51 protein-coding genes (1 of these 51 only partly in view) are annotated in these 56,357 nt (G+C 69.4%); 29 read left to right on the top strand and 22 right to left on the bottom strand.

Annotation, left to right across the window (positions count from 1 at the left end; all coding sequences use genetic code 11):
• Positions 1–87: 87 nt before the first annotated feature.
• From NVS89_RS18480 to NVS89_RS18470, 3 genes are all read left to right on the top strand, one after another.
• Positions 88–1,476 (top strand): ethanolamine ammonia-lyase subunit EutB, encoded by a 1,389-nt coding sequence (locus tag NVS89_RS18480; RefSeq protein ID WP_258734228.1) that lies wholly within the window; start codon positions 88–90, stop codon positions 1,474–1,476.
• Positions 1,477–1,484: 8 nt separating this feature from the next.
• The gene (gene eutC / locus NVS89_RS18475) at positions 1,485–2,273 is read left to right on the top strand and encodes an ethanolamine ammonia-lyase subunit EutC (RefSeq protein ID WP_258734227.1); all 789 of its coding nucleotides are present in this window, start codon (positions 1,485–1,487) and stop codon (positions 2,271–2,273) included.
• Positions 2,274–2,381: 108 nt separating this feature from the next.
• On the top strand, positions 2,382–3,725 hold the full coding sequence (locus NVS89_RS18470; protein WP_258734226.1) for a nucleotide sugar dehydrogenase: 1,344 nt from the start codon (positions 2,382–2,384) through the stop codon (positions 3,723–3,725).
• Here the strand turns inward: NVS89_RS18470 and NVS89_RS18465 are convergent.
• A complete protein-coding gene (locus tag NVS89_RS18465) occupies positions 3,715–4,743 on the bottom strand; it encodes a polysaccharide lyase family 20 protein (protein WP_258734225.1) in 1,029 nt (342 codons plus the stop codon). The two genes, NVS89_RS18470 and NVS89_RS18465, sit on opposite strands and share 11 nt — an antisense overlap.
• A 122-nt stretch (positions 4,744–4,865) precedes the next feature.
• On the opposite strand from NVS89_RS18465, the gene NVS89_RS18460 reads away from it, so the two are divergent.
• Genes NVS89_RS18460 through NVS89_RS18425 form a run of 8 tightly spaced genes read left to right on the top strand, consistent with a single transcriptional unit; the run spans position 4,866 to position 16,443 of the window.
• Positions 4,866–7,646 carry an ABC transporter transmembrane domain-containing protein gene (locus tag NVS89_RS18460; protein ID WP_258734224.1) on the top strand — a complete coding sequence of 927 codons (2,781 nt, stop codon included), beginning with the start codon at positions 4,866–4,868 and terminating at the stop codon, positions 7,644–7,646.
• A gap of 38 nt (positions 7,647–7,684) precedes the next feature.
• A complete protein-coding gene (locus NVS89_RS18455) occupies positions 7,685–8,143 on the top strand; it encodes a Crp/Fnr family transcriptional regulator (RefSeq protein WP_258734223.1) in 459 nt (152 codons plus the stop codon).
• A 15-nt stretch (positions 8,144–8,158) separates the two neighbouring features.
• Positions 8,159–9,883 carry an adenylate/guanylate cyclase domain-containing protein gene (locus tag NVS89_RS18450; protein ID WP_258734222.1) on the top strand — a complete coding sequence of 575 codons (1,725 nt, stop codon included), beginning with the start codon at positions 8,159–8,161 and terminating at the stop codon, positions 9,881–9,883.
• Positions 9,884–9,886: 3 nt separating this feature from the next.
• Positions 9,887–11,764: an ABC transporter ATP-binding protein gene (locus NVS89_RS18445; RefSeq protein ID WP_258734221.1), complete on the top strand. Its 1,878-nt coding sequence runs from the start codon at positions 9,887–9,889 to the stop codon at positions 11,762–11,764.
• 9 nt (positions 11,765–11,773) lie between these two features.
• The gene (locus NVS89_RS18440) at positions 11,774–13,726 is read left to right on the top strand and encodes an ABC transporter substrate-binding protein (protein ID WP_258734220.1); all 1,953 of its coding nucleotides are present in this window, start codon (positions 11,774–11,776) and stop codon (positions 13,724–13,726) included.
• A 6-nt stretch (positions 13,727–13,732) separates the two neighbouring features.
• The gene (locus NVS89_RS18435; RefSeq protein ID WP_258734277.1) at positions 13,733–14,731 is read left to right on the top strand and encodes an ABC transporter permease; all 999 of its coding nucleotides are present in this window, start codon (positions 13,733–13,735) and stop codon (positions 14,729–14,731) included.
• Positions 14,728–15,912: an ABC transporter permease gene (locus tag NVS89_RS18430; protein ID WP_258734219.1), complete on the top strand. Its 1,185-nt coding sequence runs from the start codon at positions 14,728–14,730 to the stop codon at positions 15,910–15,912. The genes NVS89_RS18435 and NVS89_RS18430 overlap by 4 nt, the downstream gene beginning before the upstream one ends.
• A 15-nt stretch (positions 15,913–15,927) precedes the next feature.
• A complete protein-coding gene (locus tag NVS89_RS18425) occupies positions 15,928–16,443 on the top strand; it encodes a class I SAM-dependent methyltransferase (protein WP_258734218.1) in 516 nt (171 codons plus the stop codon).
• On the opposite strand, the gene NVS89_RS18420 is transcribed toward NVS89_RS18425, so the two are convergent.
• The 8 genes from NVS89_RS18420 to NVS89_RS18385 form a co-directional block, all read right to left on the bottom strand.
• Positions 16,425–18,353 carry a glycosyltransferase gene (locus NVS89_RS18420; protein ID WP_258734217.1) on the bottom strand — a complete coding sequence of 643 codons (1,929 nt, stop codon included), beginning with the start codon at positions 18,351–18,353 and terminating at the stop codon, positions 16,425–16,427. The two genes, NVS89_RS18425 and NVS89_RS18420, sit on opposite strands and share 19 nt — an antisense overlap.
• Entirely contained in the window at positions 18,350–19,483 is a 1,134-nt protein-coding gene (locus tag NVS89_RS18415; protein ID WP_258734216.1) for a glycosyltransferase family 4 protein, read from the bottom strand. Before NVS89_RS18415 ends, NVS89_RS18420 begins: the two co-directional genes overlap by 4 nt.
• A 4-nt stretch (positions 19,484–19,487) precedes the next feature.
• Positions 19,488–20,831, bottom strand: coding sequence for a glycosyltransferase family 4 protein (locus NVS89_RS18410; RefSeq protein ID WP_258734215.1), 1,344 nt, complete (start codon positions 20,829–20,831; stop codon positions 19,488–19,490).
• A gap of 1 nt (position 20,832) precedes the next feature.
• Positions 20,833–22,035 carry a glycosyltransferase family protein gene (locus tag NVS89_RS18405; protein WP_258734214.1) on the bottom strand — a complete coding sequence of 401 codons (1,203 nt, stop codon included), beginning with the start codon at positions 22,033–22,035 and terminating at the stop codon, positions 20,833–20,835.
• A gap of 410 nt (positions 22,036–22,445) precedes the next feature.
• Positions 22,446–23,504: an ACR3 family arsenite efflux transporter gene (arsB, locus tag NVS89_RS18400; protein WP_258734213.1), complete on the bottom strand. Its 1,059-nt coding sequence runs from the start codon at positions 23,502–23,504 to the stop codon at positions 22,446–22,448.
• 6 nt (positions 23,505–23,510) lie between these two features.
• On the bottom strand, positions 23,511–24,338 hold the full coding sequence (arsC, locus tag NVS89_RS18395) for an arsenate reductase (glutaredoxin) (protein WP_258734212.1): 828 nt from the start codon (positions 24,336–24,338) through the stop codon (positions 23,511–23,513).
• Positions 24,339–24,352: 14 nt separating this feature from the next.
• Complete coding sequence (locus NVS89_RS18390) at positions 24,353–24,895, bottom strand: arsenate reductase ArsC (protein ID WP_258734211.1); 543 nt, start codon at positions 24,893–24,895, stop codon at positions 24,353–24,355.
• Entirely contained in the window at positions 24,888–25,259 is a 372-nt protein-coding gene (locus NVS89_RS18385; protein WP_258734210.1) for an ArsR/SmtB family transcription factor, read from the bottom strand. The genes NVS89_RS18390 and NVS89_RS18385 overlap by 8 nt, the downstream gene beginning before the upstream one ends.
• Before the next feature lie 20 nt (positions 25,260–25,279).
• Between NVS89_RS18385 and NVS89_RS18380 the strand changes: the two genes are divergently transcribed.
• From NVS89_RS18380 to NVS89_RS18345, 8 genes are all read left to right on the top strand, one after another.
• A complete protein-coding gene (locus NVS89_RS18380) occupies positions 25,280–25,441 on the top strand; it encodes a hypothetical protein (RefSeq protein WP_258734209.1) in 162 nt (53 codons plus the stop codon).
• A complete protein-coding gene (gene pncA / locus NVS89_RS18375) occupies positions 25,438–26,076 on the top strand; it encodes a bifunctional nicotinamidase/pyrazinamidase (protein ID WP_258734208.1) in 639 nt (212 codons plus the stop codon). Before NVS89_RS18380 ends, pncA begins: the two co-directional genes overlap by 4 nt.
• A gap of 96 nt (positions 26,077–26,172) precedes the next feature.
• A complete protein-coding gene (locus tag NVS89_RS18370; RefSeq protein WP_258734207.1) occupies positions 26,173–26,622 on the top strand; it encodes a DUF3775 domain-containing protein in 450 nt (149 codons plus the stop codon).
• Between the two features lie 65 nt (positions 26,623–26,687).
• Positions 26,688–26,906: a ChaB family protein gene (locus tag NVS89_RS18365; RefSeq protein WP_258734206.1), complete on the top strand. Its 219-nt coding sequence runs from the start codon at positions 26,688–26,690 to the stop codon at positions 26,904–26,906.
• A 74-nt stretch (positions 26,907–26,980) separates the two neighbouring features.
• Entirely contained in the window at positions 26,981–28,087 is a 1,107-nt protein-coding gene (locus NVS89_RS18360; RefSeq protein WP_258734205.1) for a polyhydroxyalkanoate synthase family protein, read from the top strand.
• Between the two features lie 18 nt (positions 28,088–28,105).
• The gene (locus NVS89_RS18355; protein ID WP_258734204.1) at positions 28,106–28,777 is read left to right on the top strand and encodes a phosphoribosyltransferase; all 672 of its coding nucleotides are present in this window, start codon (positions 28,106–28,108) and stop codon (positions 28,775–28,777) included.
• A 105-nt stretch (positions 28,778–28,882) separates the two neighbouring features.
• Positions 28,883–30,928, top strand: a complete 2,046-nt coding sequence (locus NVS89_RS18350; protein WP_258734203.1) for an NAD(+) synthase — start codon at positions 28,883–28,885, stop codon at positions 30,926–30,928.
• Positions 30,925–31,707, top strand: a complete 783-nt coding sequence (locus tag NVS89_RS18345; RefSeq protein ID WP_258734202.1) for an LOG family protein — start codon at positions 30,925–30,927, stop codon at positions 31,705–31,707. Before NVS89_RS18350 ends, NVS89_RS18345 begins: the two co-directional genes overlap by 4 nt.
• Before the next feature lie 30 nt (positions 31,708–31,737).
• On the opposite strand, the gene NVS89_RS18340 is transcribed toward NVS89_RS18345, so the two are convergent.
• Both NVS89_RS18340 and NVS89_RS18335 read right to left on the bottom strand, forming a co-directional pair.
• Positions 31,738–33,402 carry an alpha-amylase family glycosyl hydrolase gene (locus tag NVS89_RS18340; protein WP_258734201.1) on the bottom strand — a complete coding sequence of 555 codons (1,665 nt, stop codon included), beginning with the start codon at positions 33,400–33,402 and terminating at the stop codon, positions 31,738–31,740.
• Positions 33,403–33,452: 50 nt separating this feature from the next.
• Positions 33,453–35,069 carry an alpha-glucosidase gene (locus NVS89_RS18335; protein WP_258734200.1) on the bottom strand — a complete coding sequence of 539 codons (1,617 nt, stop codon included), beginning with the start codon at positions 35,067–35,069 and terminating at the stop codon, positions 33,453–33,455.
• A gap of 274 nt (positions 35,070–35,343) precedes the next feature.
• Here NVS89_RS18335 and NVS89_RS18330 point away from each other — a divergent pair, with 274 nt between their 5' ends.
• The gene (locus tag NVS89_RS18330; RefSeq protein ID WP_374114597.1) at positions 35,344–37,173 is read left to right on the top strand and encodes a methanol/ethanol family PQQ-dependent dehydrogenase; all 1,830 of its coding nucleotides are present in this window, start codon (positions 35,344–35,346) and stop codon (positions 37,171–37,173) included.
• Positions 37,174–37,188: 15 nt separating this feature from the next.
• Here the strand turns inward: NVS89_RS18330 and NVS89_RS18325 are convergent, their stop codons facing one another.
• Genes NVS89_RS18325 through atpD form a run of 9 tightly spaced genes read right to left on the bottom strand, consistent with a single transcriptional unit; the run spans position 37,189 to position 43,880 of the window.
• Complete coding sequence (locus NVS89_RS18325; protein WP_258734199.1) at positions 37,189–38,046, bottom strand: F0F1 ATP synthase subunit gamma; 858 nt, start codon at positions 38,044–38,046, stop codon at positions 37,189–37,191.
• A 22-nt stretch (positions 38,047–38,068) separates the two neighbouring features.
• Entirely contained in the window at positions 38,069–39,610 is a 1,542-nt protein-coding gene (locus tag NVS89_RS18320) for a F0F1 ATP synthase subunit alpha (RefSeq protein WP_258734275.1), read from the bottom strand.
• Positions 39,611–39,633: 23 nt separating this feature from the next.
• Positions 39,634–40,410, bottom strand: a complete 777-nt coding sequence (locus NVS89_RS18315; RefSeq protein WP_258734198.1) for a F0F1 ATP synthase subunit delta — start codon at positions 40,408–40,410, stop codon at positions 39,634–39,636.
• A gap of 13 nt (positions 40,411–40,423) precedes the next feature.
• Positions 40,424–40,672, bottom strand: a complete 249-nt coding sequence (locus NVS89_RS18310) for a F0F1 ATP synthase subunit C (RefSeq protein WP_258734197.1) — start codon at positions 40,670–40,672, stop codon at positions 40,424–40,426.
• Positions 40,669–41,370 (bottom strand): F0F1 ATP synthase subunit A, encoded by a 702-nt coding sequence (locus NVS89_RS18305; RefSeq protein WP_258734196.1) that lies wholly within the window; start codon positions 41,368–41,370, stop codon positions 40,669–40,671. The genes NVS89_RS18310 and NVS89_RS18305 overlap by 4 nt, the downstream gene beginning before the upstream one ends.
• Positions 41,367–41,663, bottom strand: a complete 297-nt coding sequence (locus tag NVS89_RS18300) for an N-ATPase subunit AtpR (RefSeq protein WP_258734195.1) — start codon at positions 41,661–41,663, stop codon at positions 41,367–41,369. The genes NVS89_RS18305 and NVS89_RS18300 overlap by 4 nt, the downstream gene beginning before the upstream one ends.
• A complete protein-coding gene (locus NVS89_RS18295; RefSeq protein ID WP_258734194.1) occupies positions 41,660–41,962 on the bottom strand; it encodes an AtpZ/AtpI family protein in 303 nt (100 codons plus the stop codon). Before NVS89_RS18295 ends, NVS89_RS18300 begins: the two co-directional genes overlap by 4 nt.
• Positions 41,959–42,420: a F0F1 ATP synthase subunit epsilon gene (locus NVS89_RS18290; RefSeq protein WP_258734193.1), complete on the bottom strand. Its 462-nt coding sequence runs from the start codon at positions 42,418–42,420 to the stop codon at positions 41,959–41,961. Before NVS89_RS18290 ends, NVS89_RS18295 begins: the two co-directional genes overlap by 4 nt.
• On the bottom strand, positions 42,417–43,880 hold the full coding sequence (gene atpD, locus NVS89_RS18285) for a F0F1 ATP synthase subunit beta (RefSeq protein ID WP_258734192.1): 1,464 nt from the start codon (positions 43,878–43,880) through the stop codon (positions 42,417–42,419). Before atpD ends, NVS89_RS18290 begins: the two co-directional genes overlap by 4 nt.
• A gap of 391 nt (positions 43,881–44,271) precedes the next feature.
• Here atpD and scpC point away from each other — a divergent pair, with 391 nt between their 5' ends.
• From scpC to NVS89_RS18260, 5 genes are all read left to right on the top strand, one after another.
• Positions 44,272–45,765 carry a succinyl-CoA:acetate CoA-transferase ScpC gene (gene scpC / locus NVS89_RS18280; protein WP_258734191.1) on the top strand — a complete coding sequence of 498 codons (1,494 nt, stop codon included), beginning with the start codon at positions 44,272–44,274 and terminating at the stop codon, positions 45,763–45,765.
• Between the two features lie 111 nt (positions 45,766–45,876).
• The gene (locus tag NVS89_RS18275) at positions 45,877–46,458 is read left to right on the top strand and encodes a nucleoside 2-deoxyribosyltransferase (RefSeq protein WP_258734190.1); all 582 of its coding nucleotides are present in this window, start codon (positions 45,877–45,879) and stop codon (positions 46,456–46,458) included.
• 150 nt (positions 46,459–46,608) lie between these two features.
• Positions 46,609–47,868 carry an aminopeptidase gene (locus NVS89_RS18270; protein WP_258734189.1) on the top strand — a complete coding sequence of 420 codons (1,260 nt, stop codon included), beginning with the start codon at positions 46,609–46,611 and terminating at the stop codon, positions 47,866–47,868.
• A gap of 100 nt (positions 47,869–47,968) precedes the next feature.
• The gene (locus tag NVS89_RS18265; RefSeq protein ID WP_258734188.1) at positions 47,969–50,071 is read left to right on the top strand and encodes an OmpA family protein; all 2,103 of its coding nucleotides are present in this window, start codon (positions 47,969–47,971) and stop codon (positions 50,069–50,071) included.
• A 7-nt stretch (positions 50,072–50,078) separates the two neighbouring features.
• Entirely contained in the window at positions 50,079–50,213 is a 135-nt protein-coding gene (locus NVS89_RS18260; RefSeq protein WP_258734187.1) for a hypothetical protein, read from the top strand.
• Positions 50,214–50,369: 156 nt separating this feature from the next.
• Here NVS89_RS18260 and NVS89_RS18255 read toward each other — a convergent pair whose 3' ends face one another.
• Positions 50,370–52,592, bottom strand: a complete 2,223-nt coding sequence (locus NVS89_RS18255) for a lytic transglycosylase domain-containing protein (RefSeq protein WP_258734186.1) — start codon at positions 52,590–52,592, stop codon at positions 50,370–50,372.
• 365 nt (positions 52,593–52,957) lie between these two features.
• Here NVS89_RS18255 and dapA point away from each other — a divergent pair, with 365 nt between their 5' ends.
• The 3 genes from dapA to NVS89_RS18240 are packed head-to-tail and all read left to right on the top strand — an operon-like array spanning position 52,958 to position 54,955.
• A complete protein-coding gene (dapA, locus tag NVS89_RS18250) occupies positions 52,958–53,848 on the top strand; it encodes a 4-hydroxy-tetrahydrodipicolinate synthase (RefSeq protein ID WP_258734185.1) in 891 nt (296 codons plus the stop codon).
• Between the two features lie 39 nt (positions 53,849–53,887).
• Complete coding sequence (gene smpB, locus NVS89_RS18245; protein ID WP_258734184.1) at positions 53,888–54,361, top strand: SsrA-binding protein SmpB; 474 nt, start codon at positions 53,888–53,890, stop codon at positions 54,359–54,361.
• Between the two features lie 27 nt (positions 54,362–54,388).
• Entirely contained in the window at positions 54,389–54,955 is a 567-nt protein-coding gene (locus tag NVS89_RS18240) for a peroxiredoxin (protein WP_258734183.1), read from the top strand.
• A gap of 78 nt (positions 54,956–55,033) precedes the next feature.
• On the opposite strand, the gene efp is transcribed toward NVS89_RS18240, so the two are convergent.
• On the bottom strand, positions 55,034–55,603 hold the full coding sequence (efp, locus tag NVS89_RS18235; protein WP_258734182.1) for an elongation factor P: 570 nt from the start codon (positions 55,601–55,603) through the stop codon (positions 55,034–55,036).
• A gap of 136 nt (positions 55,604–55,739) precedes the next feature.
• Between efp and epmA the strand changes: the two genes are divergently transcribed.
• A protein-coding gene (gene epmA, locus NVS89_RS18230) for an EF-P lysine aminoacylase EpmA (protein WP_258734181.1) crosses the window boundary here: on the top strand, positions 55,740–56,357 show its 5' portion. It continues 426 nt past the right edge of the window; only the first 618 of its 1,044 coding nucleotides appear in the window; the start codon lies at positions 55,740–55,742; its stop codon lies off the right edge, out of view.

Raw genomic sequence — 56,357 nt, 5'->3', positions numbered from 1 at the left:
GCCTTTGACGGTCCAGGCGGGCGGGTTAGATTTTCAACGGTCGCGCCGACCGCCGCGCGGCGCGAGGCTCATTGCGAAGGGCGCTTCATGGTCTACCGTCAGCTTGCCGGCTCGAACTCCTATGCGTTCCGCGACCTGAAGGAGCTGATGGCGAAGGCGACGCCGGTGCGCTCGGGCGACATGCTGGCGGGCATCGCCGCCTCGTCGGCGGAGGAGAACATCGCGGCGCGCATGTGCCTCGCCGACGTGCCGCTCAAGGCCTTCCTCGGCGAGGCGCTGGTGCCCTACGAGATCGACGAGGTGACGCGGCTGATCGTCGACAGCCATGACGGCGCCGCCTTCATGGCCGTCGCGCACATGACCGTCGGCGACTTCCGCGACTTCCTGCTGTCGGACGCCGCCGACGCGCCGACGCTCGCCGCGCTCGCCCCCGGCATCACGCCGGAGATGGCGGCGGCGGTGTCGAAGCTGATGCGCAACCAGGACCTGATCGCGGTGGCGAAGAAGTGCCGCGTGGTCACCAAGTTCCGCAACACCATCGGCCTGCCCGGCACCATGGCGGTGCGCCTGCAGCCGAACCACCCGACCGACGATGCCGCCGGCATCACCGCCTCGATCCTCGACGGGCTGCTCTATGGCTGCGGCGACGCGGTGATCGGCATCAACCCGGCGTCGGACAGCGTGCCGGTGCTGGCGGAGTTGCTGAAGCTGGTCGACGACATCATCCAGCGCTTCGAGATCCCGACCCAGTCCTGCGTGCTCACCCACGTCACCACCTCGACCGAGGTGATCGCGCGGGGCGTGCCGGTGGACCTCGTCTTCCAGTCGGTCGCGGGCACGCAGGGCGCCAACAGTTCCTTCGGCATCTCGCTCGCGACCTTGCAGGAGGGCTACGAGGCGGCGCTGTCGCTGAAGCGCGGCACGCTCGGCGAGAACGTCATGTATTTCGAGACCGGGCAGGGCTCGGCGCTCTCGGCCGGCGCGCATCACGGCGTCGACCAACAGACGCTGGAGGCGCGCGCCTATGCGGTGGCGCGCCCGTTCAAGCCGCTGCTGGTCAACACCGTGGTCGGCTTCATCGGCCCGGAATATCTCTATGACGGCAAGCAGATCATCCGCGCCGGGCTCGAGGACCATTTCTGCGGCAAGCTGATGGGCGTGCCGCTGGGCTGCGACGTCTGCTACACCAACCACGCCGAGGCCGACCAGAACGACATGGACACGCTGATGACGCTGTTGGGCGCCGCCGGCGTGACCTACATCATGGGCATTCCCGGCTCCGACGACGTGATGCTGAACTACCAGTCCACCTCGTTCCACGACCAGCTCTACCTGCGCGACGTGCTGGAGCTGAAGCGCGCGCCGGAATTCGAGGCGTGGCTGCAGTCCATGGGCATCACCGGGCCGGATGGCCGGCTGAAGCCGCAGGGCGCGGCGAACCGGCTGCTGTCCGTCATGCCCAACCTCGCCGCGTGAGGGCCGACATGACGAAGGACGCCTATGTGATCGAGGACGCCTGGGCGAAGCTCGGGCGCGCCACGCCGGCCCGCATCGCGCTCGGGCGCGCCGGGGCAGGGCTGCCGACGCGCGAGGTGCTGCGCTTCGCGCTCGCCCATGCGCAGGCGCGCGACGCGGTGCATTCGCCGTTCGATCCGGAGGCGATGGCCCGCGACGTCGCCGGCCTCGGCTTCGAAACGGTGGCGGTGACCTCCGCCGCGCCGGCGCGCGAGGCCTATCTGCGCCGCCCCGACCTCGGGCGCCGGCTGTCGGAGGAGGGGCGCGCCGCGCTTGCGCCTTTCGCCGGCACGGCGCCGGACCTCGCCATCGTGATCGCCGACGGCCTGTCCTCGACCGCGGCCCACGCGCAGGCGCCGGCCTTCCTCGCCGCCTTCAAGGCGCGCATCGCCGAGGAGGGGTGGAGCACCGGGCCGGTGGTGATCGCGTCCGAGGCACGGGTTGCGCTCGGCGACGAGGCCGGCGAGATTCTCGGCGCCCGGGCGGTGGTGATGCTCATCGGCGAGCGGCCGGGCCTGTCCTCGCCGGACAGCCTCGGCCTCTACCTCACCTTCGCGCCGAAGGTCGGGCGCACGGACGCCGAGCGCAACTGCATCTCGAACGTGCGCGGGGCGGGGCTTTCGCATGAGCACGCCGCCTTCAAGCTCGCCTGGCTGCTCAAGGAGGCACTGGCGCGCCGCCTCACCGGCGTGAGCCTCAAGGACGAGAGCGACCTGCTGCTGATCGCCGGCCACCCGCCGGCGCCACGCATCGGGTGAACGCGAAAAATCCGCCGCCCGCGGGCGTTGTGCGGCGGCGCCGCCGAGGCTAGACCAGCCGTCGAGCTCCCGCGCCCCCGCCGCGCCCTTCTCCTTCCGAGTGTCCCTATGACCGCTGCAGCCGACCCCGCCGCCATTCTCGAAGCGCGCATCGCGGCGAAGGAGGCGAGGATCGGCGTCATCGGCCTCGGCTATGTCGGCCTGCCGCTGGCGCTGGTCGCGGTGGAGGCCGGCTTCCCGGTCGTCGGCTTCGACATCAACCCGCGCCGCGTGGCGGAGATCGCGGCCGGCCGGCAGGTGATCAAGTACATCCCCGCGGCGCGCATGGAGGCGGCGCTCGCCACCGGGCGCTTCGAGGTGACGGAGGATTTCGCCCGGCTCGGCGACTGCGATGCCATCATCGTCTGCGTGCCGACGCCGCTGACCCGCCAGCGCGAGCCGGATCTCTCCTTCGTGGTAGAGACCGCCCGCGCCATCGCCCGCACGCTGCGCCCCGGCCAGCTCGTGGTGCTGGAATCGACCACATGGCCGGGCACCACGGTCGAGGTGGTGAAGCCGATCCTCGAGGAGGCCGGCCTCGTCGCGGGGCGCGACGTGTTCCTCGCCTTCTCGCCGGAGCGCGAGGACCCGGGCAATGCCAGCTTCTCGACCGCGACCATCCCGAAGGTCGTCGGCGGCGACGGCGAGGTGGCCGGCGCGCTCGCGCAGGCGCTCTATCGCCCGCTGGTCTCGCGCGTGGTGCCGGTGTCGTCCACCCAGGTCGCCGAGGCGGTGAAGCTGACGGAGAACATCTTCCGCTCGGTCAACATCGCGCTGGTGAACGAGCTGAAGACCGTCTACGGCGCGATGGGCATCGACATCTGGGAGGTGATCGAGGCGGCAGGCACCAAGCCGTTCGGCTTCATGCCCTTCTATCCCGGGCCGGGGCTGGGCGGGCACTGCATCCCGATCGACCCGTTCTACCTCACCTGGAAGGCGCGCGAGTTCGACATCGAGACGCGGTTCATCGAGCTCGCCGGCCAGATCAACACCCGCATGCCCTATCACGTCGTCGACCGCCTCGCCGAGGCGCTGGACATGCAGGGCGGGCGAGGGCTCTCGGGCGCGCGCATCCTGGTGCTGGGCGCCGCCTACAAGAAGAACGTCGACGACGTGCGCGAGAGCCCGGCGCTGAAGCTGATGGAGCTGATCGACGAGCGCGGCGGGCTGTGCGAGTTCCACGACCCGTTCGTGGCCGCCCTGCCGCCGACGCGGCGGCACCAGCGCCTCTCGGGCAAGCGCTCGATCGATCTGACCCCCGAGGGCATCGCCGGCTTCGACGCGGTGCTGGTGGCGACCGACCATGACGAGGTGGACTATGCGCTCGTCGCCGCCCATGCGCGGGTGCTGGTCGACACGCGCAACGTGTTCGCCCGGCTCGGTCTCGCGCCGGCGGGGCTGGTCAAGGCGTAGCGCTGCTGACGCCGCCCGCGCTGGCGGTCACCTGCGCGCAGACCTTCTCCGGCGCCACGTCGGTGCAGTTCGGGCCGCGGCGGAAATCGTCGTAGTAGATGCGCCACTCCCCGTCCTGGCCGGCCCGGTAGGGGCCGAACTTGAAGTACATGTGGCTGCCGAGCCCGTCGCCCTTGTGGCCGATCGTGCCCTCGACGGTGGCGACCCAGGCGCCGTTGGCGAGGATGTCGATCCGCCCGTCGCCGTTCGGGCCGGGTTTCACCTGGAACACGAAGTCGATCCAGCCGGAGGTGAGGGCAGGGATCTCGCCGCCGCGGGCCGTCACCCGCTGGTCCTGCGTGCAGCCGGTGAAGCCGGCGGCCTTCGCCGTCTCGGTGCTGGTGCCGCCCGCGCCCAGCGCCACGAGGCTGCGGAACTGCGAAAAGCTGTCCGGCGTCGAGGCCGGCGTGTCGCCGGGCTGGCAGCCGGTGGCCGTGAAGGTCGCCTGGTCGGTGTCGACGGTGACGGCGATGCGCCCGTCGATCATCCGCAGCGCCAGCAGCGGGCTGAAGTCGCCATCGGCGCCGGGATCGATCTCCCGCTTCCACTGCGCCATCACATAGCGGTGCCGCTCGGTGGGGATGGGCTGCGCCATCTGCATGGAGAAGGCGTACCAGACCGGCTCGCCATAGAGCACCAGCACCTCGGGCTTCTCCCACACCTCGGCGCGCTCGCTGCACAGGCCGTTGACCTGCTTGCACTGCGAGCGCACGGAGAGGTCGATCGCCTGCTTGCCGGAACGCACGACCTCGCTCTCGAAGGTGTAGGAGCCGGCGCCCTGCTCGCGATTCTTCTTGTAGAAAAGCCCGCCGCCGGGGGCGAAGCTAGTGTCCTCGAATCCGTCGAACAGCACCATGTCGCGACCGTCGGTCGGTTGGGCGCCGGCCTGCTGGGCGCCCGCCGGCGCGGCAAGGGCGGCGAGCGCGGCGGCGCAAGAGACCACGGTCGTCGCGGCGCGCCGCGGGAGAAATCTCGTCATGCCGCTAGGTCCCGCGATCGTGTTAATATCGTCATCGTGTGGTGAGCCGGCGTGCGTTCGAGCCGATCAGTTCCTATGTAGGTCGGTCGATCCTAATCTCCGCGTCCGAAAGGCGTAAAGGCTTGTACGTCAACTTCTTCCGTTACGTCTGGCAGCACAGCCGGCGCGAGCAGATCATCGTGCTGTTCTACGTCGTGGCGTCGCTGCCCTTCTACTGGTGGTCGCTCGATGTGCCCAAGCGCATCGTCAACGAGGCGATCCAGGGCAGCGTGTTCTCGCATGGCCAGGACAAGGCCCTGCTGTTCCACTTCACACTCACGCTGCCGAACTTTCTGGGCGGCTACAGTTTCGACCTCAGCGACGGCTGGATGCTGTCGCAGCTTCCCTATCTGCTTGCGCTAAGCCTGCTGTTCCTCGTGCTGACCCTCATCAACGGCTGGTTCAAGTACGTCATCAACATCCGCAAGGGCATTCTCGGCGAGCGCATGCTGCGCCGCCTGCGGTTCGAGCTGTTCTCGATGGTGATGCGCTTCCGCCCGGAAGACGTGCGCACCACCAAGTCCGCCGAAGTCACCTCGATGATCAAGGACGAGGTGGAGCCGATCGGCGGCTTCTTCGGCGAGGCCTTCATCACGCCGGCCTTCCTCGGCACCCAGGCGATCACCGCCATGGCGTTCATCCTGGTACAGAACATGTGGCTGGGCACGCTGGCGCTGTCGCTGATCGTGGTGCAGGGCATCGTCATTCCGCATCTGCGCCGCGAGCAGATCCGGCTCGGGCGGATGCGCCAGCTCGAATCGCGCGTGCTGGCCGGGCGCATCGGCGAGATGATCGAGGCGGCGCCCGCGCTCCACGCCTATGGCGTCACGCGCTACAGCGGCGCCGAGATCGGCCAGCGGCTCGGCACGCTGTTCGACATCCGGCTGCGGCTCTACCGGCGCAAGTTCGCGGTGAAGTACCTCAACAACCTGCTGGCCCAGCTCACACCCTTCATCTTCTACACGCTGGGCGGCTATCTCGCGCTTCAGGGGCGGCTCGACATCGGCCAGCTCGTGGCCGTGATCGCCGCCTATCGCGACCTGCCCACGCCGATCAAGGAGCTGATCGACTGGGACCAGCAGCGCAACGACGTGACGGTGAAGTACGAGCAGGTGGTCGGCGCCTTCGCCAAGGACTTCCTGCTCGACAACGAGCCCGAGGAGGATCCGACGCCGGTCGCGCCGGACGCGCCGATCACGGCGGTCGGGCTGCGCGTGGTGAGCGGGCGCGGGCTGGTGCAGATCGACCGCATGTCGGCCGCCATCAGCCGGCCGGGACGGATCGCCATCGTCGGGCCCGCCGGCAGTGGGCGCGACATTCTGCCGAAGGTGATCGGGCGCCAGATCACGGACTACCAGGGCAGCATCACGCTGGGCGGGCACGAGCTCTCCAGCATGTCCGACCGTATGGCGAGTGCGACCATGCTCTACGTCTCGGGCGAGCCCTACATCATGTCCGGCACCATCCGCGACAACCTCGTCCTCGCGCTGCGCCGGGCCCTGCCGACGCCGGAGGACCCGAAGAGCGCCTTCGATCGCTACTGGCGCGACGAGGCGCTGAAGACCGACAATCCCGTGGTCTCGCCGGACATCGACTGGGTCGACTATGGCAGCCTCGGCCTGTCCGGGCCGCACGAGCTGGATGCCGCCATCATCCAGGCGCTGCGGGTGGTGGACGGCTATGACGACATCTTCCGCGTCGGCCTGTCGAGCCGGCTCGGCAGCGACCTCTCGCCTGATGTCGCCGAGCGAATGCTGAACGCGCGCGGCGCGATCCTCGCCCATTACGCCGAGCTCGGCATCGCCGACTATGTGGAGTCGTTCCAGCCCAAGCGCTTCAACACCAACGCGACGATCGGCGAGAACCTGCTGTTCGGCGTCTCGATCGGCCAGCGCTTCACGCCGGAGAACCTGCCCTACGACCCGTTCGTGCGCTCGATCATCTCGGCGGAGGCGCTGTCCGGGCCGCTGACCACGATCGGCCTGAAGATGGTCGAGACGGTCGCCGAGGCGTTTCAGGGCCTCGCCGCCAACAACCCTCTGCGCGAGCGCTATTCCTTCGTCGACGACGCCGAGCTGAACGAGCTCTGGCCGAAGGTGGAATCCTCCTGGCAGCGCGGCCAGCGCCGGCAGTTTCCCGCCGAGGTGCGCGACAAGCTGATCGGCTACGCGCTGATGTATGTCGAGCCGCAGCACCGCCTCAACCTGATCGACGACCGGCTGGTTGAGCGCGTGCTGCGCGCGCGGCGCAGCTTCCGCCAGTTCCTGCCGGCGCAGGACACCGGCGAGATCGAATTCTACGACACCAAGAAGCTGATGCCGGGCGCCACCATCCGCGACAACCTGCTGTTCGGCCGCATCCGCTACGGCAAGGCGCATGCGCGCGACCGGCTCGTCGCCGGGGCGGCGGAAGTGCTGACCGAGCTCGGCCTCGAGTCCTTCGTGGTCTCCAAGGGCCTCGATCAGGAGGCCGGGCCGGGCGGCCGTCTGCTCTCCGCACCGCAGCGCGCCACGGTGCAGCTCGCGCGCGCCACCTTGCGGCACCCCGATATTCTCATTCTCGACGACGCGCTCTCTAGCTTTGGCGCATCCGAGGCGCATATGATCATGAACAACATCTTGGAGGCCATGGCCGGGAAGACTGTCATCGTCACGCAATCGAATGACGACGATGTATCGGCGTTCGATCAGGTGCTGACATTCGAGGGAGCGAAGCTGGTCGGGACCGAGCGTGCTGCACCTGCCGCCGAACCCGCCGACGAGGCGGTGGAAGCGGCCGACGAAGCCGCCGGTCCGGCGGAACCGATGCCCGAGAGGGCGAACCCATCCCAGGCGAACCCAACCCATCAGGAGGCGATGAAATGACCATAGAGGACGAAGTCCGGTCGCTTCAGAAATTCCGGATGTTTCACAAGGTCGAAAGCGGAAAGCTGAAGCTTCTGGCGATGATCAGCGACCGGGTGGTGTTCCAGCCCGGCGAGGTCATCTACGAGCAGGACGCGCCGTCCGACGCGGTCTACATCGTGCTTGAAGGCCAGTACAAGGTTTCGCTGCACACGGCGGCGGGGACGATCGACTTCGCCCAGCACGTGCGCGGCGCCCTTCTCGGCGAGGCCGGCGTGCTCTGCGACCAGAGGCGCATGGTGACCATCACCGCGGAGACCTCGGTGGTCGCGCTGAGGGTCGACCGGGAGGATTTCCTCCAGCTTCTGGAGGAATCCCAGCCGTTCAATCACGCGGTCATGCGCGAGCTCGGCCGCCAGATCATGGATCTCAACAACATTTGCGCCCAGCTCGTGCAAAGGTTGCCGCATGGTGCGGCGGGCGTTGACGCGAGCGTTTCCGTTGCGGCGCCGCACTGACGTGGTCCGATGCCCATGACGTCGACGAGGCAGGAGGATCTGAGGAGCCCAGCCGGCGGCCTGAACGATCTTCCATGGGGCTGCCTGGCCCGGCAGTGGTCGGGCTTCGTGCTGTTCGCCTTCGTCCTGACCCATCTCTTGAACCATGCGATGGGCATCTTCGGCGTCGACGCCATGCAGTACGCCCAGCAGTGGCGCTGGCTGATCTGGCGTTCCTGGCCCGGCACCTTCCTGCTCTACGGCGCGGTGCTGACGCATGTGACGCTCGCCGGCTACCGCATCGTGCTGCGGCGCACCTGGCGCATGCCGCCGGACGAGATGTGGCAGATCATCTCCGGTCTCGCCATCCCGTTGCTGGCCGCCGGGCACGTGCTGCAGACGCGCGTCGCCGCCTCCATGTTCGGCGTCGACATCAGCTATGGCGCGGTGCTCCAGCAGCTCTGGCCGGCCGTCATCTTCTCGCAGAGCCTCCTGATCGTGGTCGCCTGGAGCCATGGCGTCATCGGCCTGCACCATGCGCTGCGCTACCAGACCTGGTACCGCGCCTGGCGCCTGCCGGCCTACATCCTCGCCGTCATGATCCCCTTCCTCGCCTTTGCCGGTTTCGTCGCCGCCGGCCGCGAGGCCTCCCGGCTGCCCGCGCTGACGCGCACCTATGAGCAGACGCTCGGCCTGCAGGAAGTCGGCATGGTGGTGAATGCGGGCGTCGCCGGCTTCGCCTTCGGCTTCGTCGGCCTGATTGGCCTGTTCTATCTGCGGCGCCGGGTCGGCTCGACCGTGACCATCACCTATCGCGGCTATGGGCCGGTGGACGTGCCGGCCGGCACCTCGGTGCTGGAGGCGAGCCGCGCCCATCACATTCCCCATCCCTCGTCCTGCCGGGGGCGCGGGCGCTGCGCGACGTGCCGGGTGCAGGTCATCACCGGCAGCGAGCACATCGCCGAGCCGTTCGGTGCCGAGCGGGCGATCCTCAACAGCATCTCCGCCCCGAAGAACGTCCGGCTCGGCTGCCAGATCCGCCCGGTTCGCGACATCAGCGTGCGGGTGCTGATGCCGGTGCTCGGCCGCCACGTCACCTCGGATCAGGACGCGGAAGCGCTCGAATGGGCGATGGAGCGCGAAGCCACCGTGCTGGTGCTGGACCTGCGCGCCTTCGCGACGCTGACCCAGAACCGGCTGCCCTACGAGATCGCGGTGCTGGTCAACCGCTTCTCAAACGAGATGCGCCAGGCGGTGGACAGCCATAGCGGGCGCATCGACGTGATGTATGGCGACGGGCTCACCGCCGTGTTCGACCAGTCCGAGAATCGCGCCACGAACGCCCGCTCCGCGCTGCGCGCCGCGCAGGATATGGGCCGGGTGCTGGAGATGCTGAACGGCGAGATGCGCGGCGTGCTGCCGATCCCGATCCGCGCCGGCATCGGCATCCATAGCGGGCGCGTCGTGCTCGCCCGCATCGGCGACGGCGTCCACCAGCAGGAGATCCGGGCGATCGGCGACACGCTCACCGTCGCCGCGGCGCTGGAGACCGCGTCCAAGGACTTCATCGCCGACTGCATGGTCTCCAAGGAGACCGCCGATGCCTCCGGCTTCAACTTCGCAGGTATGATGTTGCGTGAAGTGATGCTTGACGGCGGCCACGCCAGCGTTCAGGCCTATGCCATTCCCGATGCGGGCCGGCTCGAAGAGGTGACGTCCACCAATCCCGTGCTCGGCACGCTGAAACTGGCGGGGGCCTAGGGCGTGAAGGAGACGGCGTCGAAGGATCTGCTGCGCATCGAGGACCTGCACGTCTCCTTTGCCGTCCATGGCCAGCTCAACGAGGTCGTCAAGGGCATATCGCTGCGCGTGCCGGCGGGGCGGACCGTGGCGCTGGTGGGCGAATCCGGCTCGGGCAAGACGGTGATCTCGCAATCGGTCATGGGCCTCTTGCCGCGCAACGGCGTGGTCCATGGCGGGCGGATCCTGTTCGCCGACCCGGCCAAGGAGGGCAAGGTGATCGACATCGCCGCGCTCGACCGCGACGGCAAGAAGATCCGCCATCTGCGCGGCGGGCGCATCGGCATGATCTTCCAGGAGCCGATGTCGTCGCTCTCGCCGGTGCACACGATCGGCGACCAGATCCAGGAAGCGCTCCAGCTCCATCGCCCGCATCCGCGCAAGGAGGCGCGCGCCGTCACCGAGGAGATGCTGCGCCTCGTGGGCTTCCGCAATCCGCACCACAGCTACGACCAGTACCCGTTCGAGCTCTCGGGCGGCCTTCGCCAGCGCGCCATGCTGGCCATGGCGCTGATCTGCCGCCCGGCGCTGCTGATCGCCGACGAGCCGACCACCGCGCTCGACGTCACCATCCAGGCCCAGGTGCTGAAGCTGATGAAGGAGCTTCAGAGCGAGATGGGCATGGCGATCCTGCTCATCACCCACGATCTCGGCGTGGTCGCCAACATGGCGGACGAGGTGGTGGTGGTCTATCGCGGCCGGGTGATGGAGGCGGGGACGGTCGACGACATCTTCCGCCACCCCCGGCATCCCTATCTGAAGGCGCTGCTGAAGGCCTCGCCCGATTTCGACATGGCCGAGGGCGAGCGCCTGGTCGCGCTGCGCGAGGTGCCGCCCACCGCCCCGCCGGCGGATCTGCGGCACGAGCCGGTGCTGCGCGCGGCGCCGACGCCGCTCCTGAACGTGCGCAACCTGCGCAAGACCTATGGCAGCAAGCACGGGGCGAGCATCGTCGCGGTCGAAGATGTGAGCTTCGACATCCTGCGCGGCCAGTGCTTCGGTCTCGTTGGCGAGAGCGGCTCGGGCAAGACCACCGTCGGCAACATGATCATGCGCGCGCGCAGCGCCGATTCCGGCTCGGTGATCTTCAACGACCGCACCGGCCCGGTCGACGTGCTGGCGCTGCAGGACGAGGAACTGCGCACCTTCCGGCCGCGCATGCAGATGATCTTCCAGGACCCCGTCTCCTCGCTGTCGCCGCGCATGACGGTGCTCGACATCATCCGCGAGCCGATGATCGTGCAGGGGCGCGGCACCGACGCGGAGCAGAAGAAGCGGGCGGTGGAACTGATGGAGTGCGTCGGGCTCGACCCGCGCTTCCTTAGCCGCTATCCGCACAGCTTCTCGGGCGGCCAGCGCCAGCGCATCGGCATCGCCCGCGCGCTCGCGCTCAACCCGGACCTCATCATCTGCGACGAGCCGGTCTCGGCGCTCGACGTCTCGGTGCAGGCGCAGGTGCTGAACCTCCTGAAGGACCTCCAGGCCTCGCTCGGCCTGACCTACCTGTTCGTCTCCCACAACCTCGCCGTGGTGCACTACATGGCCGAGCAGATCGCGGTGATGGCACGCGGGCGCATCGTCGAGATCGGCCCGCGCGAGGCGCTGTTCCGCCGGCCCGCGCATCCCTATACGCGCGCGCTGCTGAAGGCGGTGCCGCTGCCGGACCTCGACCGCAAGCTCGACTTCGACGTCGCCTTCACCGGTGGCGCCTCCGATCCGGCGAGCTGGCCGGAGGAGTTCCGCGCCACCGCGCCCGGCTCGCTCGAGATGATCGATCTCGGCGGGGGACATTTCGTGCTCGCCGACCGCGCCTGCACCGCGCGCGACGTCACGGCGGCATAGGGGCAGGCCATGCTGACGCGACGCGCATTCGGGATTCTCAGCCTCCTTCTCCCGGCGAGCGGGCTCCTGAGAGCGGGCCGCGCGCTCGCCGAGCCGCGCGACCTCTCGCTCGAGCCGCCCTCCTTTGTGCGCGACATCTGGGAGGGGCGGCTGCCCGAGCTGGCGCAGCGGCTGCCGCAGGACCCGCGGGTAATCGACCTGCCGGCCATGGGCCGCGCGCCGGGCCACTATGGCGGCACGATGCGGATGCTGATGGGCGACCAGCGCGACATCCGCATGATGACCGTCTACAGCTACGCCCGGCTGGTGGTGTTCGACCTGAAGGGCGACATCGTCCCCGACATCCTCGCCAAGGTGGACATCGAGCAGGGCCGCATCTTCACGCTGCACCTGCGCAAGGGGCATCGCTGGTCGGACGGCCATCCCTTCACCTCGGAAGACTTCCGCTACTGGTGGGACGACGTCGCCAACAACGCGCATCTGAGCCCCGACGGCCCGCCGCTGCAGCTCGTGGTGAAGGGCGAGCGCCCGGTCTTCGAGGTGGTGGACGAGACCACCGTGCGCTTCATGTGGTCGACGCCCAATCCCGGCTTCCTGCCGGCGCTGGCGGGGGCGCAGCCGGTGCTCATCATGCTGCCCGCCCACTACATGAAGCAGTTCCACCAGCGCTATGCCGACCCGGTGCGGCTCGGGGCGCTGATCCGCGGCGAGCGGGTGAAGGGCTGGGGCGCGCTGCACGACCGCATGGCGCGTTCCTACCGGCCGGAAAACCCGGACCTGCCGACGCTTTCCGCCTGGATGCCCACCACGAAGCCGCCGGCGGAGTTCTTCGTCTTCAAGCGCAATCCCTACTACCACCGGGTCGACGAGCAGGGACGCCAGCTCCCCTATGTCGACGAGGTCACCATGTCGATCGGCACCTCGTCGCTGATCCCGGCGAAGGTGGCGGCCGGCGCCGCGGACCTGCAGGCGCGCTACATCAGCTTCGCCGACTACACCTTCCTGAAGGAGGGCGAGCACAACGGGCACTACCATGTGCGCCTGTGGGAGCGCGGGGAGGGTGCCTATGTCACGCTGGTGCCCAACCTCAACGTCGCCGATCCGGGCTGGCGGGCGGTGCTGCGCGACGTCAGGGTGCGCCGGGCGCTGTCGGTGGCGATCAACCGGCGCGACATCAACCAGGTGATCTTCTTCGGGCTCGGCCACGAGGGCGCGAATACGGTGCTGCCCGGCAGCCCGCTGTACGATTCCCGGTACGACCATGCCTGGGCGCAGTACGACCCCGCGCTCGCCAACAAGCTTCTCGACGAGGCCGGGCTGGACAAGCGCGACGATGACGGCATCCGCCTGCTGCCGAACGGGCGCCGCGCCGAGATCACGATCGAAACCGCCGGCGACAACACCGAGGAAACCGACATCCTCGAGCTGGTCGGCTACGACTGGGAAAAGATCGGCATCAAGCTCTATGCGCGCGGCGTGCAGCGCGACCTGCTGCGGCGCAGCGTCATCGCCGGCAACGCCACCATGGCGGTCTGGCCGGGGCTCGACAACGCCACCGCCGGGCCCAACATGCCCCCGGACTCGCTCGCGCCCACCAGCTCCATGCAGTTCCAGTGGCCGCTCTGGGGCCAGTATGTCGACACAATGGGGCGCGAGGGCGAGAAGCCGGACCTGCCGGCCGCCGAGAAACTGGTGGACCTCGCCAAGCAGTGGCGCCGCTCCGTCACGCCGGAGGAGCGCCGCCAGATCTGGGAGAAGATGCTCCAGATCAATGCCGACCAGGTGTTCACCATCGGCATCGTCAACCGCACCTCGCAGCCCGTCGTGGTCAACGACCGGCTGCGCAACGTGCCGGAGGTCGGGATCTACAGCTTCGAGCCGGGCGCCTATTTCGGCATCTACCTGATCGACACCTTCTGGTTCGAGGACGGCAACGCCGCCCTCGAGGTGAAAAGGGACTGAGGGATGCTGCTGCGCTACATCCTCCGCCGCATCCTCATCATGGTCCCGACGCTGCTCGTCACCAGCGCGCTGATCTTCACCGTGATGGAGCTGCCGCCGAGCGACTATTTCGAGACCCTACAGGCCGAGATGGCGGCGCAGGGCGAGCACGCCGACACCAGCCGCATCGAGTTCCTCAAGCGCGAATACGGCTTCGACCGCCCGCCGGTCGAACGCTATTTTCGCTGGATCGGCGGCTTCGTGCGGGGGGATTTCGGCTATTCCTTCGAATATGAGATGCCGGTGCGCGACCTCGTCGGCGAGCGGCTCGGCCTCACCATCCTGGTGTCGTTCAGCACCATCTTGCTGACCTGGCTGGTCGCTTTCCCCATCGGCATCTATTCGGCCACCCATCCCTATAGCTGGGGGGATTACGGCCTCACCTTCGTCGGCCTGCTCGGCATCGCCGTGCCGCACTTCCTGCTGGCGCTGATCACCATGTACTTCGCCAATGTGTGGTTTGGCCTGTCGATCGGCGGATTGATGGACCCGATCTATTTCAACGAGCCCATGAGCTGGGCCAAGGTGCAGTCGATTCTTGCCCATCTCTGGATTCCGGTGATCATCATCGGTGCCGGCGGAACCGGAACCATGGTGCGCGCAATCCGTGCCAACCTCCTGGACGAGCTTCAGAAACAGTACTACGTCACCGCCAAGGCCAAGGGCCTGCCGCCCGGCAAGGCACTGGTGAAATACCCGCTGCGCATGTCGCTCAACTTCTTCGTCTCGAACATCGGCGACATCCTGCCGACGGTGGTCTCGGGCTCGGAGCTTACCGCCGTCGTTCTCTCGCTGCAAACCACGGGCCCGCTGCTGCTGCGGGCGCTACAGAGCCAGGACATGTATCTGGCCGGCTCGTTCCTCCTCTTCTTGTCCTGCCTGACCGTGATCGGCGTGCTGATCTCGGACATCGCGCTCGCCTTCCTCGACCCGCGCATCCGGCTTCAGGGGGGCAGCCTGAAATGAGCGCGACCACCCATTCCCTGCCGCCGCCGGGCGCGCCGCTGGATCACTTCGTCGACGACGCGCCGTTCGATCCCTACGCCACCGAGCCGATGACCAAGGCGCAGGAGCGGATCTATCTCGCTTCGCAGCTCACCCTGATGTGGTGGAAGTTCAAGCGCCACCGCCTCGCCGTCGTCTCCGGGCTGTTCCTCGCGGTGCTCTACGCCTCGATCCTCATCAGCGAGTTTCTTGCGCCGTATAATTATACCGAACGCCACACCGACTTCATCCGCAGCCCGCCGCAGGCGGTCCACCTGTTCCACGACGGCAATTTCATCGGCCCGTTCACCTATGGGCTGACCTACACGCTCGACATGGAGAAGCTGCGCCGCAACTACACCGAGGACACCAGCCGCATCTATCCGGTGCGGTTCTTCTGCCGCGGCGACAGCTACCGGTTCTGGGGCCTCGTCGAGGGCAATCTGCACCTCGTGTGCCCGGGCGAGGGCGGCACGCTGTTCGTGCTGGGAACCGACCGGCTCGGCCGCGACATGCTCTCGCGGCTGATCTACGGCGCGCGGATCTCGCTCACCATCGGCCTGATCGGCATCTCGGTCAGCTTCGGGCTCGGCATCATCATCGGCGGGCTGGCGGGCTATTACGGCGGCTGGTTCGACCTCTTGACCCAGCGCGCCATCGAGGTAGTCCAGTCGCTGCCGCACATCCCACTCTGGCTGGCGCTCTCGTCGGTGATGCCGCCGACCTGGAGCCCGCTGCTGGTCTATTTCGGCATCACCATCATCCTCGGGCTGATGGACTGGACCGGGCTGGCGCGCGCGGTGCGCTCCAAGCTGCTCTCGCTGCGCGAGGACGACTATGTGGTCGCCGCCCAGCTCATGGGCGCGAAGACGCCGCGCATCGTGTTCCGCCACCTCGTGCCGGGCTTCATGAGCCATCTCATCGCCATGGCGACCATCGCCATTCCGAGCATGATCCTCGGCGAGACGGCGCTGTCCTTCCTCGGCCTCGGCCTGCGCCCGCCCATCACGAGCTGGGGCGTGATGCTGAACGAGGCGCAGAACATCAACATCGTCGTGCTCTATCCCTGGCTCATTCTGCCGGTCGTTCCCGTCATCGCGGTGATCCTCGCCTTCAACTTCCTGGGCGACGGGCTTCGCGACGCGGCCGATCCCTATCGCTGAGATTTCCTCCGCCGCATGTCCGACACCTCCCCCTCCGAGATTTCCCGCCTCGAGAAGACGCTGTTCCGCCTCCAGGCCCAGCATGCCTGCCTCGCCTATGCCTTCGAGGCCATCGCGGACCGGCCCGGGCCGGTGGTCGAGCTCGGGCTCGGGCTCGGGCGCACCTTCGATCATCTGCGCCGGCACCTGCGAGGGCGCGAGATCTTCGTCTTCGACCGGGTGAACAAGGCCTATGAGGACTGCCGGCCCGACCCGGCGCATCTTTTCCTCGGCGAGATCGAGGAGACACTGCCGGCGCTCGGCGAGCGGCTGGCGGGGCGGGTGGTGCTGGCCAATTCCGACCTCGGCTCGTTCGACCGCGAGCTGAACCGCCGCGTCGCCGCCATGTCCGCACGGCTGCTGCCGCCGGTGATGGCGCCGGGCGGGATCGTGATGTCCGACCTGCCGCTGGAGCTCGACGGATTCGAGGCCCTGCCGCTGCCGCCCGGCGCGCGCGAGGGCCGTTACTATCTCTACCGCCGCCCTTCCTGAGTGGGCAGGAACTCGGCCAGCGAGCGGAAGCGCGCGGCGCCGGAGCCGAGCAGGCGGCCGATCAGCCCGTCGAGGAAGCGGTCGATCCAGCCATCGTGCACCAGATGGTGGGTGAGGAGGCCGATCGGCTCGAGCGTGCCCGGCGGGGCGTCGAGCTCCTCCTCGACCAGCCGCCCGAGCCGGTCCAGCAGCACGGTCTCGTCGACCAGCCCGCCGCCGCCATGCCAGTCGATCGGATCGAGATGGGCGTTGACCGCAACGAGGCCGGGCAGGGCGTGCGCGGGCCGGCGCTGATAGGTCGAGAGAAGTCGATAGCCGGCTTCGGAATGGCGGCCCGCGAGGGCGGGATCGATCCGGTTCCATGGCGGCACGAAGACGGGCAAAGCGCGGGGGCCGAACAGCTCCGCGAGCCGCTGGTGGCCGGCCTGCGCCTCGGCGAGCATCGCCTCGGTTGAGCGGTGGGGGCCGAACTCGGCTTTCTTCACCCCGGCTGGGGCGTGGTTGGCGTGCGCCCAGCCATGCGCCAGCACGTCGATGCCGGTCTCGCCGGCAAGCCGCTCGGCGAGGGCCGGGGTGGCGCGGGAGGGGATAACCGCGAGGGCGAGCGGCACCTGCCAGCGCTCCCGGCGCGCGAGCAGCGCATCGAGGGCGGGTGTGGGATCGGTCGCGTCGTCGTCGCGCCACCAGAAGTCGATTATCCGCCCCGCCGCTCGGGCACGCGCCATTAGCAGGTCGAGCCGCACCCAGCCGGCCTCGATGGCACGCCGCCGCGCGATCTCCTCCGCGACGATGTCGGCCGCCCGTGCCGCCCCCTCGCGCCCTATGCCGCTCCAGTCCGGGGCCGGGCGCTCCAGAAGCTCACCGAGCGCGCCTGCCAGCGTCTCGGCGGTGAGGTCGGCGGCCGGCAGATGTCGGGCGAGGCCGCGCCGGGTGAGTTCCTCGGCGCGGATGGTCTGCTCCTTCTCGCCGCCCTCGGCGAAGGGCACGAGGATCGCGCGGGCATTGGCGGCGGCGAGGTCGAGCACGGTGTTGTAGCCGGACTGGCTGACCGAGGCCGCAGCGCGGGCGAGCAGGGCCGGGAAGTCCGGCCGCGCCCGCTCGACGCGCATGTTCGCCGGTGCCTGCGCGCCGAGCGCGGCGAAGACCTCTTCGGGAACGCCATGGCCGACGAGCAGGCGCCATTGCCGCGCCGGCATCAGCCGGGCGGCCTCGATGGCGGTTCGCGCCAGCGGCAGGCCGGCCGCCGAGCCGCCGCCGGAGACGACGATCTCATCGCGGCCAGTATTCCCATCATCGGCGAAAGCGCGTTCACCGTCATGGACATAACCGGTTTCTCTCAGCCGGTAGTCGAGCTTTCCGGCCTCGGGCCACGAGGCGGCGAGCGGAACCATTTCGGCGGCGCCGTGGAACAGCACGGCATCGTAGCAGGCGCCGAGCCGGGCCAGTGTCGCCGCGACCCGCTCGGGCCGCGAGGGCGGGTTGAGCACGTCGCGGATCGAACAGAGGATCGCCGGCCGGTCGGGGCGCGCGAGGGCGTGCTCGAGCAGCGCGTCGAACTCCGCCGCCAACGAGCGGCGGCCGAAGGGATAGAGCTCGGTTATGAGCGCGTCCGGTGCGGCCGCGTCGAAGGCGGCGAGAAGGGCGGCGCGGCGCATCGCGAACCATGCCGCATCAGCGCGCACGTCCGTCGCCGCGTAGAGCGTCGAGAAATCGGTACCGACGCAATGCACCGGCGGGAGCTGGACCAGATCGACTCCGTCGAGCGCGACCGTCGCGGCGGGCCGGCCGCCGGAGACCAGCGTCACCTTCCAGCCGCGCGCCGCCATCGCCCGGCCGACCGCGGCCATGCGGGTGAGATGGCCCACGCCGAGCAGGTGGGTGACGACGATCATCACCTTGAAATCGTTCACTCGTTGGTCTCCGGCAGCGGGATGCCCGCGCGGGTGAAGGCGCGGGCGAGCGTCGCGGCGGCTACGGGGAGGGAGCGCTCGCTGGCGATGAAACGCGCGGCCTCGGCGCCCATGGCGCGCCGCTTCTCCGCATCGGCGAGCAGGCTCTCGATGGCGCCGGCGAAGGCGGCGACGTCGCCCGCGGGGGTGAGCAGGCCGGTGCGGCCCGCGCGCATGGCGTCGGCGATGCCGCCATAGGCGCCGGCGACGCAGGGCAGGCCGTGTGCCTGCGCCTCCAGATAGGCGGCGCCGAACGCCTCATTGACGCCCGGCCACACGAAGATGTCGGCGCGCCGCAGCCGCTCGCTCAGCGCGGCGCGGTCGGTGATGGCGCCGTGGAAGACGACGCGGTCGCCGAGCGGGGCAAAGGCGGCCTCGACCTCGCTCCGAGCCGGCCCGTCGCCGACGATATCTAGGGTCCAGTTGGCGTTCCGCGTCGCGATCATGGCCAACGCCTCGGCGAGCTGGCGGTAGGAAGCGAGCTTGTCGCCCCGGCGCATCATGGCGACGCTGATGAGCCGCGGCGCCTCGTGCCTGCCGGTCGGCCTGATGCCCGGGGCCGGCAGATGGGGCCATTCCGACAGGTCCATGAAGGGCTTGAGGTCGGCGATGTGCTGCCCGGCGGGCTTCAGCCTCTCCAGCATCTCGCGGTCAGCGGCGGTCGGTGTCAGCAGCAGCCGCGCCGCGTCGATCGCCCGTTCGGCCAGCGCATGCCCCTCGGCGAAGCGGCCGGTGGCGCGCTTCGGGGCGCGGGAGGGCTCGGCGATGACATAGGGCACGCCAAGACGCCGCGCGAGTTCCGGGCCGATCAGGTCGGGCGCTTTGTAGTAGACGTGGTAGGTGAAGACGCAGGCGACCCTCTCGCCCTGCGGCGCGCCGGCCAGCCGATCGATGTCCGCGCGCGCCTCCTCCAGCCTGTCGCGCCAGCCCGCCTCGTCCGGATCGGGCAGGTAGCTGCGCAGCTGCGAGGCCAGCTCGACCTCATAGCCGAGCGTCGTCAGCAGCTTGACGAACAGCCGGGCCATGGTCCGCTCGCCGGAGGGTGTCGGGTGGTCGGGCGATTTGAGCGGCGCGAGGAACAGGCAGCGCATCGCCTCAGGGCCTGGCCGCGACGCTCTCGGCCGCATCTTCGCCTTCTGCGGCGATCTCGGCCGGGTGCGGGACGGCATAGCGATCCGGGTCGCGCAGCAGTGCCTCCAGCCGGTCGATGCCGGCGTCGAAGGTGAAGTCCGCAATGAGCCGCGCATGGGCCGCGCGGCCGAGTGCGCGGCGCCGCTGCGGATCGGCGATGAGGGCGGCGAGCGCCTCGGAGAGCGCGGCCGCGTCGCCCGGCGGCACGAGGAGCCCGTTCACGCCGTCGTCGATGAACTCCGGCACGCCGGCGAACCGGGTGGAGACGATGGGCAGCTCCTGCGTCGCCGCTTCCATCAGCACGTTGGGCAGGCCGTCACGGTCGCCGTCCTCGCCCGGCCGGCTCGGCAGCACGAAGAGATCGGCCTCGCGCAGCGCCTCGATCACGGTGCCCTGCGCCTGGCTGCCGCGCCATTCGATCCTGTCGGCGATGCCGAGCCGCGCGGCCTGCGCCTTCAGCGCGTCGACGAGCGGCCCGGTGCCGATATGCACCAGCCGCCAGCCGAGCGAGGCCGGCAGCAGGGCGAGCGCGTCGACCAGCGTGTCGAGGCCCTTCTTGGTCACGGCGCGGCCGACCGCGATGAGCCGGACCGGATCGGTGGGGTCGCTGCCGTCCGCCGGCCGGCGCGCTGCGGGCGGGGCGGGAAAGCGCGCGAGATCGAGCCCGTGATAGACCAGCTCGACCCGCCCGCCCGCGGGGCCCGAGACCCGGCGCAGCTCGTTCCAGCCGTCGGCGGTGCAGGTCGCGCCCCAGCGCGCCCCGGCGATCTTCTCGCGGCGCTCCCATTCCGGCGTGGTCCAGATGTCCTTGGCATGCGCCGAGAAGGAGAAGCTGCGGCCGGTCAGCAGCGCCGCGTAGCGGGTCACGGAGGCCGGCGTGTGCAGGAAATGGACGTGCAGGTGCCGGATGCCGGGGTCGAGCTCGCGCGCCAGCACGAAGGCCTGGCCGATCCGGCGCATCCGGCTCGCGGAAGGGTCGCGCCGCAGGTCGCGCAGGAACACGCGCAGGGTCGGCTTCCACCGCAGGTGCCGGAAGGCGTGGACCATGCCCTTCAGCACGCGGCGCGGGTCGTCCTTCAGATATTCCGGCAGGTAGAACAGCCGGGCCGAGATCGCCTCGTGCATGGGGTGGCGGTAGCGGTCGGTCGGATGGCGCAGCGACCAGATGTCGAACGCGAATCCCCGCCGCTCCAGCTCGAGGATTTCCTGCGCGATGAAGGTCTCGGAGAGGCGCGGATAGCCCTTGAGGACGATCGCGATGCGGGACGCGCCGGCCGGGCGTCCCTCGCCGGAAGGAACGAGCAGCAAATCAGCCCCCGAGACCGATCGAGGCCATGGTGCCGGCCTGCGGCATGAAATGCGGTGCGATGTAGCTGGCGATGCGCGGCAGGCCGTCGAGCAGGCCGGGGGAGGCGACCTGCGAGGGCGCGGGCTGGTCGCGCAGCGCGGTCAGCGCCTGCGCCATGACGAGCGGGTCGCGGCTCGCCTCGCCCTGCTCGATCGGATCGAGCAGCATCTGCACGAGGCCGAGCGCGGAGGCGCGGCTGGCCCGGATGAGCTGCTCCTGGCGCGGGCGCGAGCGCGGCATCAGCAGCGCCGGCGTGTCGAAGGAGAGGATCTCGCAGAAGGTGTTGTAGCCGCCCATGGCGACGACCGCTGTGGCCCGGCTCATCAGCCGCTCGATCTTGGGGTCGAACACGATGGCGTCGACCTTCGGCAGCCGCTCGATGCGCTCCAGGAAATGCGTGCGCTGCGCGTTCGACAGGAAGGGCCCGAAGGTGATGACCGAGGGCAGCGGGATGTCGGGGTCGGCCTCGTAGGCGGAAATCACCCAGTCGATCAGCCCCGCGCCGTCCGCTCCGCCGCCGGTGGTGACGAGGATGAATGGCCCCTTGGTGGAGCGCGGGTAGCGAATCCCCGAGGACCCGCCGGGAACCGAGCGGCGCAGATAGCCCGTATAGACGATGCGCGAATGCATGTCGGCCGGCAGGGGAATGCCGTCGAGCGGGCGGTAGAACTCCTCGCTCCCGTAGACCAGCACGTCGTCGTAATGGTCGGTCATGACGCGGATGGCGCCCTTGTCGTGCCATTCGGCGCGGATGATCTCCGGGCTGTCGAGCACATCGCGCACGCCGATGATGCGGCGCGTGCCCATGTTGCCCATCAGCTTGAGGCTGGGCACCAGTTCGCCGCGGAAGCCGGCGGGCTCCTTGTCGGCGATGAAGATGTCGGGCCGGAACGATTCCGCGGTCTGGCGGATGAGCGCCTCGCGGATCGCCGTCACCTCGGAGACGTCGAGCCGCAGATTGGCGCTGGCATAGCTGCCGTTCTCGCTCTTGGCGACGCCGGGTACGTGCACGAAGTCGATCCCCGGCGCGAAGTTGAAGCTTCCCGCCAGCGCCGAGCCGGAGATGATGAGCACCGACACGTCGCCATGCGCGGCCACCAGCGCGTTCGCGATGGCGCGCGAACGGCGGATATGGCCGAGCCCGTAGGTGTCGTGGCTGTACATGAGGACACGGGGCGTCCTCCTGCCCTGCCGTACCGACTCGGTAGGGGACGCGTCGCCGGAAGTACGTTCCATCAGTCTTCCCGCAGGCAGTTCGCCATGTCTGTTTCCGGGCCGGTCCGACGACCATGCCCCGTGATGCCGGATGTTGCGCCGATGGTAAGACGGCGCGGTGCGCTCTGTCGAGACGGCCCATCGGATGAGCCGTGGGCGAAAATGCGAACTCGAAAAAACCGGCCGGCGGCCCGCGCCGCAAGCGTTGGAGCCTCGTGCCGGAGCAGCATGAACCAAGGCGTCCGCGCCGTCCAGCCGCAGGCCGCCCGCTTCGGGGCGGTGCCTGGCTATGGTGCCGGGGTGGGGGCGCTGCCGCAAGCGGCAGGTCGCATCCGGGCGAAACCGTCCGGCGGCCGCCGTCAGGGCGCGCCGGTCGAGCGGGAGGCGCTTGGGGAGCCTGATTCCTCGTACCAGCCCCTGGACCGGTTCACGATCCACACTACGGAGAGCATCACCGGCACCTCGATGAGCACGCCGACCACGGTCGCCAGCGCCGCGCCGGAGCGGAAGCCGAACAGGCTGATCGCGGCGGCGACGGCGAGCTCGAAGAAGTTTGAGGCGCCGATCAGCGCCGACGGTCCGGCGACGCAATGGCGCTCGCCGGCAAGGCGGTTGAGCAGGTAGGCGAACCCGGCGTTGAAATAGACCTGGATCAGGATCGGCACGGCGAGCAGGGCGATGACCAGCGGCTGGCGCAGGATCTCGTCGCCCTGGAAGCCGAACAGCAGCACCAGCGTCGCCAATAGCGCCGCCAGCGAGAGCGGCTGGAGCCGCGCCAGCAGGCCGGCCAACGCCGCCTCGCCGCCGCTGCGCAGGAGCGCGGCGCGGATGAGCTGGGCGAGGATGACGGGAACGACGATGTAGAGCGCCACCGAGAGTGCGAGCGTCGCCCACGGCACGACGATGGCGGAGAGGCCGAGCAGCAGCCCGACGATCGGCGCGAAGGCGACAACCATGATGGCGTCGTTGAGCGCCACCTGGCTGAGCGTGAAATGCGGCTCGCCGCGGGTGAGGTTCGACCACACGAAGACCATGGCGGTGCAGGGGGCCGCCGCGAGCAGGATGAGCCCGGCGATGTAGCTGTCGATCTGGTCGGCCGGCAGGTAGGGCCGGAACAGCCAGCCGATGAACAGCCAGCCGAGCGCGGCCATGGAGAACGGCTTCACCGCCCAGTTGACGAACAGCGTGACGCCGATGCCGCGCCAGTGCCGGCGCACCTCGGCCAGCGCCGCGAAGTCGATCCGCAGCAGCATCGGGATGATCATCAGCCAGATCAGCACCGCGACCGGCAGGTTGACCCTCGCGATTTCGGCGGCGGCGATGGCGTGGAACAGGCCCGGCAGCAGGTGCCCGAGCGCCACGCCCGCGACGATGCACAGGCCCACCCAGACGGTCAGGTAGCGTTCGAAGGTCGACATGGTGCCTCAGAGCAGGATGCGACGGGTGAAGAGCTCGGCCCCGGCCGGGCAGAGGGTGGCGAGGAGCGGCGACTGGAGGATCGGGTCGGGCACGCGCCGGCGGTCGACGGCGCCGAAGCCGATCGTCGCGAAGAAGCCGGCCGCGGAGGTCGCCGCCAGCCAGACATGGCGTGCGCCGGCGTCGAAGGCGCGGCTCGACAGCAGGAGGACGAGGTTCCGGCCGATGCCGCGGTGGCGCCACTCCTCCTTGACCAGCAGGGAGCGCAGCAGCGCGTCCGAGCCGAACAGCTCGAAGCCGGCATAGCCGACGAGCTTGCCGCCGAGCGTGCGGTAGCTGAAGAAGCGCCCGGCGCTGCCGCGCAGGTCATCGGTAGGCAGCCCGGCGTCGCGCAGTGCCTTGGCGAGGCGCGGATCGCTCGCCGCGACCTGCTCGTCGCGCAGGAACGGCGTGCCGTCGTCCTTGTCGAAATCGGTGGCCGGCACGATGGGAAGGACGTCCAGCACCGTCTCCGACGGGCGGCAGAGCTTCACGCCGAGAGGCGAGACGACGATCGGTCGGTTGATCAGTATCGGATGCTCGCGCACCGCGGCCAGCAGGGCCTCGTCGTCGAGCGCCGGGTCGTCGAGGCCGAGCTCAGCGAAGGGCGTGCCGCGCTCGCGCAGCAGGTTCCGCAGCGGCCAGCCCATGCGGTGCGCGAGCTGGCGCAGCAGCGCAGGGGTCGGCGGCGATTTCAGGTACTCGACGACATGCGGCTCGATGCCGGCATGCCGGATGAGGGCGAGCACATTGCGCGAGGTGCCGCAATCGGGGTTGTGGTAGACGATGACGTCCATGGGTCTGCCCGTGCTCAGGCCGCGCTCGGGCGGGGCCGGGTCGTGCCCTGCAACTGGCCGATCTCGGCCAGCCTCGCGCCGAGCGTCATGCGGTCGAGGCTGGCGATCGGCAGCGCCGCGAAGACGGAGATGCGGTTCCTGAGGTGACGGAAGGCGGCGACGAAGGCCGCCTCCTTTTGCAGGTCGTTGCCTTCGACCGCGGCCGGGTCCTCGATGCCCCAATGCGCGGTCATGGGCTGGCCGGGCCAGACCGGGCAGGCCTCGCCGGCCGCCGCGTCGCAGACGGTGAACACGAAGTCCATGACCGGCGCGCCGGGCGCCGCGAACTCCTCCCAGCTCTTCGAGCGCAGGCCCTCAAGCGGGTAGCCGTAGCTCTGCAGCACCTTCAGCGCCAGAGGATTGACCGTGCCCTTGGGCTGGCTGCCGGCGGAGAAGGCGCGGAACCGGCCCGCGCCGTCCTGCGCGAGGATGCTCTCGGCGAGGATGGAGCGCGCCGAATTGCCGGTGCACAGGAACAGGACGTTGTAGATGCGTTCGGTGCGGAATGGGTCAGTCATTGGCCACCTCCCTGGCGGCATTGTCGGGCGAGGCGCAGCAGGGCGACAGGTCGGCGATCAGCGGCGCGCAGATTTCGGGGCGTCCGCCGCAGCAATCCGTGACGAGGAACCCGGCGAGCGCGGCGACGGCATCGAGCCGCGCCCGGTAGATGATCGACCGGCTCTGGCGCTCGGCCTCGATCAGCCCGGCGCGGGAGAGAACGGCCAGATGGGTCGACATGGTGTTGTGCGGCACGTCGAGGCGCCGGGCGATCTCGCCGGCGGGCATGCCCGCGGGCTCATGCGCCATCAGGAGCCGGAACACGTCGAGACGCGTCGGCTGGGCGAGAGCGGCGAAAGCGGCAATGGCGTGCTCCGAGTCCATATGTCGACGATAAACGACATATGGACGTATCGCAACTAAAGATCGCGGCCCGACGAATTTACAAGGGACGTCATGCCCTCTCCCCGGTTCACATCGTCGGCGCGATGCGCATGAATGGTGGCATCCGCGCCGCGGGTCAGGGCAACCCGGCGGCGAGCGCGGCAAAGGAGACGGCAAAGTGACCGAGCACATCGTCCCGGGCAGGCACGACCTGCTTCTCGTGGTCGACATCCAGTATGATTTCTGCCCGGGCGGCGGCCTCGCCGTGCCGCGCGGCGACGAGGTGGTGCCGGTGGTCAACCGGGTCGCGGCCGGCTTTGCCCATGTGGCGCTGACGCAGGACTGGCATCCGCCCGGCCATCTGTCCTTCGCGTCCTCGCACCCGGGTGCGCAGCCCTATGAGACCATCGATGTCGATTACGGCGCGCAGATCCTGTGGCCGGATCATTGCGTGCAGGGCACGCCGGGCGCGGCGCTGCGCGAGGACCTCGCGATCCCGCACGCCGAGTTGGTCCTGCGCAAGGGCTATCATCCGGGGATCGATTCCTATTCCGCCTTCTACGAAAACGACCGCCGCACCGCGACCGGGCTCGGCGGCTATCTGCGCGAGCGCGGCTTCAGGCGCATCTTCCTCGCCGGCCTCGCCTTCGATTTCTGCGTGCGCTACTCGGCCGAGGACGCCCGGCGCGAAGGCTTCCACGTGGTGGTGATCGACGATTGCTGCCGGAGCATCGACGTCGGCGGCTCGGACGCCGATACGCGCCGGCAGTTCCAGGCCATCGGCGTCGAATGCATCCCCTCCGCCGCCCTCGGGTAGGACCGGCAGCTTGACCCGTCTCAAGGACGAGGTGCCGGAACCGTGGTCCGGTCGTCACGTTGGTCTCGTCGAACAGGCCGGCCAAAGGAGTGGTCCATGCAGGACAAGTCGACACCCGAAGACAATGGCGGCGACGAGGACGTGCTCACCGTCTCGCCGGAGAGCGTGTGCTTCCTTATCGTCAAGGCGCGCGAGTTCGATGCCAAGGACGAGGTGACCGAGCCGGACCCCGGCTCCAATCCGTCCGACGACGGCGACATCGCCGTGCTCGAGGACCATGGCGACGACCCGTCGGCGCAGGAAATTCGCTCGTTCATCCATGCGATGTCGATCGACGAGCGCATCGACCTGGTGGCGCTGATGTGGCTCGGCCGGGACGATTATTCCGCCGAGGACTGGGAGAGGGTGCGCGAGCAGGCCGTGCAGGAGTACAATGGCCGTACTGCCGACTATCTGCTGGGCACGCCGATGCTCGGGGATTTTCTGGAGGAGGGCCTCTCGCTGCTGGGCTATTCCTGCGAGGAGTTCGAGACCGGCCGGCTCTGAGCGACGCTGCCGGCGCGCAGGAGCGGCGCGGCAGGCATGAGCGGGCGAGGTGAGGGAAGCGACGCATGCCCTACGCTGCCAATGCCGATCTTCCACCCTCGGTCCGCGAGCACCTGCCGCGGCACGCGCAGGACATTTTCCGCGAGGCGTTCAATCATGCCTTCGACGCGCATCGCGGTGAGCCGCGGGGCGAGGAGGCCGCATTCCGCATCGCCTGGGCGGCGGTGAAGCGTTCCTATGCCAAGCAAGGCGAGCAATGGGTGCGTTCGGACGGGGCGGACTGAGCCCTCTCCCTGCCTACCTCGCCGAAAGGACGCGCGGGGGCAAGGCCGCCCCCCGTGACCGGGAGGAAAGCGCCATGCACCAACCATCTCTGCCCGAACCATCTCTGCCCGAAAGACCTTTCGCCGAGCCCCCCGACCTGATGGCCGTGCTGCGCCGGACGCAGCTTGCTGCCATGGAGAACCTGCGCCAGGTGCAGGGGAGAACGCTCGACTGCTTCGGCTTCGGCACCCATGAATGCGCTTATGAGGTCGTCGCCAGCGGCCCGCATTGGCGCCTGCGCCACTATGCGGGGCCGGGAGGCGGCGCGCCGCTTCTGCTGGTGCCGGCGCCGATCAAGCGTCCCTACATCTGGGACCTGACACCGGACGTCAGCGCCGTGCGCTTCTGCCTCGATCATGGCTATGACGTGCGGTTGCTGGAATGGCTGCCGCCTTCGGAGCAGGACGGCGACGCCGGCGTCGAAGCCTATGTCGAGGCGGTTGTCGCGGCCCGGCGGGCGGCGGCGAACGGGCCGGCGACGTCTCCCTTCGTCCTCGGCCATTCGCTCGGCGGCACGCTGGCGGCGATCGCCTGCGCGCTCGAGCCCTCGCTCGCGCGGGGCCTCGTGCTGCTCGGCGCCCCGCTCAGCTTCACGCCCGGCTCGAGCCGGTTCCGTGACCTCGTCGTTGCCCGGTCGAAGGACATGGCCCGGCAGGGACTGGTCGCCGGCTCGCAGCTCTCGCAGGGCTGCGCGATGATGTCGCCGGGCACCTTCGTCTGGTCGCGCATGATGGACGGCATGTTCGCCATGGCCGACCCGGCGGCGATGGCGATTCACATGCACATTGAGCGCTGGGCGCTGGACGAGGTGGCGCTGCCCTCGCGGCTGGTCTGCGAGATGGTGGACTGGCTCTATCGCGAGGACCGCTTCCGGCGCGGGGCGCTGACGATCGGCGGGCGGCGGCTCGGACCGGCCGATCTTTCGGTGCCGGTGCTGGCGGTCGTCGTTCCGGCCGACGAGATCGGTCCGCGCAGCTCGGTCGCGCCCTTCTTCTCGAAGATGCCGGCCGGGCGAACGCGCATCATCGAGCATCCGGCGGAGATCGGGGTCGGCCTCCAGCATCTGGCGATCCTCGCCGGGCGCCGCGCGCATGCGCAGACCTGGCCGGAGATCGCGCGCTGGATCGATGCCGAGGCGTGACGGGGCGGGAGGGGAGCCATGGGTTTCGCCGATCGCAAGGATGCCGGAAGGCGGCTCGCGGCCGCGCTCGCCAACTTCAAGGGGCGGCATCCCGTCATTCTGGCCCTGCCGCGCGGCGGCGTGCCGGTGGCGGCGGAGATCGCCGCCGCGCTCAAGGCGCCGCTCGACCTCGTACTGGTCCGCAAGGTCGGCTGGACGATGCAGCCGGAACTCGCCGTCGGCGCGGTGGTCGACGGCGCCGATCCGATCGTCGTGCGCAACGAGGCGCTGATCGCGCGCATGGGCGTCAGCGAACGCGAGTTCGGCGAGGTCCGCGACGCGGAGCTGGCCGAGATCGAACGACGCAAGCACCGCTATCTGGGCCAGCGCCGCCGCGCGCCCATCGCCGGGCAGACGGTGATCGTGGTCGATGACGGCATCGCCACCGGCGCCACCGTCAAGGCGGCGCTGCGGGCGATCCGCCAGCGCGGGCCGAAGGAGCTGGTGCTGGCCGTGCCGGTCGCGCCGCCCGAGGCGGTGGCCGATCTCGAAGGCGAGGTCGACGAGCTGGTCTGCCTCGAAACGCCGGAGCCGTTCGGCGCTATCGGCTATTTCTACGGCGATTTCAGCCAGGTGAGCGACGAGGAGGTCATCGCTGCGCTCGCGCGCTTTCCGGTCGAAGCGCCGGGCGATCCGCCCCGGGCGGAGTGAAAGTTCGCATTTCGTCTGGCGGCGGGCGCGCCCGCGCGCAAAGATCGCGCAGTCGATTCCGGGGCCGTCGCAGCGTCCCGCCGCAAGACCGAGCGCGAGGCCCGAATGGGGGAATTCAACTGTCTCTACAGCCACGGCTTCGCGCGCGTGGCTGCCTGCGTGCCGCGCGGTACCGTGGCCGATCCCGACTTCGCCGCAACCGAAGTACTGGAGCTCGCGGCCGAGGGCGACCGGCGCAAGGTCGCGGTGATGCTGTTCCCCGAACTCGGCCTCTCCTCCTACGCGATCGACGACCTGCTGTTCCAGGACGCGCTGCTCGACGAGGTGGAGCGCGCGCTGGCGCGGATTATCGACGCTTCGCGCGAATTGTTCCCGGTTCTGGTGGTCGGGGCGCCGCTGCGCCATGCGGGTCGGCTCTTCAACGCCGCGGCCGTCATCCATCGCGGCGCGCTGCTCGGCGTGGTGCCGAAGAGCTACCTGCCCAACTACCGTGAATTCTACGAGCGCCGCCATTTCACGCCCGGGCTGGGGCGGCGGGGGGAGCAGGCGGTCATCGCCGGGCGTCCGGCGCCGTTCGGGGTCGACCTGCTGTTCCGCTCCGAGGGCACGATTCCGCTGACCTTCCATGTCGAGATCTGCGAGGACATCTGGGTGCCGCTGCCGCCCTCGACCCGCGCGGCCATGGCGGGCGCCGAGCTGCTGCTGAACCTCTCGGCCAGCAACATCACCATCGGCAAGGCGGAGGCGCGCCGGCTGCTCTGCGCCAGCCAGTCGGCGCACTGCGTCGCGGCCTATGCCTATTCGGCCGCCGGCCCCGGCGAATCGACCACCGATCTCGCCTGGGACGGGCACGCCGCCATCTTCGAGAATGGCGACCGGCTCGCCGAGACCGAGCGCTTCCCGGAAGGCGCGGTCTTCACCGTCGCCGATATCGACATCGAGCGCCTGCGGCAGGAGCGCATGCGGCTGAACAGCTTCGGCGACTGCGTCGGCGAGGAGATGGAGGAGGACGCGTTCCGCGTGGTGGTCTTCGCCCTCGAGCAACCGCCCGAGCCTGTCGCGCTGGAACGGCTGATCGAGCGCTTCCCCTATGTGCCCTCCGACCCCTCGAGGCTGCGCGAGGACTGCTACGAGGCCTACAACATCCAGGTCCAGGGGCTGGCGCAGCGCCTTGCGGCCAGCCGCCTGCCGCGCGTGGTGATCGGCGTTTCGGGCGGCCTCGATTCCACGCAGGCGCTGATGGTCGCCGCCCGCACCATGGACCGGCTCGGGCGCCCGCGCTCGGACGTGCTTGCCTACACGCTGCCGGGCTTTGCGACGTCCGACGAGACGCGCGCCAACGCCTGGGCGCTGATGGAGGCGCTCGGCGTCTGCGCCGCCGAGATCGACATCCGCCCGGCGGCGCGGCAGATGCTGGCCGATCTCGATCATCCCTCCGCGCGCGGCGAGCCGGTCTACGACGTCACCTTCGAGAACGTGCAGGCGGGGCTGCGCACAGACTACCTGTTCCGCCTCGCCAATCAGCATGCCGCACTGGTGGTCGGCACGGGTGATCTGTCGGAGCTCGGGCTAGGCTGGTGCACCTATGGCGTGGGCGACCACATGTCCCACTACAACGTCAACGCCTCGGTGCCGAAGACGCTGATCCAGCACCTGATCCGCTTCGTCGCCGGCTCGGGGGACGTGTCGGCGGAGACGGTCGAGGTGCTGGAGGCGATCCTCGCCACCGAGATCTCGCCCGAGCTGGTGCCGGCGAGCGCGGCGACCATCCAGTCGACGCAGCAGGTGGTCGGGCCGTATGCGCTACAGGACTTCAGCCTGTTCTACCTCACGCGCTACGGCTACCGGCCCTCGCGCATCGCTTATCTCGCCGCGCAGGCGTGGTCGGACGTGGAGCGCGGGCGCTGGCCGGCCAATATCCCCGAGGCCGACCGGCGCGCCTATACGCTCGGCGAAATCCGCCACTGGCTGGAGGTCTTCCTCTCCCGCTTCTTCACCAACCAGTTCAAGCGCTCGACCCTGCCGAACGGCCCCAAGATCTCGTCGGGCGGCTCGCTCTCCCCGCGTGGCGACTGGCGTGCCCCTTCGGATGCGGGCGCGCGGGTTTGGCTGGACGAGCTCGACACGCACCTGCCGAGGGAAGGGCAATGAAGCCGGAACATCGACACGAGAACGGGCAGGCCCCGGCGCGCGACGTGGCCTCGCTGCCCAATTACGGGCTGGCGGCGCTCGACCGGGACTTCATCCTCGGCGATTCGATGCGCGGCGTGCGCTTCATGCTCGAATACGCCAAGGCCGAGGAAGCGCTGCGCAAGTGGCACATCCGCTCGACCATCGTCGTGTTCGGCTCGGCGCGGGTGCGCGAGGACGGGCCGGGGCGCCAGCCCTTCTGGTATGCGCAGGCGCGCGCCTTCGGCCGTCTCGCTTCCGAGCGTGGCGGGGCGCTGACGGCCGGCAATGGCGGGCTGCGCGACAATGTGATCGCCACCGGCGGCGGGCCGGGGCTGATGGAGGCGGCCAATCGCGGCGCGGCCGATGCGGGCGCGCCCAATATCGGCCTCAACATCAGCCTGCCGCACGAGCAGGGGCCGAACCCCTATTCGACCCCCGAGCTGACCTTCCGCTTCCATTATTTCGCGATGCGCAAGATGCACCTCGCCATGCGCGCCAACGCGCTGGTGGTGTTCCCGGGCGGATTCGGGACGCTCGACGAGCTGTTCGAGATCCTGAACCTGAGGTCGACCAACAAGGCGCCGCCGGTCGGCATCGTGCTGTTCGACGAAAAATACTGGCGCTCGGTCATCAATTTCGGCTCGCTGGTCGAGAACGGCATGATCGACGCCGGCGAGTGCGATCTGTTCCACTTCGCCGAGACGGCGGAGGACGTCTGGCTCAAGCTGGAGGCGACCGGCCTGTCGGCGCATGGCTGAAGAACGCGCGCGGGTGCCCGCCGCGCCGGCTCAGTCGTCGGCGGGCGGGCGCGCGTCCAGCCGCTGGCCAATGAATGCCTGAAGTGGGGGCAGGTCGATGCCGTCCCCGGAGAGCGCGCCGGCAAGCCCCGGCGCCTCCAGCGCACGCAGCGCCATGCCGGCACCGAAGCGCCTCGGTTCGGCGCTGAAGTTCAGCACCACGAGCAGGCAGGTGCGATCGTCGAAACGCTCGAAGGCGAGCAGGGGGGCGGGAATGTCGAGGAACCGAACGTCGCCGAGCTGGAGCGCGGGCTGGGTCCTGCGCCACGCGACGAAGCGGCGGGTGAAGTTCAGCGGCGACGCCTCGTCCGCGTCCTGCCGGTCCGCCGCCCGCTCCTTGTGGTCCTCGGCGACCGGCAGCCATGGCTTGGTGTCGGTGAAGCCGCAATGGGGCGCGTTGTGCTCCCACGGCATCGGCGTGCGGCAGCCGTCGCGCCCCTTGAAGTCCGGCCATAATTGGAGGCCCCATGGGTCGACAATCTGCTCCTTCGGAATCTCGGCCTGCGTCAGCGCCAGCTCCTGGCCCTGATAGATCACGACCCCGCCGCGCAGCGTCATCTGCAGCACGTTCAGCAGCTTGGCCATGGCGTCCTGATGGCCGAGCTCGACCGCCCATTCGCCGAAATTGCTCAGGACGCGCGTGGCATCCTGGTTGTTGAAGACGTTGAAGTTCCAGCCATGGGGCATGACATCGCGCTGGCGCACCAGCAGCGAGCGCCAGTTCTCCACCCGCGGCGTCGTGTTGACGAAGTCATAGTCGTAGGTGGCGTCCAGCCCGTCCGGGCGGCCGGTGTACTTCTCGCAGACGACCGGCGAATCGACGTCGGACAGCTCGCCCAGCAGCATCTTCGGCGGGTCGTAGCGGCCGGCGAGTTCGGCCATCGCCTTGAAGATGTCGAGCGCCTCGGGCACGTCGCGGTCGAACAGGTGGAGCTGGCGGGCGAAGGGATTGTCCGGCCCGCCGCCCAGCAGGATGGGCGAACCCTTGTGCGAGACGCGCGGGTTGGGCCGCAGGTCCATGTCGCAGGTGATGCACTGCACGGCGTCGAGCCGCACGCCGTCCACACCCTGCCTGAGCCAGAAATCGAGCTCCTCCAGCATCGCCTCCAGCACTTCGGGCTTCTGCAGGTTCAGCGCGGGCTGGCACGTCAGGAAGGGGTGGAAATAGAACTGCGCGCGGCGCGGATCCCAGGTCCAGGCGGGTCCGCCGAAGGAGGAGATCCAGTTGTTCGGGGCCGTGCCGTCGGGCGCGGCGTCGGCCCAGACGTACCAGTCCGCCTTGGGGTTCTCGCGGTTGCCGCGGCTCTCGCGGAACCAGGCGTGCTGGTCGGAGGTGTGGTCGGGGATGAAGTCGATGAAGAGCTTCATCCCCCGCTCGTGCAGGGCGTCGCGCAGCCGCTCGAAGTCCTCGATCGTGCCCATCTCCGGCTGGACGGTGCGGAAGTCCGACACGTCGTAGCCGAAGTCCTCCTGCGGCGAGGCGTAGAACGGCGAGAGCCAGACCGCGTCGACGCCGAGGCTGGTGATGTAGTCGAGCCGCTCCAGCACGCCCGGCAGGTCGCCGACGCCGTCGCCATTGGTGTCCTGAAAGCTGCGCAGATAGATCTGGTAGACCACCATGCCGCGCCACCACTCGTCGTCGGGTGGGCGGCGCATCAGTAAGGGTGGGGCATCGGGCGAAACGAGGCAGGTATCCGGGCCGTGGCTCATGCGATGGTGCCGAAATGAGCGCCCCAGGGCTCGACATGCAGCGCCTCGCCGCGCCGCGTCGCCCCGAAGCCGTGGCCGACGAGATCTTCGCCAAGCGGGATCGAGGCGAGGGGTACCTCGCATGCCGCATCGCTCAGGTTGAAGACGCACAGGACCCCGTCTTCCGCGTTGCCGCGCTCGAAGACGAGAAGGTTCTTGTGGGCGGGATAGAAGGAGAGGTCGTTGCCGCGCAGCGCCGGCTGCTCGCGGCGCCATTTCAGGAACCGCCGCATGCGGTTCAGCGCCGAGCCCGGCTCACGCTCCTGCAGGTCCACGGAGCGGCGGCGATGCTCCTCGGGGATGGGGAGCCACGGCTCGACGGTGCTGAACCCGCAATGGTCGGCATCGTGCCGCCACGGGATCGGCGTGCGCGCGCCGTCGCGGCCCTTGAAGGAGGGGTAGAACTCGCGCCCATACGGATCGAGCAGCCGTTCGAATGGCACCTCCGCCTCCGGCAGGCCGAGCTCGCTGCCCTGATAGAGGCATAGCGCCCCGCGAAGGCACGACAGCGCGGCCAGCACGGTGATGGTGAAATCGGGATGGTCGTCGCCCTGCCGCAGGCGCGAGGCGGCGCGCATGAAATCGTGATTGTCGAGCGACCAGCAGGGCAGGCCGTCCTCCGGCTGGTGGCCGAGCCGTTCGGACAGCTCGCGGATCACGTCCCCGTCGACATGCTGCGAGCCGAGCAGCCAGTAGCCATAGGCGAGGTGCAGCCGGCCGGGGCCGGTATAGTCCTTGTGCAGCCGCACGCCGTCGCTCTCGTTCAGCTCGCCGAGCAGGACGCGGTCGCCATATTCGTCGACCAGCGCGCGCAGGCGCTCGAGGAAGGGCAGGTTCTCCTCCTGCCCGATGTCGCGGACATGCTGCTGGAACGAATAGGGATTGAAGTTGAACTGGCTGCCGAGCGGCGAGGTCTCGGCCGGCGGGTTGTCGCGAAGCTGCGCGTCGTGGAAGTAGAAGGCGCACACGTCGAGCCGGAACCCGTCGACGCCGAGCTCGAGCCAGAAGCGGCACGCGTCCAGCACCGCGTCCTGCACCTCGGGGTTGTGGTAGTTGAGGTCGGGCTGGGCGGTCAGGAAATTGTGCAGGTAATACTGGTCGCGCCGCGGCTCCCAGTGCCAGGACGGGCCACCGAACACCGACAGCCAATTGTTAGGCGGCGTTCCATCGGGCCGGGGATCGGTCCAGACGTACCAGTCGGCCTTGTCGTTGGTGCGCGAGGCGCGACTTTCCCTGAACCATGCGTGCTGGTCGGAGGTGTGGCTCAGCACCTGGTCCATCAGCACCTTCAGGCCGCGCTTGTGTGCCTCCTCGATCAGCGCGCGCACGTCGTCGAGCGTGCCGAACAGCGGATCGACCGCGACGTAGTCCTCGACGTCGTAGCCATAGTCCTTCATCGGCGACTTCTGGAACGGGGAGATCCAGATCGCGTCAACCCCCAGCTCGGCCACGTAGTCCAGCTCGTCGGCGATGCCCTGAAGGTCGCCGATGCCGTCGGCCGAGGTGTCTTTGAAGGAGCGTGGATAGATCTGATAGATGACGGCGCCGTGCCACCAGGAATGTCCATGTGTCATGGCTAACGGAGATTAGCGTGCCGAGCCCGGCTGGCAACCCGTCCGGTCACATTTCCGGCGGCATGTGCCTACCGGTGGCCATTCCCGTAGCCGGCGTGGGTTTTTTCACGGGCTGCTCGGCCGAAGCCAGACCACGCCGGACGGGAAGAGGCGAGGCGGCCCATTTCGTTACGGCAGCGGCATCTGGTCAATTGTCGCCGGCAAGGCTCCGCATGCTATCCCTTCCGGCAATGAGAGGCCGGACCAACCGGCTTCCGTCGGCTGGGAGAGACGCATGAGGGTTATGGCCGCAGCGGGAATGGTCGGTGTCGCGGCAGGCGCGGCACTGCTGGCGGGTGCGCTCTCCGCCCATGCCGGGGACGACGTGCCGGCGCGGATCGCCGATCCCGCGCAGCAGGTGATCCAGACGCTGGACTACGCCAACACCCGCTATTCGCGGCTCGACCAGATCAATGCCGAAAATGTCGGAAAGCTGAAGGTTTTCTGGACCTTCTCGACCGGCGTTCTCAGGGGACATGAAGGCAGCCCGCTGGTCGTCGACGGGATCATGTATGTCCACACCCCGTTCCCGAACAATGTTTACGCGCTCGATCTCGACCATGAGGGGCGCATCCTGTGGAAGTACGAGCCGCGGCAGGACAACGAGGTGGCGGCCATCATGTGCTGCGATCTCGTCTATCGCGGCCTCGCCTATGCGCAGGGCATGGTGTTTCTCCATCAGGCCGACACGACCATCGTCGCGCTCGACGCCAGGACAGGCGCGGTGCGCTGGCGCGTCGCGAATGGCGATCCGAAGCGCGGCGAATCCAACACCGCCACCGTGATGCCGGTGAAGGACAAGCTGATCGTCGGCATAGCGGGCGCGGAGTTCGGCGCGCGCGGGCACATCAGCGCCTACAACATCAAGGACGGCACGCTCGCCTGGCGGGCCTATTCGACCGGGCCGGATGCGCAGATGCTGATCGACCCGGAGAAGACCACCGAGCTCGGCAAGCCGGTCGGCCCGGATTCCTCGCTGAAGAGCTGGGAGGGTGAGCAGTGGAAGATCGGCGGCGGCGCGCCCTGGGGCTGGTTCGCCTACGACTCGAAGCTGAACCTCGTCTATTACGGCAGTGCCAATCCCGGCACGTGGAACCCCTCGCAGCGTCCGGGTGACAACAAATGGGCGATGACCATCTTCGCCCGCGATGCCGACACCGGCGTCGCCCGCTGGGTCTACCAGATGACGCCGCACGACCAGTGGGACTATGACGGCGTCAACGAGATGATCCTGACCGACCAGATGGTCGACGGGCGCCTGCGCACGCTGCTCACCCATTTCGACCGCAACGGCTTCGCCTACACGCTCGACCGCGCCACGGGCGAACTGCTGGTGGCGGAGAAGTTCGACCCGAGCGTGAACTGGGCCAAGGGCATCGACCTCGACAAGGCGAGCCCGACCTATGGCCGCCCGATCCTCGACCCGAAATACGGCACCGAGGCCGAGGGCGAGGACGTGACCTATCAGGGCATCTGCCCGGCGGCGCTGGGCTCGAAGAACCAGCAGCCGGCGGCCTGGTCGCCCGACACCGGTCTGTTCTACGTGCCGACCAGCCACATGTGCATGGATTACGAGCCGTTCTTCGTCGACTACGCGGTCGGCCAGCCCTATGTCGGCGCGACGCTGACCATGTATCCCGCGCCCGACGCGAAGGACGGGCACACCGGCAGCTTCATCGCCTGGGACAACCTCAAGGGCCGCGTCGCCTGGACCATACCCGAGCGCTTCTCGGTCTGGTCCGGTGCGCTCGCCACCGCCGGCGGCGTGGTGTTCTACGGCACGCTGGAAGGCTATCTGAAGGCCGTCGACGCGAAGACGGGCAAGGAGCTTTTCCGCTTCAAGACGCCCTCGGGCATCGTCGGCAACGTCATGACCTATGAGCATCGAGGCCGGCAATATGTCGCCGTGCTGTCCGGCATCGGCGGATGGGCCGGCATCGGCCTCGCCGCCGGGCTCACCGATCCGAATGCGGGATCGGGCGCCAAGGACGCCTATGCGGCGCTGAGCAGCTACACCGCGCTCGGCGGCCAGCTCACCGTCTTCGCCCTGCCGGACGGGCGGTGAGGGCGGGCCCGTCGCCTAGTTCGCGTCGGTCTCGGTGCTGGAGAGCTCGAGGATCTCGTTGGTGATCTCCTCCTGCCGCAGCCGGCGCGAGCGGGCGACGAGGTCGTCGAGCGTGTGCTCGACATTGCTCTTGGCGGCGATCATCGCCCGCATGCGTGCTTCGTTCTCGGCGGCGAAGGACTGGATCACCGCCTCGCACAGCTCGGCGAAGATGTATTCCTCGGCGAGGCGCGCCAGCAGGATGTCGGGCGGCAGCGTCACCAGCGGACGCTGGCTGCGGGCGTCGATCGGGAAGCGCGCATAGTCGAACGGGATGAGCACCCGCTCGCGCACGTCGACCGTCGCCGAGGCGCCGGGGAAGGCGTGGACGATCGACACGCTGCGCACCTCGTCCTGGTCGAGCGCGCGGTAGAGCTCCTCGACGATCCGGTTGGCGAGCGAGGTCGCCTGGCCGACATGGGCGATCATCGCCGCCGACCACGAGACGTCGAAGCGCCGCTCGCCCGCCGCCATCAGGCCGCGATCGCCGACGAGGAGAAGCCGCGTCGTTCCCGGCGTCCGCTTCATCCGCTCTTCCACCGCGTCGAACACACGCTCGTTGAAGGTGCCGGCGAAGCCCTGCTCGGCGCACAGCGCCACGATAGCGTGGCGGTCCTCGGCCGGCGCGGCGGCGACGGGCGGGCCGGACGGCAAATGCTCCAGCGCGTCGCCGATGGCGACCGCGATGGTCTCGGCATAGGCGCGCACGCCGTCGAGCTGGCCGCGCGCCTCGCGCGAGCGCGCCGCCGAGATGCCGCGCATCGCTGCGATCACGGCCGAGAGCTGCTGCACCGACTGGATGCGGACGACGACGTCGCTCAGCCGCTCGCTCATGGGGAAGCCCTCACCTGCGGCCTCATGTGCCTTTGCCCTTCAGCCCGGCGGCGAGGGCGCGCACGCTCGCGACCAGCGTGTCGCGCAAGGTGTCGTCCAGCTTCGCGTCCGCCTCCAGCGATTTCGCGGCGTCGGGAACGGCGGCGTCGAGATGGCCGGGAAGCCGGGTCCGCAGCTCCGGCATCGCCTCCACCGGCATGTCGTCCAGCACCCCGGCCGAGAGTGCGGCCAGCAGCGCGATCTCGTCGACCGGCCGCAGCGTGGCGAAGCGGGGCTGCGAGAGCAGCGCGCGGATGCGCTCGCCGCGCGTCATCTGTGCCTTCACCCGGGTGTCGGCAATGCCGCCGAAGCGCGAGAACATCTCCAGTTCGAGGAACTGAGAATAGTCGAGCCGGATCCGCCCGGAGACCTGCCGCAGCGCGGGATGCTGCGCCTTTCCGCCCACCCGGCTGACGCTGAGGCCGACATCCACTGCCGGCCGCTGGTTGGCGGCGAAGAGCTGCGAGCCGAGCACGATCTGCCCGTCGGTGATCGAGATCAGGTTGGTCGGGATATAGGCGGAGAGGTTGCCGGCATCGGTCTCGGCGATGGGCAGCGCGGTGAGCGAGCCGGAGCCGAGCTCCTTCGAGAGCTTGGCGGCACGCTCCAGCAGCCGCGCATGGAGATAGAACACGTCGCCGGGATAGGCCTCGCGCCCCGCCGGCTCGCGCGTCAGCAGCGCCAGCTCGCGATGGGTGGCGGCGTGCTTGGTCAGGTCGTCGATGACGATCAGCGCGTGCTGGCCGCGGTCGCGGAAATATTCGGCGATGGTGGTGCCGGCGAAGGGGGCGATCCACTGCAGGCCCGGCGCGTCGGCGGCGGAGGCGACCACGAAGATGCACTTCTCCGGCGCGCCGTGCTGCCGCACCGCCTCGATGACCCGCTCCACGGCGGTCGCGCGCTGGCCGACGGCGACATAGACGCAGACGATGTCCGAGTCCTTCTGGCTGATGATGGTGTCGACGGCGATGGCCGTCTTGCCGGTCGCCCGGTCGCCGATGATGAGCTCGCGCTGGCCGCGCCCGAGGGTGAAGAGGGCGTCCACCACCAAGAGGCCGGTGTCGACCTGCTCGGTGACGAGGTCGCGCTCGATGATCGCCGGGGCGGGACGCTCGATCGGGTGATAGGCCTCCGCGACCACCGCCTCGCCCCCGTCGCGCGGCCGGCCCAGCGGATCGACGATGCGCCCGAGCAGGCCGGGGCCGACCGGCACCTGCACCACCGCGCCGGTGCGCGAGACCTTGGTGCCGGCCTCGACCGTGCTCGCCGCGTCGAGGATGACGGCGCTGATGGAATCCCGGTCGAGGGTGAGGGCGAAGCCGGTCTGCCCGCCCTCGAAATGCAGCAGCTCGTTGAGCCGCACCTCGGGCAGGCCCGAGACCTGTGCGATGGCGTCGGCAACGCGCTCGACCCGGCCGATCGAGGTCGCCTCGGGGCCGAGCGTCACCTGGGCCAGTTCGTCGCGGCTGCGCGCCAGCCATTCGCGGGCGGCGCCGTCGGCGTCGGAGGCAGGGGCGGCCGTCATTGCCGTGTCGTTGCCGGTCGTGGTCATGGCGTCGCGCTCCCGTTGCTGCCCGGCGCCCCCGCCTTGCTACCCTTGGCGAGCGCTCCGGCCACCCGGTCGAGGTCCGCCCGCAGGCTGTTGCGCACGGCCGCGTGCGGCATGTCGAGCTCCAGCCCGGCGATCAGGGCCGGGTCGGTCTCGCAGGCGATCTCGACCGGCCGGCCGAGCGCCCTGGAGAGCTGCTCGCGGCAGGCGTTCACCTCGGCATCGGAGAGCGCACGTGCCGCCTTCAGCCGCACCGGATGGCCGTCGGCGCCGAGGCCGGCGCGGATCTCGTCGGGCAGGGCGGCCAGCCCCTCGGCGAGGCCGGGGATGAAGCCGTCGATGCGGGCCTGTTCCGGCAGGCGGGAGAGCAGCTTGTCGGCGATGTCGAGCGCCAGCGCGCTGGCCCGCCCCCGCGCGGCGGCGGCTTCGTCGGCGCGGGCGCGGGCGATGTCGGCCTTCGCCGCCTCGCGCACCCGCTCCGCCTCCGTGCGGGCAGCGGCGATGATGCCCTGCTTCTCGGCCTCCGCCTCCTGCGCGGCCTTCTTCAGCGCGTCGGCGCGCGACCGGGCAAGATCCGCCGTCGTCCGCTCGGCCTCAGCGCGCGCGGCCTCCGCCGCCGCCTGCGCGACGCGGGCGTCGTCGAGCGCCTTCGAGGCCAGCACGCGCCGCTGCTCGATCATGCCGGCCACCGGCCGGAACAGAAACCGGCCGAGAATCCAGACGAGGACGAGGACGTTGGCGGTCTGGAGGCCGAGGGTCCACCAGTCGATCTGCATCGCCTGACGACACTCACTTGATGAAGGGGTTGGCGAAGAGCACGAGCAACGCGATGACCAGGCAGTAGATCGCCATGGTCTCGATCATGGCGAGGCCGACGAACAACGTGCGCGAGATCGTGCCGGCGGCTTCCGGCTGGCGGGCGATGGCGTCCATCGCCGCGGCGACGGCGCGCCCCTCGCCCAGCGCCGGCCCGATCGCCCCGAAGGAGACGGCAAGCGCCGCGGCGAGGATGCTGACGGCTTCGATCGATATGTTCATGGGCTTGTCGGCTCCTTTCCGTCGGACTTCCGGGACGCCTGTCCCTCGCTGATGGCCGCGCCGATGAAGACGCAGGCGAGGACGGCGAAGATGTAGGCCTGCACGGCGCCCGTCAGCAGATCGAGCGCCATGAACGGGATCGGCACCAGCAGGCCGGCGAGCGAGAGCACGATGCCGATGACGAACACGCCGCTCATGATGTTGCCGAACAGGCGCACCAGCAGCGAGAAGGTGCGGGTGATCTGCTCGACCACGTTGAGCGGGATCATCACCCAGCTCGGCTCGGCAAAGGTCCGGAGGTAGCCGCCGAGCCCCAGCGCGCGCACCCCGTAATAGATGGTCGCACAGAACACGATGAAGGCGAGCGCCGCGTCGGTCTCGAGATGCGCGGTCGGCGGCTCGATGCCGGGGATCAGGGACGACCAGTTGGCGATCAGCACATAGATCAGGATGGTGCCGATCAGGGCGCGGTAGCGCGCCGGCTCGCTCTGCATGGTGTCGGCGACGAGCCCGTCCACCGTGCTCACCAGCAGCTCCAGCACCGCCTGGAAGCGGGAGGGTTCCAGCGTCAGCCGGGCGGTGGCGAAGCGGCAGATCAGCGCCAGCGCGATCATGATCGCCCACGTCACCAGCACCGGCGAGGTGATGGGGATCGGTCCGACATGGAACAGCGGTTCGAGGACGAGGGGCGAGTTCACGGCAGCCCTCCCGCGCGGCGCAGATAGAACCGGCGCGTGACCAGCAGGCCGATCGCGGCGGCCAGCAGCGGGCCGGCGCCGAGCCGGGCGAGGGCGTAGAACGCGCCGCCCAGCACCGCGAAGCGGAAGAGTTGCAGGCCGAGCGCGAGCGCGAAGCTGCGCCCGAGATAGAGGCCGGTGTTCCACCTGAGCGTCGCGAAATAGACGAGGCCGAGCAGCGCGCCGACCGCCAGCCCGAGCGCGACGAGGAGCGCGGTCTGTGCCGTCGGGAGATGGGTGGCGATGTCGGTCACGGGCGATGCATCCATTTCCAGGCGGACCAGAAGCCAAAGCCGGCGCCGATCATGATGAGCGGCGCGGAGAAGAACACGCCGCTGTCGAACAGGCCGTCCAGCCAGCGGCCGAGCACGAGGCACAGCAGGGTGGGGACGACGATGGTCCAGCCCAGAATGCCGATCTGACCCAGCCGCACGCCGAGCGAGGGCTCGGGCGTCTGCGCCCCGCTGGTGGCGCGCTCGGCCGCCTGCCGGGCCGCCGATCCCATGCGGTCGGGCGGCGGATCGGGCGTGGCTTCCTGCGGCGCGGCCGTCATGAGGCCTCCTCACCCATTGCCTCGCCGAGCATCGCCTCGGCATTGGCGGTCTGACCGGGACGCAGATAGCGCATGAGCTGGCGCACCGCATGCGCATGAAGACGTAGCTGCTCGGTGCGCGCGCGCCGGTCGGCGTCGGTGTCGGCCGCGCGCATCGTGGCGACGTCGGCCTCCAGTGCGCCGAGATCGTCGCCCACCGTACCCTGCCGGCAGGCGAGCGAGACGTCCCGCCCGCCCGTCACCGTCAGCACCCCGCCGCCGACGACGCAGAAATGCTCGGCCTGGTCCGGGCTGCGCCAGCGCACCACGGAGGCCGGCAGCACGGTCAGGAAGTCGGCATGTCCGGGCAGGATGCCGAAGCCGCCGCTCTCGTCCTCCGCCCGCACCGAGACCACGTCCGCCCGGTCGACGAGGACGCTGGAGGGCGTGGTGATGGTGAGGTGGATCGCCCGGCTCACGCGGCCTTCTCCCCGGCCTTCGCGGGCTGGGCCTGCGCGGGATTGGAGGATGTCGGAGCGGCGCCCTTCGCCGCCTTCTCCTTCTCGCGCCCCTCATCCAGTGTGCCGATCATGTAAAGCGAGCTCTCCTGCCAGTCGTCGCATTCGCCGGCGAGGATCGCCTTGCAGCCGGCGATGGTGTCGGCCACCGGCACCGAGCGGCCGGGAACGCCGGTGAAGGCCTCGGTCACGGTGAAGGGCTGGGTGAGGAAGCGCTGCAGCCGCCGCGCGCGCTCGACGATCCGCCGGTCCTCGGCGCCGAGCTCTTCCATGCCGAGCAGCGAGATCACGTCCTGCAGCTCGCGGTAATGCTCGATGGTCCGGCGCACCTCGTTGGCGACGTCCACATGCTCCTGTCCGACGATCAGCGGGTCGAGCAGCACCGAGGAGGAGGTGATCGGGTCGACGGCGGGGTACATGCCCTCCGCCGCCATGGCGCGCGAGAGCACGACCATGCTGTCGACATGGCTGGCGATGGTGGTGACGGCCGGGTCGGTGAAGTCGTCGGCCGGCACGTACACCGCCTCGATCGCCGTCACCGCCGCCCCACCGACCGAGGCGATGCGCTCCTGAAGCGCCGCCACCTCGCTCGCCAGCGTCGGCTGGTAGCCGACCCGCGAGGACATGCGCCCCAGCAGGCCGGACACTTCCGCGCCCGCCTGGACGAAGCGGAAGATGTTGTCCATCAGCAGCAGCACGTTGCGGTGCATCTCGTCGCGGAAATATTCGGCGATGGTGATCGCGGTCATGGGCACGCGCCAGCGCGCGCCGGGCGGCTCGTTCATCTGCCCGTAGACCAGTACGGTGCGGTCCAGCACCTTCGAGGCGCCCATGTCCTGCAGCATCTCATGGCCCTCGCGCGAGCGTTCGCCGACGCCCGCGAACACCGAGATGCCCTGATAGCTCGCCACCATGGCGTGGATCAGCTCCATCACCAGCACCGTCTTGCCGACGCCGGCGCCCCCGAACATCGCCGCCTTGCCGCCCTGCGCCAGCGGGGTGAGCAGGTCCAGCACCTTGATGCCGGTGGCGAACAGGTCGGAGGTGCCGGTCTGCCGGTCGAGCGGCGGCGCCTCACGATGGATCGGCCGCCGCGGCACGTCCTGCGGCAGCGGCCCCAGCCGGTCGCCGACATTGCCGGTCACGTCAAGCAGGCGCCCGAGCACCGCTTCGCCGACCGGCACCGCGATCGGCCCGTGCTCGCGCCGCACCGTGTCGCCGCGCCGGAGTCCGGTCGTCGCCTCAAGCGCGATGGCCCGCACCGTCGAGCGGTCGAGATGCGCCTGCACCTCGGCGACAAGCGTGCCGCTCGCCTCGTCGCCGATGGCGACGGCTTCGTTGATCTCCGGCAGGGCGGCGTCGGCGAAGGCGATGTCGACGACCGCTCCCCGGATGGCCACGACTCGTCCGTTCGTTTCCATGGCTCGGGCCTCCTGGGGTCAGACTAGTCGCCTGCGGCCGCGGCCCCTTTGATATCCCTCAGGACATAGGTCTGCGGGAACCGTCAGGCCGCGCGCCGGTGACAGACTACAGCAGGAGGGTCGGGGAAGGGCAATGGCCGGGGCTGCCCATTCAGGCGGCAGAAACCCGCATCCGCCGCCTGTCGCGAGGCGCCCGCGCATGGGCGGGGCGGGGTGGAAATCGCCGCCGCGGCCCGTCGCCCGCTGCGTCGCCAAGGGTTCGGGAAAACTCCCGATGTGCCGAGCTCTGCGTCCCGTGCATAACAGGGTGGCCGGATTACCAAAGTCCAATCGCGGCGGCCGAGCGCCGGCGCTATCCGGGCGAGGCTCGTCACGACAACAAGGCAACGCCATGCATCGAGATCGCATCCGCCTTCCCGCGCTCCTGGACAAGGTGGTGAGCGCCGAAGCGGCGGCCGCCTATATCCGCGACGGCATGACGGTCGGCATGAGCGGCTTCACCCGCGCGGGCGAGGCCAAGGCGGTGCCGATGGCGCTGGCCGAGCGCGCCAAGACCGAGCCGATGAAGATCACGCTGATCACCGGCGCCTCGCTCGGCAACGACCTCGACAAGCAGATGGCGGAGGCGCACCTGCTCTCGCGCCGCATCCCGTTCCAGTCCGATCCCGCGCTGCGCCGCGAGATCAACGACGGCGAGGTGATGTTCGTCGACCAGCACCTCTCGGAAACGGTGGAGATGCTGCGCACGCACCAGCTCGGGCCCGTCGACGTGGCGGTTATCGAGGCGGTGGCGATCACCGAGCAGGGCGGCATCATCCCCACCACCTCGGTGGGCAATTCGGCGAGCTTCGCGATCCTCGCGGAGAAGGTGATCGTCGAGATCAACCTCAGCCAGCCGCTGCTGCTGGAGGGGCTGCACGACATCTACATCCCCACCCGCCGCCCGGTGCGCCATCCCATCCCGGTGGTGGCGCCGGAGAACCGGGTCGGCCTGCCGTTCATCCCGGTCGATCCGAGCAAGATCGTCGCGATCGTCGTCACGCAGAAGCTCGACTCCTCCTCGACCGTGCTGCCGCCGGACCAGGAGACGCGCGACATCGCCGGCCATCTGACCGAGCTCCTGAAGCACGAGGTGAAGGCGGGCCGGCTCACCACCACGCTGCAGCCGCTGCAGGCCGGCATCGGCACCATCGCGAACGCGGTGATGCACGGGCTGATCGACAGCCCGTTCCACAACCTGACCATGTATTCCGAGGTGCTGCAGGACTCGACCTTCGACCTGTTCGACGCCGGCAAGCTCGACTTCGCCTCCGGCTCGTCGATCACTCTGTCGAAGGCGAAGTACCAGGCCGTGCTGCCCGATTTCGCCCGCTACAAGCCGAAGCTGGTGCTGCGGCCGCAGGAGATCAGCAACCACCCGGAGGTGATCCGGCGGCTCGGCGTGATCGCGGTCAACACCGCGCTGGAGTTCGACCTCTACGGCAACGTCAACTCGACCCATGTCGGCGGCACGATGATGATGAACGGCATCGGCGGTTCGGGCGACTTCGCCCGCAACGCCTATCTGTCGGTCTTCGTCACCAAGTCGGTGGCGAAGGGCGGGGCGATTTCCAGCGTGGTGCCGATGGTGAGCCATGTCGACCATACCGAGCACGACGTAGACATACTCGTCACCGAGCAGGGGTTGGCGGACCTGCGCGGCCTCGCCCCGCGCGAACGGGCGCGGCTGGTGATCGCCAATTGCGTCCATCCCGCCTATCGCGAGCCGCTGGCGGACTATGTCGAGCGCGCGACCGCGCGCGGCGGGCATACGCCGCACCTCATCGAGGAAGCGCTGGGCTGGCATGCGCGGCTGCGCGAGACGGGCAGCATGCAGGCGGGCTGACGGCACGGCCTCGCGGCAGGCGTCCTGCGAATGCGTCGCGCGGACACGGGCGTTGCGCGGGGAAGGGGTGGGCGGCTAAAGCTGTCCTCCCATTGCCCTGCGAAGAAGCCGATGCCCCTGCTGCGCCTCTATCTCGCCGGACCCGAGGTGTTCCGGCCCGACGCCGCCGAGGAGGGCGCGCGGCTCAAGCAATTGTGCGCGGCGGCGGGCGCGGAGGGGCTCTACCCGCTCGACACGCGCGGCGACGACATCCGCCGCAGCTGCATCGAGCTGATCGGCGAGGCCGACGCCCTCGTCGCCAACATTTCCCCGTTTCGCGGCCACCACATGGACCCGGGAACCGCGTTCGAGATCGGCTATGCCGAGGCCACCGGAAAGCCGGTGTTCCTGTGGTCGAGCGACCTGCGCGACCTCGCCGAGCGCATTCCCTCCGACGCAGCGGGCCGCGACGGCGAGGGCATGCTGGTCGAGGATTTCGGCAAGCCGGAAAACCTGATGATCGTCCGCGAGGGGGAAACCGTCTGGCCGGGCCCGGAGCAGGCGATCGCCGCCGCGGTGGCACGCCTCGGCCATGCGGCGAGGAATCGCGCGCTGCAGCGCAGCACGCGGCGGGCGGTGCTGCTGGCCGCGCTCATCAGCCTTGCGGTCGCTCTCGGCGCCGGCGCGCTCGTCGATCGGCTCGTCGGCTGGTAATTTGATGCCGTGCTGGTGGTAGAGATGTGACCGCGGGGCCTCAGCACCGCCTATTTTCCCTATCATAAAGGTGGTGCTTGACGCTCACCCGCCTCGCTTCCTTGAATGTCGGCCGAGTCGCGGCCCGGCCGCTTGCATGTGGAGACGTAGATGACGAAGCACGCCGGACTTCCCCCGGAGGCGCTTTCCCACGACGAGCGGCTCGATCGCCTCGCGGAAGTGGCGGTTCATGTCGGCCTCGGCCTGAAGGCCGGGCAGGAGCTGGTGATGACCGCCTCCATCGACGCGCTGCCGCTGGTGCGCCGCATCACGGACCACGCCTACCGGGCGGGGGCGAGTCTCGTGACCACGCTGTTCGGCGACGAGGAGGCGACGCTGATGCGCTTCCGCAACGCGTCGGACGACAGCTTCGACACCGCCAGCGGCTGGCTCTACGAGGGCATGGCGAACGCCTTCCGGAACGGTGCCGCGCGGCTCGCCATCTCCGGCGAGAACCCCTCGCTGCTGGCCAATGAAGACCCGGAAAAGGTCTCCCGCGCCAATCGTGCCCGCTCCAAGGCTTACATGCCGGCGCTGTCGCTGATCGCGGGCTTCGACATCAACTGGACCATCGTCTCCTTCGCTTCGCCCGCCTGGGCGAAGGCGATGTTCCCGGACGACCCGGAGGACATCGCGGTCGCCAAGCTCTGGCACGCCATCTTCGCCGCCTCGCGCGTCGACACGCCGGACCCGGTGGCCGCCTGGCAGGCGCATAATGACGAGCTCCACGCCCGCACCGCCCGGCTCAACGGCCGCCGCTATGCGGCGCTTCGGTTCCGCGGCCCGGGCACGGACCTCACCGTGGGCCTTGCCGACGACCATGAATGGGCCGGCGGGGCGTCGATGGCCAAGAACGGCGTCACCTGCAACGCGAACATCCCCACCGAGGAGGTGTTCACCACGCCGCACAAGGACCGGGTCGAGGGCTATGTGGCGAGCACCAAGCCGCTCTCCTACCAGGGCACGCTGATCCAGGACATCGCGGTGAGGTTCGAGGGCGGGCGCATCGTCGAGGCGAGCGCGCGCACGGGCCTCGACGTGCTGTCCAAGGTGCTCGATACCGACGAAGGCTCGCGCCGGCTCGGCGAGGTGGCGCTGGTGCCGCATTCCTCGCCGATCTCGAAGAGCGGGCTGCTGTTCTACAACACGCTGTATGACGAGAACGCCGCGAGCCACATCGCGCTCGGCCAGTCCTACAGCAAGTGCTTCATCAACGGCTCCGACCTGTCGCCCGAGCAGCTCGCCGCGCGCGGCGCCAATTCCAGCCTGATCCACATCGACTGGATGATCGGCTCCGGCGAGGTCGACGTCGACGGGATAACCGCGGGCGGGAACGCGGAGCCGGTGATGCGCAAGGGCGAATGGGTGTGAGCATTGTTGCGATGGCGCCCGGCCATCGGCGCGGCGTTGCGGTGACTCCGCGCGGTGTATTGCCCGGCTTGGTCGGGCTTCAGGACGGGGGACGAGCCTGATGTGTCGCTGGCGTGCCTGGTGGAAGGGCCTGCCGGCCTTGCTGCTGTTGTTGGCGGCGGCCATTTACTTTGCCCGGGCGCCGGTCGAGGACGACCTGGCGGCGCGCTCGGGAACGCTGCTCATGCAGATCGGCGAATCCTGGGCCCATGCCGACTTCAACGGCCGCGACGCGGTGCTCGAGGGCGAGGCGCTCTCGGAAGAGGCGCGGGTGAAGGTGCGCCGCGAGCTGGCGCGCCTGTCGGGCGTGCGCTCGGTGGACGACCAGACCACGCTGCTGCCCGAGCGCCGGCCCTTCACCTTCACCGCCATCCGCGACGGCGCGCAGCTCCGGCTGGAGGGCTACGTCCCCTCGGTCTGGGCGCGCGAGCGGATCGCCGATGCCGCCGAGAAGATGGCGCCGGGCGTGGTCGTCACCGGGGTCAAGGATCTGGTGCGCGCACGCGGCGTGCCGGCGGGCGATTTCGTCGGCGTGGTGATCTTCGGCATCAACCAGCTCGCGCGGATGCCGGCCGGGCGCATCACCATCTCCGACGATGCCTTCTCGATCGAGGGGCGGGCGCCGGACTTCAAGACCTATGACGCGCTCGAGGTCACGGTGCGCAGCGAACTGCCGGCCGACTTCAAGCTGGCGCGCTTCGCGGTGCTGCCGCCGGCGGTCTCGCCCTTCGTCTGGCAGGCCTCGCGCGAGCCGGACGGGGTCAGGCTGTCGGGCTACATCCCGCTCGGCGACGCGCGGCGCGCGCTGCTCGACATGGTGCGCTCGGCGGTGCCGGGCGCGGCGATCTCCGACCAGCTCCGCCTCGCCGACGGCTCGCCGCCCACCGACGGGTGGCTGAAGGCGGTCGATTTCGCGCTGGAGCAGCTTGGCCGGCTGCCGGACGGCACGGTCGGGCTTTCCGACACCACGATCTCGATCGAGGGCACGGCACCGGACTTCGCCGCCTATGACGCCATCGCCGGCGCGCGCCGCTCGGTGCCCGAGGGCTACACGCTGACGCGCTTCGCGGTGACGCCCCCGGCGGTCAACCCCTTCACCTGGGCGGTCATGCGCGGCAGCGCCGGGCTGCGCCTGACGGGATTTGCGCCATCCGAGGACGCCAAGCGGCTGGTGATCGACGCCGTGCGCGCCGGCTTCCCCGGCGTGCCGATCAGCGACGAGATGCGCATCGCCTCCGGCGGGCCCGCCGCCGAGGCCTGGGTGAACGCCACCGTGTTCGGCGTCGGCCAGCTCGCCAAGCTGCGCAGCGGGCAGGTGAAGGGCAAGGGCAACACGCTGTCGGTCAGCGGCGAGGCGCAGGATTCGGCCTCCTACACCGCGATCCGCGGCGCATTCGCCGGGCAGCTGCCGAAGGACTTCTCGATCCAGTCCGACGTCCGCCCGCCGGTGGTGTCGCCCTATGTGTTCGGCATGCGCCGCGATACGGACGGGCTGACCATTTCCGGCTTCTACCCGTCGACGCAGGGCCATGAGGCGCTGATCGCGGCCGCCAAGTCGGAGATGCTCGGCGTGCCGGTCAACGACGTGTCGGCGCTGGCCTCGGGTGCGCCGGACGGCTTCGAGCAGGCGACGCTGGCCGCGCTACACGAGCTCGCCCGGCTCAGCAATGGCGAGGCCCGCTTCGACGATGCCAAGCTGCGCTTCACCGGCACCGCGCTCTATGCGGCGGCGGTCGATTCGATCCGCGCCAATCTGGAAGCGGCGCTGCCCAAGGGCTTCGTGCTGGACCTCAGCCTCGACGTGGTCTTGCGGCATGAATCGACCAACAACGCCGCCTGCCAGAAGGCCATCGACGACCTGCTGGCGCGCGGCGCCATCGAGTTCTCGCCGAAGGGCACCGCCATCGCGCCGGTTAGCCGCGGGCTGCTGGACCATATCGCGGTCGCCGCGAGCGGCTGCCCGGACGCGGTGATTGGGGTCTCCGTGCAGCAGACGACCACGCCCGACCGGGCGGCGGCGCGCGCGCAGGCGGTGACGGACTATCTGGCCCAGGCCGGCATCTCGCCCGAGCGCCTGCTCACCGGCACGCCGAGCGCGCTGGCGATCCAGAGCCAGAGCGAGGTCGCGCCCGCCCAGGCCGGCCTGCAGGTGATCGTGAGGTAATCGTCCTATGTGGTTCCTGACACTGGAGATGTGGCCCTATCTCGGCGGGGCGCTGGCCATCGGCCTGGTCACCGGCTGGTATGCGGGCTGCGCGCCGCGTCCGCCAAAACGGCCCGCCGAACCGGCGGAGAAGACGCCATGACCGGCTTTGCGATCGACGTCTCGATCCTGATGGGGATTGCCTATCTGATCGGCTGTGCCGGCGGCTGCTGGCTGCGCCGCAATCTAAGCCGCCGCAGCGCCGGCCACTGACGAGCCGATCTGGAAGCCGCCGGCCGTGTCGCGGCCGGCGGGAGGCTCAGAGCCGGGTGCCGCGCAGGTCGGCCTCGATCTGCAACTTGCCGCGCGAGCCGAACAGCGCCTTGTAGACCTGCGCATTCTCCATCACGCGCTGCACATAGTTGCGCGTCTCGGAATAGGGGATGCGCTCGACCCAGTCGATCGGGTCGACATCGGGGTCGCGCGGGTCGCCATAGGCGGCGATCCATTTGGCGACGTTGCCACGGCCGGCATTGTACCCTGCGAAGGTGAGCACGTAGTTGTTCTGGTAGCTGTCGAGCAGGCTGCGCAGCTCGGCCGCGCCGAACTGCACGTTGACCGTCGGGTTGTTGAGCTGCGACGGATTGAACTTGACCCCGTTGCGCCGCGCGATGGTGCGCCCGGTGGCCGGCATCACCTGCATCAGCCCGGTCGCGCCCGCATGCGAGCGGACCGTGGCGTTGAACATGCTCTCCTGGCGGGCCACCGCATAGACCAGCGCGCGGTCGACCTCGGGGGCGATCGGCTGGTACTTCGGAATGCCCATGGTCGGGTACGCCTCGGCTTCGAGCGCGAAGCCGCGGCCGAGCGAGACCTTGCCGATCGTCGTCATGATGCGGGCATCGCCGTCGGCCTTGGCGAGATTGGCGAGCATGCCGAGCTGGCCGGCATCGGGCAGGCGCTCGGCGAGGTCGTAGGCGAGGGTGACGGCGAGGTTCGACCGGTCGAGCTTCTGCAGCAGCCGGAAGATCATCACGCCCTCGTCGGCGTTGAACGCGGCGCGCTGGATGACGTTGGCTGGCGGCGCGGCGTGCACCTGCACGTTCGGGATACCGAGCCGGGCCCGGGCGAGCTGGCCGTAATAGGCGGTGTCGTAGCCGGCCGCCGCCTCGTATTCGGCGCGGGCCTTGGCGGTCGAGCCCATCGCTTCCAGCGCACGGCCCTGCCAGTAATAGCCGCGGGCGACGGTCGCGGGATGGCTCTGGTTCTCGCCGACCCGGCTGAAGTGCTGGAGCGCGGTGCGCGGGTCCTTCAGGAAGCGCAGGGCGATCCAGCCGGCGGTGAACTGCGCGTCGGCGCGCTTGTGCTCGTTCTCCGGCGCCACCGTGTCGCTCGCCACGCGATAGGCGGTGCGCGGGTCGCCCGCATCGAGCAGCTCGCGCGAGACCAGCCGGCGCTCGATCCACCACTCGTCGGTGTCGACCAGCAGGTTCGGGTCCTTCGGCGCCGAGGAGAGCAGCCGGGCGGCCGCCTCGTCATTGCCGGCGCGGCGCTGGATCTTGGCGGCGGTGTAGATATAGGCCGGGTCCGAGCGCATCGAGGACGGCACGGCGGCGAGCAGCTTCGCCGGGTCGCCACCACGCGAGAACAGCGCAATACGCGCCTTGGCCAGCGCCACCACGTCGTCGCCCGCCCGCTTGGCGGCGCGCATGCCGCGGTCGGCATCCTCGGCGTAGAGCTGCTTGTCGGCGCGGTACTTGTGGTCGGCGCGCGTGAGCACGCCGCCGAACTCGACCATCACCGTCGATTCGATGTCGGAGGAAAGTGGGTCTTCGCGCCAGGCGTCGCGCAGCCACGCGGTGCCGGCGGCCCGGTCGCCGGCGGCGAACAGGGCGCGGGCGAGGGCGATCTTGCCTTCGCCGGAATAGGGGCGCTGCTCGGCGAAGAAGGTCAGGATCGTGCGCGGATCCTTGTTCTCGGCATAGAGCAGGTACTCCATCCGCCGGCGCAGCACGATCGGGGTCGGCAGGGTGGGGTGCGCGTTGAGGATCGCCGCGGCACGGTCGAAGCCGACATCGCGCGGCGTGACGCGCAGGGCGAGCCAGCGCACCAGCGCCTGCGAGCCGGGATCGCGCATCCGGTCGGCCATGTCGAGCGCGTCGCCCGTCTGGCCGTTCTCGACCAGCGAGACCGCCTGCTGCAGATCACCCACCGCGCCGGAGAGCTTGGGCGCGGGGAGGGCGGCATCGCCGTCGGCCTCGGCCTCCGCCGCCTCAAGCGCGGCCGGCCGGCTCGGCGGGGTGGGAACCTCGACGGCGGCGGTGCGGGTCGCGGCCGGACGCGGCGTGGGCTGGTGCGCCGTGGGCTTGGGCACCGGGCGGGGAACTGCGCTCGCTGCGTAGGCGGAGAAGGTGTGCGCAGTGGAGGCGAGCAGGATCGCCATGAGCGGCAACGCCACGAGCCGGCGCACCGTTACGGGGCGCACGGTCACGGGTCGCGGGGGCCGGGAGCCTGTCGGCTGGCCGCTGCTGAATTCGCTCATGGACTACCCACTCCCCCGACGCTGAAACGGACGTTCGGATGATGTCGATACGGCTGCGCTGTGCGGGGCGCGCATCTTCCGGCGCCGCTTCCCCCGGTGCGGCCAGTCTCCGGCCGCGTCACGCTCAGTTGTCTCGCGATCTTATTGACGAATTGCTAACCACATCGCCGCGCGGCCTTAACGAGGCCGGGCATTTTGTCGCTTATGCTCCGGCAACCCGGCAAAATGGGGGCAGGCGGCGCATTCGGCGGCGTTGCGGCAACAATCTCCTTGTCTTCCCGCGCGCCGACGCGATATCTCATGCCCCCTTCGCAGCAACCCGATCGCTGGTTGGCGACAAGACGAGAAAATTCCAGGAGCGCGCCATGACGCACACTCTGCCCTTCCGTGGATCCTTTACGGCGCTCGTGACGCCGTTCCGCGACGGCGCGCTCGACGAGAAAGCCTTCCGCGAGCTGGTCGACTGGCAGATCGAGGAGGGCATCCACGGCCTGGTGCCGGTGGGCACCACCGGCGAGAGCCCGACCGTCTCCCATGACGAGCACAAGCGCGTGGTCGAGTGGACGGTGGCGCAGGCCGCCGGCCGCGTGCCGGTCATCGCCGGCGCGGGCTCGAACAACACGGTGGAAGCGATCGACCTCGCCCGCCATGCGGAGAAGGCCGGCGCCGACGCGGTGCTGGTCGTCACGCCCTACTACAACAAGCCGGGCCAGGAAGGGCTGTACCAGCACTACAAGGCCATCAACGACGCGATCGGCATCCCGATCTTCATCTACAACATCCCCGGCCGGTCGGTGATCGACATGTCGGTGGAGACGATGGCACGGCTCTACGAGCTGCCGAACATCGCCGGGGTGAAGGACGCGACCGCCAATCTCGCGCGGGTGAGCCAGCAGCGCCAGGCCATGGGGCCGGGCTTCAACCAGCTCTCCGGCGAGGACGGGACCGCGCTCGCCTTCATGTCGCATGGCGGCGACGGCTGCATCTCGGTGGCCTCGAACGTGGCGCCGAAGCTCTGCGCGCAGCTCATCAACGCCTGCATCGCCGGCGACTACAAGGGCGCGCTGGAGCTTCAGGACCGGCTGTTCCCGCTGTTCCAGGCGCTGTTCGTTGAAACCAATCCGAGCCCCACCAAATATGCGCTCAACCTTCTCGGCAAGATCGCCGACGAAGCCCGGCTCCCCATGGTGCCGGTGAGCGCGAAGACCAAGGAGATCGTCCAGGCGGCCATGAGGCATGCCGGGCTGATCAACTGACGCAAGGCCGGGGCGCAGGCTCCGGCTCGGAGCTGGAGCATGGCCGACAAGAAACAGCTGCCCCGCAAGGTTGTCGCCGACAACCGGCGGGCGCGGTTCGACTACGACATTGGCGAGACATTCGAGGCCGGCATCGCGCTGAGCGGCACGGAGGTGAAGAGCCTGCGCGGCGGCAAGGCGACGGTGGCGGAGAGCTATGTCTCGGCCAAGACCGGGGAGGCGATCCTCTACAATTCGTTCATCCCGGAATACCTGCAGGCCAACCGCTTCAACCATGAGCCGCGCCGCCCGCGCAAGCTGCTGCTGCACAAGCGCCAGATCGCCCGCCTCTGGCAGGCGGTCGAGCGCGAGGGCATGACCGTGGTGCCGCTGCGCATCTATTTCAACGAGCAGGGGCGGGCCAAGGTCGAGATCGCCGTGGCGCGCGGGCGCAAGGCGCACGACAAGCGCGAGGCGTTGAAGGAAAAGGACTGGGCGCGCGACAAGCAGCGCCTGCTCCGCGACCGGGGCTGAGCGCGGCGAGCGCATCGGGAGGTCGTCATGTCGATGAGCTATGAGGGCCTGCCCGAGGACCTGCCGGTGCCGGCCGACGACGGGGCGGCCCGCCATCTGAAGGGCCTCGCCCTGCCGGATGTCGAGCTCGCCGCGACCGACGGGCGCCGGGTCAATCCGTCCCGCCTCTCCGGCCGCACGGTGATCTACATCTATCCGCGCAGCGGAACGCCCGGCGTCGCCCTGCCGGAGGGCTGGAACGCCATTCCCGGTGCGCGCGGCTGCACCCCGCATTCGTGCGGCTTCCGCGACCATTTCGCCGAGCTGCGCGCGGCCGGCGCCGACGCGGTGTTCGGCCTGTCGACGCAGGACAGCGCCTACCAGCGCGAGCTGGCGGAGCGCCTGCACCTGCCGTTTCCGATCCTGTCCGACGAGGCGCTGGCCTTCCAGCGGGCGCTCGGCCTGCCGACCTTCGAGGTCGACGGCATGGTGCTGCTGAAGCGGATGGCTCTGATCGCCGACGAGGCGACGATCACGCACGTGTTCTATCCGGTGTTTCCGCCGGACCGGAACGCGGCGGACGTGCTGGCCTGGCTGCGCGCCAATCCGCGTTGAGGTCTCTCACGCTCTACAAAAGAAAAAGGCCGCAGACCATTGATCCGCGGCACTTAATCGTCAGGAACCGAAGTCCGTTCAGTCCTTGGCGCGCTCGACATAGGAGCCGTCGGCGGTCATCACCACGATGCGGGTGCCGGTGCTGATGTGCGGGGGTACGGCGGACTTCACGCCGTTGGAGAGCACGGCCGGCTTGTAGGAGGAGGAGGCGGTCTGGCCCTTCATCGCCGGCTCGGTCTCGACCACCTCGAGCACCACGCGCTGGGGCAGCTCGATGGCGATGGCGTTGCCTTCGTGGACCGAGAGCATGACCTGCATGCCTTCCTGCAGATAGGCGGCCTGGTCGCCCACCACGTCGGGCTGAACCGCGACCTGGTCGTAATTGTCCGGGTTCATGAAATGGAAGCCCTCGCCGTCCGAATAGAGGAAGGTGTAGGGGCGGTCCTCGACATGGGCGCGCTCGACCTGCTCCGTGGTGCGGTAGCGCTCGGAGATCTTGGTGCCGTCCGAGATGCGGCGCATGTCGAGCTGCGTCACCGGCGTGCCCTTGCCGGGATGGATGTTGTCGGCGGTGAGCACGACGTAGAGCCTGCCGTCGATGTCGACCACGTTGCCCTTGCGCAGCGTGCTGGCGATGACCTTGACCATTTCGGTCCTCTGACTGTTGGGTACGCCGCCATATGCGGCATATCCGGGATTCTTCTGGGCGCCTCCTATACAAGCGCGTCCGTCATCCGCCAACCCCGCCGCTGCCGCGCGGTCCTTGCCCTGCCGGAGCCTGCCGATGTCCGTTCCAGCCTCTCCCTGGTGGTCGCCCGCCATCCATGCGGACCGGCGCCCGTTCCTGATCGCGCGCCAGCGTGTGACCTTAGCGGTGCGCGCCTTCTTCACGGAACGCGGCTTCATCGAGGTGGAAACGCCGATCCTTCAGGTCTCGCCCGGCAACGAGATCCATCTCAAGGCGTTCGCGACCGAGCTGGAGGCGGCCGACGGCACCCGTGCGCCGCGTTATCTGCACACCTCGCCCGAGTTCACCGCCAAGAAGCTGCTCGCCGCCGGCGAGGAGCGGCTGTTCACGCTGGCGCGTGTGTTCCGCAATGGCGAGCGCACCGCGCTCCACCATCCCGAGTTCACCATGCTCGAATGGTACCGGGCCGGCGAGACCTATGACGTGCTGATGGAGGACTGCGCCGAACTGCTGCGCGCGGCGGCGGCGGCGACCGGGGCACGCGCATTCCACTATGGCGGGATGAGCTGCGACCCTTACCTGCCGCCCGGGCGGCTGACGGTGGCGGACGCCTTCACCCGCTATGCCGGCATCGACCTGATGGCGAGCGTGGGGACAGAGGCCAACGCGCGCGATGAGCTTTGGCAGGCGGCGCGCTCCGCCGGCATCCGGGTC

The sequence above is a fragment of the Ancylobacter mangrovi genome (assembly GCF_024752355.1).
Lineage (GTDB): Bacteria > Pseudomonadota > Alphaproteobacteria > Rhizobiales > Xanthobacteraceae > Ancylobacter > Ancylobacter mangrovi.
Note: the sequence above shows the minus strand (reverse complement) of the source record. Positions and strands in the feature narration are given on the sequence as shown.

Excerpts from the sequence above, each read along its gene's own strand:
- NVS89_RS18345 (WP_258734202.1), top strand. The coding sequence starts at position 30,925 with ATGAAGCCGGAACATCGACACGAGAACGGGCAGGCCCCGGCGCGCGAC.
- scpC (WP_258734191.1), top strand. The coding sequence starts at position 44,272 with ATGCATCGAGATCGCATCCGCCTTCCCGCGCTCCTGGACAAGGTGGTG.
- NVS89_RS18365 (WP_258734206.1), top strand. The coding sequence starts at position 26,688 with ATGCCCTACGCTGCCAATGCCGATCTTCCACCCTCGGTCCGCGAGCAC.
- NVS89_RS18315 (WP_258734198.1), bottom strand. The coding sequence starts at position 40,410 with ATGCAGATCGACTGGTGGACCCTCGGCCTCCAGACCGCCAACGTCCTC.
- NVS89_RS18425 (WP_258734218.1), top strand. The coding sequence starts at position 15,928 with ATGTCCGACACCTCCCCCTCCGAGATTTCCCGCCTCGAGAAGACGCTG.
- NVS89_RS18415 (WP_258734216.1), bottom strand. The coding sequence starts at position 19,483 with ATGCGCTGCCTGTTCCTCGCGCCGCTCAAATCGCCCGACCACCCGACA.
- NVS89_RS18450 (WP_258734222.1), top strand. The coding sequence starts at position 8,159 with ATGACGTCGACGAGGCAGGAGGATCTGAGGAGCCCAGCCGGCGGCCTG.
- NVS89_RS18440 (WP_258734220.1), top strand. The coding sequence starts at position 11,774 with ATGCTGACGCGACGCGCATTCGGGATTCTCAGCCTCCTTCTCCCGGCG.
- NVS89_RS18260 (WP_258734187.1), top strand. The coding sequence starts at position 50,079 with ATGTGGTTCCTGACACTGGAGATGTGGCCCTATCTCGGCGGGGCGCTG.
- smpB (WP_258734184.1), top strand. The coding sequence starts at position 53,888 with ATGGCCGACAAGAAACAGCTGCCCCGCAAGGTTGTCGCCGACAACCGG.
- NVS89_RS18325 (WP_258734199.1), bottom strand. The coding sequence starts at position 38,046 with ATGAGCGAGCGGCTGAGCGACGTCGTCGTCCGCATCCAGTCGGTGCAG.
- NVS89_RS18470 (WP_258734226.1), top strand. The coding sequence starts at position 2,382 with ATGACCGCTGCAGCCGACCCCGCCGCCATTCTCGAAGCGCGCATCGCG.
- NVS89_RS18270 (WP_258734189.1), top strand. The coding sequence starts at position 46,609 with ATGACGAAGCACGCCGGACTTCCCCCGGAGGCGCTTTCCCACGACGAG.
- NVS89_RS18385 (WP_258734210.1), bottom strand. The coding sequence starts at position 25,259 with ATGGACTCGGAGCACGCCATTGCCGCTTTCGCCGCTCTCGCCCAGCCG.
- NVS89_RS18370 (WP_258734207.1), top strand. The coding sequence starts at position 26,173 with ATGCAGGACAAGTCGACACCCGAAGACAATGGCGGCGACGAGGACGTG.
- dapA (WP_258734185.1), top strand. The coding sequence starts at position 52,958 with ATGACGCACACTCTGCCCTTCCGTGGATCCTTTACGGCGCTCGTGACG.
- NVS89_RS18455 (WP_258734223.1), top strand. The coding sequence starts at position 7,685 with ATGTTTCACAAGGTCGAAAGCGGAAAGCTGAAGCTTCTGGCGATGATC.
- NVS89_RS18465 (WP_258734225.1), bottom strand. The coding sequence starts at position 4,743 with ATGACGAGATTTCTCCCGCGGCGCGCCGCGACGACCGTGGTCTCTTGC.
- NVS89_RS18335 (WP_258734200.1), bottom strand. The coding sequence starts at position 35,069 with ATGACACATGGACATTCCTGGTGGCACGGCGCCGTCATCTATCAGATC.
- eutC (WP_258734227.1), top strand. The coding sequence starts at position 1,485 with ATGACGAAGGACGCCTATGTGATCGAGGACGCCTGGGCGAAGCTCGGG.
- NVS89_RS18360 (WP_258734205.1), top strand. The coding sequence starts at position 26,981 with ATGCACCAACCATCTCTGCCCGAACCATCTCTGCCCGAAAGACCTTTC.
- NVS89_RS18390 (WP_258734211.1), bottom strand. The coding sequence starts at position 24,895 with ATGACTGACCCATTCCGCACCGAACGCATCTACAACGTCCTGTTCCTG.
- NVS89_RS18405 (WP_258734214.1), bottom strand. The coding sequence starts at position 22,035 with ATGTACAGCCACGACACCTACGGGCTCGGCCATATCCGCCGTTCGCGC.
- NVS89_RS18275 (WP_258734190.1), top strand. The coding sequence starts at position 45,877 with ATGCCCCTGCTGCGCCTCTATCTCGCCGGACCCGAGGTGTTCCGGCCC.
- NVS89_RS18310 (WP_258734197.1), bottom strand. The coding sequence starts at position 40,672 with ATGAACATATCGATCGAAGCCGTCAGCATCCTCGCCGCGGCGCTTGCC.
- NVS89_RS18350 (WP_258734203.1), top strand. The coding sequence starts at position 28,883 with ATGGGGGAATTCAACTGTCTCTACAGCCACGGCTTCGCGCGCGTGGCT.
- NVS89_RS18255 (WP_258734186.1), bottom strand. The coding sequence starts at position 52,592 with ATGAGCGAATTCAGCAGCGGCCAGCCGACAGGCTCCCGGCCCCCGCGA.
- NVS89_RS18265 (WP_258734188.1), top strand. The coding sequence starts at position 47,969 with ATGTGTCGCTGGCGTGCCTGGTGGAAGGGCCTGCCGGCCTTGCTGCTG.
- atpD (WP_258734192.1), bottom strand. The coding sequence starts at position 43,880 with ATGGAAACGAACGGACGAGTCGTGGCCATCCGGGGAGCGGTCGTCGAC.
- NVS89_RS18295 (WP_258734194.1), bottom strand. The coding sequence starts at position 41,962 with ATGACGGCCGCGCCGCAGGAAGCCACGCCCGATCCGCCGCCCGACCGC.
- NVS89_RS18480 (WP_258734228.1), top strand. The coding sequence starts at position 88 with ATGGTCTACCGTCAGCTTGCCGGCTCGAACTCCTATGCGTTCCGCGAC.
- NVS89_RS18330 (WP_374114597.1), top strand. The coding sequence starts at position 35,344 with ATGAGGGTTATGGCCGCAGCGGGAATGGTCGGTGTCGCGGCAGGCGCG.
- NVS89_RS18240 (WP_258734183.1), top strand. The coding sequence starts at position 54,389 with ATGTCGATGAGCTATGAGGGCCTGCCCGAGGACCTGCCGGTGCCGGCC.
- NVS89_RS18320 (WP_258734275.1), bottom strand. The coding sequence starts at position 39,610 with ATGACGGCCGCCCCTGCCTCCGACGCCGACGGCGCCGCCCGCGAATGG.
- efp (WP_258734182.1), bottom strand. The coding sequence starts at position 55,603 with ATGGTCAAGGTCATCGCCAGCACGCTGCGCAAGGGCAACGTGGTCGAC.
- NVS89_RS18380 (WP_258734209.1), top strand. The coding sequence starts at position 25,280 with ATGGACGTATCGCAACTAAAGATCGCGGCCCGACGAATTTACAAGGGA.
- arsB (WP_258734213.1), bottom strand. The coding sequence starts at position 23,504 with ATGTCGACCTTCGAACGCTACCTGACCGTCTGGGTGGGCCTGTGCATC.
- NVS89_RS18355 (WP_258734204.1), top strand. The coding sequence starts at position 28,106 with ATGGGTTTCGCCGATCGCAAGGATGCCGGAAGGCGGCTCGCGGCCGCG.
- NVS89_RS18340 (WP_258734201.1), bottom strand. The coding sequence starts at position 33,402 with ATGCGCCGCCCACCCGACGACGAGTGGTGGCGCGGCATGGTGGTCTAC.
- NVS89_RS18430 (WP_258734219.1), top strand. The coding sequence starts at position 14,728 with ATGAGCGCGACCACCCATTCCCTGCCGCCGCCGGGCGCGCCGCTGGAT.
- arsC (WP_258734212.1), bottom strand. The coding sequence starts at position 24,338 with ATGGACGTCATCGTCTACCACAACCCCGATTGCGGCACCTCGCGCAAT.